Origin of the sequence: Sphingobacterium psychroaquaticum, assembly GCF_900177625.1 — a bacterium.
Lineage (GTDB): Bacteria > Bacteroidota > Bacteroidia > Sphingobacteriales > Sphingobacteriaceae > Sphingobacterium > Sphingobacterium psychroaquaticum.
In genome coordinates this window covers 576715-629807 of record NZ_FXAU01000003.1, presented here as the reverse complement: position 1 = coordinate 629807, position 53093 = coordinate 576715, and the positions used below count along the sequence as shown (strand labels likewise).

At 38.9% G+C, this 53093-nt stretch carries 54 protein-coding genes, 1 tRNA gene and 2 pseudogenes (1 of these 57 running past the window's edge); 24 read left to right on the top strand and 33 right to left on the bottom strand.

The annotated features are described in order from the left end of the window. The 5 genes and pseudogenes from B9Y69_RS11185 to B9Y69_RS19105 form a co-directional block, all read right to left on the bottom strand. Window positions 1-2969 (bottom strand): annotated as a pseudogene (locus tag B9Y69_RS11185) (hypothetical protein); the annotation flags it as partial. A gap of 26 nt (window positions 2970-2995) precedes the next feature. After that, window positions 2996-3553, bottom strand: a complete 558-nt coding sequence (locus B9Y69_RS11180; RefSeq protein WP_134432476.1) for a hypothetical protein — start codon at window positions 3551-3553, stop codon at window positions 2996-2998. Between the two features lie 863 nt (window positions 3554-4416). Continuing rightward, entirely contained in the window at window positions 4417-4926 is a 510-nt protein-coding gene (locus B9Y69_RS11175; RefSeq protein WP_085473014.1) for an SgcJ/EcaC family oxidoreductase, read from the bottom strand. 115 nt (window positions 4927-5041) lie between these two features. Beyond that, complete coding sequence (locus B9Y69_RS11170; RefSeq protein WP_144036558.1) at window positions 5042-7099, bottom strand: hypothetical protein; 2058 nt, start codon at window positions 7097-7099, stop codon at window positions 5042-5044. 18 nt (window positions 7100-7117) lie between these two features. Further along, on the bottom strand, window positions 7118-7351 hold the full coding sequence (locus B9Y69_RS19105; protein ID WP_144036557.1) for a hypothetical protein: 234 nt from the start codon (window positions 7349-7351) through the stop codon (window positions 7118-7120). A gap of 1002 nt (window positions 7352-8353) precedes the next feature. On the opposite strand from B9Y69_RS19105, the gene B9Y69_RS19210 reads away from it, so the two are divergent. Further along, the gene (locus B9Y69_RS19210; protein ID WP_159451838.1) at window positions 8354-8506 is read left to right on the top strand and encodes a hypothetical protein; all 153 of its coding nucleotides are present in this window, start codon (window positions 8354-8356) and stop codon (window positions 8504-8506) included. A 585-nt stretch (window positions 8507-9091) separates the two neighbouring features. Continuing rightward, a complete protein-coding gene (locus tag B9Y69_RS11160) occupies window positions 9092-9808 on the top strand; it encodes a CPBP family intramembrane glutamic endopeptidase (RefSeq protein WP_200811791.1) in 717 nt (238 codons plus the stop codon). Between the two features lie 60 nt (window positions 9809-9868). Here the strand turns inward: B9Y69_RS11160 and fbp are convergent, their stop codons facing one another. From fbp to B9Y69_RS11145, 3 genes are all read right to left on the bottom strand, one after another. Then, window positions 9869-10906 (bottom strand): class 1 fructose-bisphosphatase, encoded by a 1038-nt coding sequence (fbp, locus tag B9Y69_RS11155; protein ID WP_085473011.1) that lies wholly within the window; start codon window positions 10904-10906, stop codon window positions 9869-9871. Window positions 10907-11197: 291 nt separating this feature from the next. Continuing rightward, complete coding sequence (locus tag B9Y69_RS11150; protein ID WP_234991201.1) at window positions 11198-12163, bottom strand: polysaccharide deacetylase family protein; 966 nt, start codon at window positions 12161-12163, stop codon at window positions 11198-11200. Window positions 12164-12307: 144 nt separating this feature from the next. Then, window positions 12308-12790: a hypothetical protein gene (locus tag B9Y69_RS11145; RefSeq protein ID WP_085473010.1), complete on the bottom strand. Its 483-nt coding sequence runs from the start codon at window positions 12788-12790 to the stop codon at window positions 12308-12310. A gap of 288 nt (window positions 12791-13078) precedes the next feature. Between B9Y69_RS11145 and ychF the strand changes: the two genes are divergently transcribed. From ychF to B9Y69_RS11130, 3 genes are all read left to right on the top strand, one after another. Further along, a complete protein-coding gene (gene ychF, locus B9Y69_RS11140; protein WP_085473009.1) occupies window positions 13079-14179 on the top strand; it encodes a redox-regulated ATPase YchF in 1101 nt (366 codons plus the stop codon). A 113-nt stretch (window positions 14180-14292) separates the two neighbouring features. Then, window positions 14293-15354, top strand: coding sequence for a sensor histidine kinase (locus B9Y69_RS11135; protein ID WP_085473008.1), 1062 nt, complete (start codon window positions 14293-14295; stop codon window positions 15352-15354). Beyond that, the gene (locus B9Y69_RS11130; RefSeq protein ID WP_200811790.1) at window positions 15338-16093 is read left to right on the top strand and encodes a LytR/AlgR family response regulator transcription factor; all 756 of its coding nucleotides are present in this window, start codon (window positions 15338-15340) and stop codon (window positions 16091-16093) included. The genes B9Y69_RS11135 and B9Y69_RS11130 overlap by 17 nt, the downstream gene beginning before the upstream one ends. Window position 16094: 1 nt before the next feature. On the opposite strand, the gene B9Y69_RS11125 is transcribed toward B9Y69_RS11130, so the two are convergent. The 5 genes from B9Y69_RS11125 to B9Y69_RS11105 form a co-directional block, all read right to left on the bottom strand. Then, window positions 16095-16925, bottom strand: a complete 831-nt coding sequence (locus B9Y69_RS11125; RefSeq protein WP_200811789.1) for a phosphatase PAP2 family protein — start codon at window positions 16923-16925, stop codon at window positions 16095-16097. A 136-nt stretch (window positions 16926-17061) separates the two neighbouring features. Next, window positions 17062-17973, bottom strand: a complete 912-nt coding sequence (locus B9Y69_RS11120) for a molybdate ABC transporter substrate-binding protein (protein WP_085473057.1) — start codon at window positions 17971-17973, stop codon at window positions 17062-17064. An 11-nt stretch (window positions 17974-17984) separates the two neighbouring features. Next, window positions 17985-18452, bottom strand: coding sequence for a DsrE family protein (locus tag B9Y69_RS11115; RefSeq protein ID WP_085473058.1), 468 nt, complete (start codon window positions 18450-18452; stop codon window positions 17985-17987). A gap of 37 nt (window positions 18453-18489) precedes the next feature. Beyond that, window positions 18490-19533 carry a c-type cytochrome gene (locus tag B9Y69_RS11110; RefSeq protein ID WP_144036556.1) on the bottom strand — a complete coding sequence of 348 codons (1044 nt, stop codon included), beginning with the start codon at window positions 19531-19533 and terminating at the stop codon, window positions 18490-18492. 53 nt (window positions 19534-19586) lie between these two features. After that, window positions 19587-20504: a LysR family transcriptional regulator gene (locus B9Y69_RS11105; protein ID WP_085473006.1), complete on the bottom strand. Its 918-nt coding sequence runs from the start codon at window positions 20502-20504 to the stop codon at window positions 19587-19589. Window positions 20505-20626: 122 nt separating this feature from the next. On the opposite strand from B9Y69_RS11105, the gene B9Y69_RS11100 reads away from it, so the two are divergent. The 10 genes from B9Y69_RS11100 to B9Y69_RS11040 all read left to right on the top strand — a co-directional run bounded on the left by B9Y69_RS11100 (window position 20627) and on the right by B9Y69_RS11040 (window position 28126). After that, window positions 20627-20830: a DUF6965 family protein gene (locus B9Y69_RS11100; RefSeq protein WP_085473005.1), complete on the top strand. Its 204-nt coding sequence runs from the start codon at window positions 20627-20629 to the stop codon at window positions 20828-20830. 83 nt (window positions 20831-20913) lie between these two features. Next, complete coding sequence (locus B9Y69_RS11095; RefSeq protein ID WP_085473004.1) at window positions 20914-21288, top strand: DUF1304 domain-containing protein; 375 nt, start codon at window positions 20914-20916, stop codon at window positions 21286-21288. A gap of 365 nt (window positions 21289-21653) precedes the next feature. Next, entirely contained in the window at window positions 21654-21902 is a 249-nt protein-coding gene (locus B9Y69_RS11090; RefSeq protein WP_085473003.1) for a hypothetical protein, read from the top strand. Window positions 21903-21921: 19 nt separating this feature from the next. Continuing rightward, on the top strand, window positions 21922-22953 hold the full coding sequence (locus B9Y69_RS11085; RefSeq protein WP_085473002.1) for a hypothetical protein: 1032 nt from the start codon (window positions 21922-21924) through the stop codon (window positions 22951-22953). An 804-nt stretch (window positions 22954-23757) separates the two neighbouring features. After that, the gene (locus tag B9Y69_RS19425; protein WP_200811787.1) at window positions 23758-23880 is read left to right on the top strand and encodes a DUF1304 family protein; all 123 of its coding nucleotides are present in this window, start codon (window positions 23758-23760) and stop codon (window positions 23878-23880) included. A 500-nt stretch (window positions 23881-24380) separates the two neighbouring features. Further along, window positions 24381-24629: a hypothetical protein gene (locus B9Y69_RS11070; protein ID WP_144036555.1), complete on the top strand. Its 249-nt coding sequence runs from the start codon at window positions 24381-24383 to the stop codon at window positions 24627-24629. A 540-nt stretch (window positions 24630-25169) separates the two neighbouring features. Further along, window positions 25170-25550 carry a YopX family protein gene (locus B9Y69_RS11055; RefSeq protein WP_085472996.1) on the top strand — a complete coding sequence of 127 codons (381 nt, stop codon included), beginning with the start codon at window positions 25170-25172 and terminating at the stop codon, window positions 25548-25550. After that, window positions 25543-26928: a DUF4942 domain-containing protein gene (locus B9Y69_RS11050; protein WP_085472995.1), complete on the top strand. Its 1386-nt coding sequence runs from the start codon at window positions 25543-25545 to the stop codon at window positions 26926-26928. The genes B9Y69_RS11055 and B9Y69_RS11050 overlap by 8 nt, the downstream gene beginning before the upstream one ends. Beyond that, window positions 26928-27143 carry a helix-turn-helix domain-containing protein gene (locus B9Y69_RS11045; RefSeq protein ID WP_085472994.1) on the top strand — a complete coding sequence of 72 codons (216 nt, stop codon included), beginning with the start codon at window positions 26928-26930 and terminating at the stop codon, window positions 27141-27143. The genes B9Y69_RS11050 and B9Y69_RS11045 overlap by 1 nt, the downstream gene beginning before the upstream one ends. Window positions 27144-27223: 80 nt before the next feature. Continuing rightward, entirely contained in the window at window positions 27224-28126 is a 903-nt protein-coding gene (locus tag B9Y69_RS11040; RefSeq protein ID WP_085472993.1) for a DNA cytosine methyltransferase, read from the top strand. A gap of 187 nt (window positions 28127-28313) precedes the next feature. Here B9Y69_RS11040 and B9Y69_RS11035 read toward each other — a convergent pair whose 3' ends face one another. Further along, window positions 28314-28679 carry a hypothetical protein gene (locus B9Y69_RS11035; protein WP_144036554.1) on the bottom strand — a complete coding sequence of 122 codons (366 nt, stop codon included), beginning with the start codon at window positions 28677-28679 and terminating at the stop codon, window positions 28314-28316. Window positions 28680-28773: 94 nt separating this feature from the next. On the opposite strand from B9Y69_RS11035, the gene B9Y69_RS11030 reads away from it, so the two are divergent. Next, window positions 28774-29220 carry a GIY-YIG nuclease family protein gene (locus B9Y69_RS11030; RefSeq protein WP_200811786.1) on the top strand — a complete coding sequence of 149 codons (447 nt, stop codon included), beginning with the start codon at window positions 28774-28776 and terminating at the stop codon, window positions 29218-29220. A 133-nt stretch (window positions 29221-29353) separates the two neighbouring features. Here the strand turns inward: B9Y69_RS11030 and B9Y69_RS11025 are convergent, their stop codons facing one another. Next, the gene (locus tag B9Y69_RS11025) at window positions 29354-29743 is read right to left on the bottom strand and encodes a hypothetical protein (protein WP_085472991.1); all 390 of its coding nucleotides are present in this window, start codon (window positions 29741-29743) and stop codon (window positions 29354-29356) included. A 7-nt stretch (window positions 29744-29750) separates the two neighbouring features. Continuing rightward, window positions 29751-31220, bottom strand: coding sequence for a hypothetical protein (locus tag B9Y69_RS11020; protein WP_085472990.1), 1470 nt, complete (start codon window positions 31218-31220; stop codon window positions 29751-29753). Between the two features lie 340 nt (window positions 31221-31560). Here B9Y69_RS11020 and B9Y69_RS11015 point away from each other — a divergent pair, with 340 nt between their 5' ends. Continuing rightward, window positions 31561-31752, top strand: a complete 192-nt coding sequence (locus B9Y69_RS11015; protein WP_085472989.1) for a CsbD family protein — start codon at window positions 31561-31563, stop codon at window positions 31750-31752. 1419 nt (window positions 31753-33171) lie between these two features. Here the strand turns inward: B9Y69_RS11015 and B9Y69_RS19205 are convergent. Then, a complete protein-coding gene (locus B9Y69_RS19205; protein ID WP_159451837.1) occupies window positions 33172-33348 on the bottom strand; it encodes a hypothetical protein in 177 nt (58 codons plus the stop codon). Between the two features lie 374 nt (window positions 33349-33722). Further along, entirely contained in the window at window positions 33723-33977 is a 255-nt protein-coding gene (locus tag B9Y69_RS10990; RefSeq protein ID WP_085472984.1) for a hypothetical protein, read from the bottom strand. A 36-nt stretch (window positions 33978-34013) separates the two neighbouring features. Between B9Y69_RS10990 and B9Y69_RS10985 the strand changes: the two genes are divergently transcribed. Beyond that, on the top strand, window positions 34014-34703 hold the full coding sequence (locus B9Y69_RS10985; RefSeq protein WP_085472983.1) for an SOS response-associated peptidase: 690 nt from the start codon (window positions 34014-34016) through the stop codon (window positions 34701-34703). Here B9Y69_RS10985 and B9Y69_RS10980 read toward each other — a convergent pair. Then, window positions 34696-35001 (bottom strand): hypothetical protein, encoded by a 306-nt coding sequence (locus B9Y69_RS10980; RefSeq protein WP_085472982.1) that lies wholly within the window; start codon window positions 34999-35001, stop codon window positions 34696-34698. The genes B9Y69_RS10985 and B9Y69_RS10980 overlap by 8 nt on opposite strands. Before the next feature lie 49 nt (window positions 35002-35050). Here B9Y69_RS10980 and B9Y69_RS19420 point away from each other — a divergent pair, with 49 nt between their 5' ends. Beyond that, window positions 35051-35272, top strand: coding sequence for a DUF6965 family protein (locus B9Y69_RS19420; RefSeq protein ID WP_394365781.1), 222 nt, complete (start codon window positions 35051-35053; stop codon window positions 35270-35272). A gap of 11 nt (window positions 35273-35283) precedes the next feature. Then, on the top strand, window positions 35284-35553 hold the full coding sequence (locus B9Y69_RS10970) for a hypothetical protein (RefSeq protein WP_085472980.1): 270 nt from the start codon (window positions 35284-35286) through the stop codon (window positions 35551-35553). A gap of 75 nt (window positions 35554-35628) precedes the next feature. Here B9Y69_RS10970 and B9Y69_RS10965 read toward each other — a convergent pair whose 3' ends face one another. From B9Y69_RS10965 to B9Y69_RS10910, 12 genes are all read right to left on the bottom strand, one after another. Continuing rightward, the gene (locus tag B9Y69_RS10965) at window positions 35629-36402 is read right to left on the bottom strand and encodes a hypothetical protein (RefSeq protein WP_085472979.1); all 774 of its coding nucleotides are present in this window, start codon (window positions 36400-36402) and stop codon (window positions 35629-35631) included. Between the two features lie 133 nt (window positions 36403-36535). Then, complete coding sequence (locus B9Y69_RS10960) at window positions 36536-36805, bottom strand: hypothetical protein (RefSeq protein ID WP_085472978.1); 270 nt, start codon at window positions 36803-36805, stop codon at window positions 36536-36538. After that, on the bottom strand, window positions 36772-37473 hold the full coding sequence (locus B9Y69_RS10955; protein WP_085472977.1) for a hypothetical protein: 702 nt from the start codon (window positions 37471-37473) through the stop codon (window positions 36772-36774). Before B9Y69_RS10955 ends, B9Y69_RS10960 begins: the two co-directional genes overlap by 34 nt. A gap of 10 nt (window positions 37474-37483) precedes the next feature. Then, a complete protein-coding gene (locus B9Y69_RS10950; RefSeq protein ID WP_144036552.1) occupies window positions 37484-37993 on the bottom strand; it encodes a hypothetical protein in 510 nt (169 codons plus the stop codon). Then, the gene (locus B9Y69_RS10945; RefSeq protein ID WP_085472975.1) at window positions 37950-38381 is read right to left on the bottom strand and encodes a hypothetical protein; all 432 of its coding nucleotides are present in this window, start codon (window positions 38379-38381) and stop codon (window positions 37950-37952) included. The genes B9Y69_RS10950 and B9Y69_RS10945 overlap by 44 nt, the downstream gene beginning before the upstream one ends. Before the next feature lies 1 nt (window position 38382). Then, on the bottom strand, window positions 38383-38835 hold the full coding sequence (locus B9Y69_RS10940) for a lysozyme (protein WP_085472974.1): 453 nt from the start codon (window positions 38833-38835) through the stop codon (window positions 38383-38385). Continuing rightward, window positions 38832-39122, bottom strand: coding sequence for a hypothetical protein (locus tag B9Y69_RS10935; protein ID WP_085472973.1), 291 nt, complete (start codon window positions 39120-39122; stop codon window positions 38832-38834). The genes B9Y69_RS10940 and B9Y69_RS10935 overlap by 4 nt, the downstream gene beginning before the upstream one ends. Then, window positions 39112-39450, bottom strand: coding sequence for a hypothetical protein (locus B9Y69_RS10930; RefSeq protein ID WP_144036551.1), 339 nt, complete (start codon window positions 39448-39450; stop codon window positions 39112-39114). Before B9Y69_RS10930 ends, B9Y69_RS10935 begins: the two co-directional genes overlap by 11 nt. A gap of 115 nt (window positions 39451-39565) precedes the next feature. Then, window positions 39566-40729: a hypothetical protein gene (locus B9Y69_RS10925; RefSeq protein ID WP_085472971.1), complete on the bottom strand. Its 1164-nt coding sequence runs from the start codon at window positions 40727-40729 to the stop codon at window positions 39566-39568. Between the two features lie 2 nt (window positions 40730-40731). After that, window positions 40732-43524, bottom strand: coding sequence for a hypothetical protein (locus tag B9Y69_RS10920; RefSeq protein WP_085472970.1), 2793 nt, complete (start codon window positions 43522-43524; stop codon window positions 40732-40734). Next, a complete protein-coding gene (locus tag B9Y69_RS10915; protein WP_085472969.1) occupies window positions 43521-43940 on the bottom strand; it encodes a hypothetical protein in 420 nt (139 codons plus the stop codon). Before B9Y69_RS10915 ends, B9Y69_RS10920 begins: the two co-directional genes overlap by 4 nt. Next, a complete protein-coding gene (locus B9Y69_RS10910) occupies window positions 43940-48445 on the bottom strand; it encodes a phage tail tape measure protein (protein WP_085472968.1) in 4506 nt (1501 codons plus the stop codon). Before B9Y69_RS10910 ends, B9Y69_RS10915 begins: the two co-directional genes overlap by 1 nt. A 463-nt stretch (window positions 48446-48908) precedes the next feature. Between B9Y69_RS10910 and B9Y69_RS19200 the strand changes: the two genes are divergently transcribed. The 4 genes and pseudogenes from B9Y69_RS19200 to B9Y69_RS10895 all read left to right on the top strand — a co-directional run bounded on the left by B9Y69_RS19200 (window position 48909) and on the right by B9Y69_RS10895 (window position 51440). Continuing rightward, window positions 48909-48999: transfer RNA gene (locus tag B9Y69_RS19200), tRNA-OTHER, on the top strand. 95 nt (window positions 49000-49094) lie between these two features. Then, window positions 49095-49170 (top strand): annotated as a pseudogene (locus B9Y69_RS10905). Window positions 49171-49410: 240 nt separating this feature from the next. Next, on the top strand, window positions 49411-50430 hold the full coding sequence (locus B9Y69_RS10900) for an ATP-binding protein (RefSeq protein WP_085472967.1): 1020 nt from the start codon (window positions 49411-49413) through the stop codon (window positions 50428-50430). Next, the gene (locus tag B9Y69_RS10895; protein WP_085472966.1) at window positions 50424-51440 is read left to right on the top strand and encodes a DUF4435 domain-containing protein; all 1017 of its coding nucleotides are present in this window, start codon (window positions 50424-50426) and stop codon (window positions 51438-51440) included. The genes B9Y69_RS10900 and B9Y69_RS10895 overlap by 7 nt, the downstream gene beginning before the upstream one ends. Window positions 51441-51726: 286 nt before the next feature. Here B9Y69_RS10895 and B9Y69_RS10890 read toward each other — a convergent pair whose 3' ends face one another. Further along, window positions 51727-52578, bottom strand: a complete 852-nt coding sequence (locus tag B9Y69_RS10890) for a hypothetical protein (RefSeq protein ID WP_085472965.1) — start codon at window positions 52576-52578, stop codon at window positions 51727-51729. Window positions 52579-52749: 171 nt separating this feature from the next. Beyond that, window positions 52750-53093 carry the 3' portion of a hypothetical protein gene (locus B9Y69_RS10885; RefSeq protein ID WP_085472964.1) on the bottom strand. Its footprint extends 148 nt past the window's final position, so 344 of the gene's 492 nt are visible here — the last part of the coding sequence; the start codon falls outside the window, past its right edge; its stop codon occupies window positions 52750-52752.

Below are 53093 nucleotides of genomic sequence, written 5' to 3'. Positions count from 1 at the left end.
GTAGCAACTGCATCCTTACAGTAGGTAGCACCCACTGGGGAAGTCGTAACAGTAGTTAATTTATTAACTGTAATTGTACCCACCGCGGAGGTTATTGCACATCTACCATTCGCAATAGTTACACGAACCTTAGTTCCGTTAAGGGATAGTGGCGCATTCGTAATATTTAAAGTCGCACCATTAGACGTTAAGGCCGTATTATTAATTGCTTGCCAAACACCACCAACTTCCATTTCCCACGTATAGGTGAAAGCCGGAAGCGTATTTCCAACCACCACAGTCATGCTGCCATTTGTATTTTGACAGAGAGTTACGTTTTGAAGATCTGTTGTTATAGTAGGCGTAGCTAAAACCTGAACCGTAATGGCAACAGGGTCACTCTGACAAATTGCTGTACCTTGTGTTACATAGTAAGTGAAAGTGCCTGCTGTGCTCGTCGGCGGTGTAATCGCATTCAGCGCTGAACCCACCGGTTTACCATTTCCGTCAATCGCCGTGTAATAATACAAATTATACCCAGCAACAGTCGCAGTGGCAGTCAATGGTACCGCAGTTTCACCCACACAATACACTATCGGAGTGCTACTCACCGTTGGAAGGTCTGTAATATCTGTTACTTTAATTTTAAACTCGTAGTAACAACCTTCCGCTCCTGCTGGTTTTGCATAGAATACAAGATTTGGATCATTCAATGGAAATGGCGTCGACTCATTATACTCCGTTCCGGTACCATTCGCATTACTGTAAAAACGCGTTCCTGCCGGAAAAGCACTCCTTACTTGCGCCAATATTACCGCGTTACTAGTAGCTTCACAAAAAACAAAGTCTAATATCTGATATTGATAATTTTGACAGTGATTACCCACGTTGATCTGTACCGCGATTGGGTCGCGAATAGGTTCGCCTTGACAAGCACCTTCAGACTGGAAGCCGGAAATAAATTCCCCGCTGCCTCCTAATGTTGTCCCTGTTACGGCACCAACTCCCGTCACTAATCCATCCACTGCAACAGTAGGTGTACAGTTTGGATTTGCTAACAAGAAACAATCTTCGGTAACCTTAAACTTGTACGTTAATGTTGCTAATACGGTCTCTGGATTGGCAGGTAGTGGTAAACTACCAATGTTCCACACAATGGAACCTAATGCACCATTAAGTGGATCAAATGCAGGTGCAGCTGCAGGTGTGACACCTGGACCCGGTGTTCCCACCAAACTACCACTTACAAAAGAAGCGGTATAAGGAACAGGAATGGTAACCTTCGCATTACTAACCCCCTCAGTTCCCCTATTTTTAATTTGAAGTTTATACTCTATAATATCTCCAGGTTGAACAGTTGGTGTACCACTTGATGGAGATCCATTGACACTTACAATTGTATTTAAAGGCTCTACCTCTGGAACATAGGCATCCACACCAAATACGATATTGTAAATAATATAAGTATCCAATGTACTACCATATTGCAAGGTGGTACTGGTTGCATTATTCTGTATGATCTGTTTCGTCGCATTCGGAATCTCAAACATCGCAATATCCAAACCTGAATTATTTAATAGGTTAGGATTTCGTGCGTTTCCTCCGGTTTGCACCGACGAATTGAAAAAGTTAGGGGTACCTCCACTTGGCGGGTTGCCAACATGCTGTAGGGGTACCCAGGCTGTGTTCGCCGCATTCCGGATATTTAAGAAATCTCCATCATAATTTCGATCCCCTTCACCTGCCATCACCCCAAGTTTAACTTTGACATCTCCGGCCTGAGTAGCATGAAAGCCGCTAATCGGTAATTCATGAGTCGCAACTCCGTTGACGACATAAGCGTAACCATCGAATACCGTTATATCGCGCCACTTCATCTTGGAGTTACCATAAACAACAACCATTCCCCAACCGCCATAATATCCGACACCATCACCTTCACCTTCGGTTGACGACACGTTTGCTACGGTATAACTACCGATGCCATATTGTTTAACATAGCTTGTTACATCCTTGTATGCAGCATACATATTATTATCGCCAGGATATTGTATGTCAGAAGCATTTGCGGTTAAGTCGGTATAAGTGGGAGCCCCTGGCCCTTTAATCTTTACTTTAGTCTTATCCAGTGTTGTTGTTACATTTTGGGTTGTTATAAACGTTCCATTCAATGTAACTGATGCAGAGTTTGTAGGGCTCGTTTGATAGTCGCCAGTACTACCGCTTGCGCTGATATTCCGCCGGATACTATTGATCGTAACAGAAGTTCCGCCTGAAGTAATGGTGTAGGTGCCAGTCGGCGTAAAAATGCCAGTCGATGAATTGTAGGATCCAGGAAGCGACTGAAATGAACCTCCATTAATACTGACCGTCCCCCGTAGTGTATTGCCACTAGCTGAATTATTATTGATACGAATTACATGTGTTTCTGTACCTACGACAAAGGTGTATTCGGGATAACGATCGTTGTTGCCTCCCAAACGAGCAATCGACAAAGCGGCATTGGTATAGGTCACCGAGTTATGAGACCATGTCGCGTTTTGATTTGTCAAGTTATTTGTAACGGGCTGAGAGGTGGTCACAGAGGTCGTATTACCTCCAGAAACGCGGCCACTCCAATATAACCCGGCGAATACAATCTCCGAACAATTCGGATCTGAACCGTTTTCAGTCGATAGAACTAAACTCGCCGAAGAGGAGTTTACCGTACTGGGATCCGTATCAACATCGGCATAAACCATCATGTTACCACCATTCGTGGTATTGTCCCCATAAGTCTGAAGCCGTAAGCTGAGGTTTCCCAACATGGTAAAGTCACCCTTTAGATTATAAATGGTTTTATTACCCGCTTCGACCGAGGTACGAGGTGTAAATGCTTTTCGAACCTGCGCCACTCCAGATATACTGAACAGCAACAAGATAAAGAGTAAGAAGTAATTGACAAGATTCTTGCTTTTACTTTCTTTTGCTTGATATATAAAAGTTTTCATAATTTTTGCCCTTTAGAAAGTAAAACCTATTTATCCTTACCGATTTTTCTTACCAACAAGACTCTATCTTCCAAATCCTCACTATTGAATTGATTCTTAAGATCATTTGCAGATAATGTCACCTCGTCTGGATCATACTCCACCACGACATAGACTAAGCTTGGCATCTTGTCAAACAGGTCTTTTGGCAATTGATTCCTAGATGCTGCCTTAACAACGAGGAGTCGAACAGCCGATAACTTTGGATAAACCGTGGCGATCATCTGTTGCTGACGACCATCAACTTTAAGGACTTTGGAAATGAAATTCGGCAAGTTATCAACAAACTGCCCTCGCGGGTCAATAGTCGCTACGGGGTCGATCTGTTGATACAACTGCAATATATCTTTACTACGTTCGTCCTGTGTGTTGCTTGTGAACTCCTCAAAAGAACCAACAACCTGCCCACGTGCGCTGGTGAAGAAAAAGAGAATAAAACCTAAAAAAATAATCGTAGTCCTAAGTAACCTATTGGTTGTGTCTGTAGCCTGTAGTTTACAGCCGTTGATGAGTACTAACATATGTCCTCCTTTCAATAATTTCATAAATACTGGCTGATGGAGACTTGAGCCACTGAATTAGAGTTCTTCAATAGCTCAACTGGTTATGCCTCTTCACAGCATACATTGGTTTTGTAGGTATCCGGCAGTGAGCCGAATGACTTAACCAAAGTTTGGAAATGATTTTATTGCTTAATGAAAATGTCTCGGAGACAAAACAACGGACATATAGGGTGGACAAGTACACTTATTAAAGTTGTAAAAAGCGCAAAAACAAATAACAACCTGAAAAACAAAGAATTAATAGGTTTTTTGAAACAAAGAATTTAGCGTAAATATGGTGTTTTAGGACAAAAACACATCAAAGAATAAACTGGAAGCAAAATAACACAAACCTTAACGAAAGCGTAATTTCTCAATGCAATAAAAAAATAAGAATGGTTCTTAATCCGAACTTGTTCCTAGTATATACAAACCTAAAATGAAACGAATCAGAGGCATAAATTTATCCTTTTATGTTGCTAAACAAATATACGACTATTTTCTAAAATCGCAGTTATAAAAACACCTTTAAGAAAATTTATTTCAAAATAAGAATAGTGGATTTTTTTAAGAAAATAAAAGCCATGAATAGCGGGACAAAAAAGGGACCTCTTCCTTAGTGATCTTCGCAAAAAAAGTATGGATATTTTTTTTTCTCTTGGATTTATAACTAAATTTTTTTCGCAATATTAAAAACGAAAAAAAACGAATGTCCGCACTCAAAAATATTGTTTTACAATAAAAAAAGATCAATTTTCACTTAAATAAAGGAAAAGTAGAAAAATAGGAAAATGAGACATTGTAAATCAATAAAAAGAGAAAAAAAAATCAGATAATATCTCTATTACATAAAAACTACAAAAAAATTAATCTGTTTCGGGGACTTTATAGGAAGGGATATCTGTCTGGTTTTCTTTTAAAGGGCGATAATCAGCGGGGACTAAAGTCCCGTCTGCACGTCTTATATTGGTTTCTGCGCCAATGACTATGTCGGTATTTTGCGCAGAAACAGCTAACCATCTGTCCTGAAGACGTTGTATAACAAACAAAAACAAATTTTGCCGTAAACCGGCCGACTGTCCATGTCCACGCTGTCCTGCCAAGCGGAACCGTGCATGTACCACAGCGATTTCGGAACTTAACATTTTCACTTTTACTTTGCCTAGAGTTAGGTGTGATTCACCAAAGATAGCAGTTAAACCATACTCATGAGCCTTCTGTATATCTACTTTATTCTCCCACCAAATACCTACTACATTAATAAAATCTGCATCAGGAACAAAAAGATCAGCAATCTTATCGGCTCTACGTTCGTTCCAAGCTGCTGCGAACAATCTAGGGACATCTGCGGGTACTACTGCATTTTCTATCATCATATAAAGCGAAAAACGTAAAGATCTTTAAAATGTTTTATTTTTTCAAAGCAGGTAAATAATACTGTTTAAAGGTACTACTGTAAAAATACGCACCTATAAACAGCATTACCTTATTTTACCGCACTTGGTAATCCGAAACAATATGTTCTTCCGCATATTGAATAGCCCAAGCGATGGCATTTGCATAAACAAAACTATTGTATACCGTATTTCCTCCAGAATAGGGCTTTGTTTGTGGCAACCCTGTCGAGGTAATTCTCGCTGGGTATATTGTTGAAGAACCACTAGACGAGTTTCCGGCAGTCCATCCCGAATCTCCGACGTACAGATACCCCAAAGTACGATGCCTCATGATGTGTACCCGACTACGGTCGCGCTCATTAACGCCTAGAGCGATCATCGAGGAGGGTATATTGGTCACGTAATAAGAGTTATTTACATCCGAGCCCGTACCTTTTAAGCGCAAATCGCCGAAAGGTCCATTCAATACGGGGTCATCGACGTTTAATGTGGGATTAAAATAAACCGAGCCAGACCCTGAAACAGAGACATTACCTCCAGAAATCCGGTTTATAAGATCCGCTGTTCCACTGGACGAATTTTCTTGTGAATGAATCAGCACCCCTTTTTTGTTTTTGACGAAATCTTCCAAAATAGAACGAGACTCCTCCCCTGGGGTATAATTATAGCCTATAACAATGATGTCAATATTATTGGAGTTTATGGCATTTCTTAGCGTTGCTCCTTCGCTTTCACTTGCATTAAAGATATTTAGACGTTGCACTTTAACCGTACCATTCGGTCCAAAACTATTTGAGTTTGCCAAAATGGCCCGCGAGGAATTACTGGCGCTGGAGGTTCCCGGCTGGTATACTCCACGCCCTATCCCGAGTATATTCATCGTCCGGTAAACGTACGTAACACGATACGTACAGGTGGTACTTCCAGAAGCACTATTCGAGGTAAGTGTATAGTTAAACTGTCCACCACTGATTGGTGTACCGCTAGCCTGCAGCACTACTTGTTGCTCTCCGGGTTGTGTAAATGTTCCGCTGCCCGTAAATTGAACACCGTTCAGCCAATTGGTCTCAATCTTCCATTCGCCTAAGTACTCAGGTCTAACATTTATAGTCATCTTATTCTCATCGGTCATCGGTAATTTTGGTCGATAACGTCCCTCAACTCCAATAGAGGCACAAGTCATCGTAAACGCCACAGGTTGCGGTTTAACTGGAACAGTAACATTACAGCTTGCAACGGCACCACCCGGAGTAGCCTTTATTTCAAACGGAGTATCAATACCTTCCTGAGGGGTTCCTGAGCCTATAAGTGGAATCACCTGTTCCCCTAGCTTATGCAATAGAATAGAACCTGAACTGAACTTGAAACCATTCACTGTATTCGTTTCCAATGTGGTATATCCGGTAGAAGTAACTTGTACTTTTACATTGAGCGTATTCGTTGCTCCCAACTGTACGTCATGCATATATGAGCCACCTACCTCAACGGCATCACAGTCAATAACGAAAGAAACAGGTGTGATCGGAACTGGGAAAGGGTCACAGGTCACGCTATTTTCGGCATTATCCGCTAGCGTAAACATATTTGGACTAGGTTCCCCCGTTACCGGTGTTCCCGTGCCTTGCAGCTCAACCCACTGTTCACCGGTTTCGTTGAATGTGCCATTTCCAGCAAAAGAGTAGCCATTTATTGTAGGAGTCCAGATGCTCCAATAACCTGGAACGATCACATTCACTAAAACACGAACCTTATTCCCTTCATCCAGTGGAACTCCCATCATGTAGTCGCCCACGACATTTATCTGTCCACAAATAAGGGAATAATCGACATTTGCACGACGCACAAACACAGTGGGGCTACAATTGGTCACCTCGACGCCATTAATCTTTATGGTGAGCACATCGCCAGGATCCCCTTCAACGTATCCCGTTCGTGGAGTACCCATCCCGGGAAGATACAACGTGTAGTTCCCTGCATTTGGAAAAGTGCCACTTACCATAAAATAATAACCATTTTCCGTAGAGGCTGCAACCTCGTATGTTCCGGCCTGATTTACCGTTACAGGAACTTCCAAGTAATTATTGGCATCCAACCCAATCCCTTGTGTTAAAGTACCACCGACTTTAACCTGATCACAATTTGATATACGCATTACAGCGGGAGGAGGAGTTCAACAAATACTTAACCAATTTTCTGTATTGGCTGCCCAGTAGTTAAAACAGTCAGTACTGATATTGTAAATAAGCATGCCATTCGAGCGATCTACTAACGGAATGGCATCCCGCTGCGCGGTCGTCAAACGAGACACCAATAGTCCTTTATTTGTACTTTCAAGCTCTAATAGTGCTCCTCTAAATGGTTCAAAATCGGTATTAGCTACCGTACCGTCTTTAATCTTTGTCATGCGTGTTTGGCCATGAACAAATGACCCTCCAATGTGGAGTAAAAGAAAAAACTGAAGAAGAAGATAGGAAACTATCCGTCCATTCCGGGATGTCCACGTATTCATATGCATTTTATTATTATAATTTCTGTTTTATTATTATTCATTACACTGTCTGAGGCACAATAAACCCAGCGAATACTTTAATACGATCGCCAGGTAATCAAAATTTCTAGAAGTCTGTGGGAAATCATACATACCACTGATAATCACCGATATCAATGTAATATGGACTGCCCTTCTACTGTGATCTATTGTTCGTCTCGCACCTACGAGCAAACTTGGATATAATCGGTATGTACAAAAAAGCTATAATTTCTCATAAACAAAATTTTAAATAACTTGGTTTAATAGTCTTTTCGCAATGTAGCACTTTTTGATCGTCAAAACAAAATATAAATAAACAATATAATATAATAAACAAATAATATTCTCAAACATTACGGATACCCCAAATTTAAGTACATGTATAGCATGACAACACAGTGTATACCATAGAAAAAGAGATCATATTAACCGTCAACGTTAAAACGGTTCACGGTGACTTTAATACGCTTTAACCACTTTTTTGGCTGTAATTACAATTTTCACCTCTAGCGCTAGGTTTCGCTACCATACCTATGTGCAAAAAAGTATAAGTACACCTACAAATGGAGTAACGTGCACATTTATGGAAGGGGATTCACAGCATACCACACAGTTCAGGCAAGAAAATATATTGACTAACAAAAGCAATAATTGAGACGCATGTCTCCGCTTCCAGCGTAAATACACCGAAAATCAAAATTGGAAGTTTCTCCTCCAACATTCTTCTATAGCAAGCAAAGGGGCTGAAGTAAGCCTAGGTGTTAACAAAAAACTATGGAATGAGAAGCTAACATTCAAACTTTCGATGAGTGATCTTTTTTTTACAATGGCATCTTTAAAGCAGAAATTCTAGGCGACCCGAACCAACATTCTACGATGAACTTCCGTACAGACTTGCGTGTCTATAAGTTTAGCTTTAGCTGGGAGCTTGGTAAAGCTGGCAACAACAAACAGCAACCTTCAAATAGTGATGCCCATCCTATGCCCCTACACAATAAATCGAAATTCAATATAAAACCAGGTGGATAAAAGCGTATTTCTTTAAAAGAACAAAGGGATTACTGTTGCAGTAATCCCTTACAAGAATATAATTGTGTTAACTTATAACCAAAATTGTCACCTTAGGCAGGAACTATCGAACACACAAGCGGCAACCGATCGCTAGTCGATAAAGCTCTCGAGCGTGTTCCGTTGCTTTTTGACCTGAAGAAAAATTTCCCAAATATGCTCTGTTCACTTCCGTTGGAAGCAAAACACAATGTTCACTATGCACTTCGTAATCTCCGTTAACATATGCATTAATATTTATATAATACTTCTTCATACAGGCAGACCCACATTATCAAAAATAACCATTCATTAAACAATATCCTTACGGGAAACCGTAACCTATCGCTTTTTTAAGAAATTCTTTTCAAAGGTGTCTCACAACAGTAAAACACCTTCTAAATACAACAACTAATTAAACAACCTAAATTTTTATAAAGTGTAGAGATGAAATCTCTATTCACACAAATATCTTAAAGAATCTAATAGAGGAACGCCCAAATAAGACAGCATTATATCGAGTTAAGTCAAAAAACAAGATCCGAAAAATAAATAATTACATTTATAGTGGTATTTTTATTTGAAATAGAATTAAATATGCTTGGGCTTTGCATCATTCTTATTCTTTCCGCGTTACTTTTATGGATTCTGAAGCGTAAGAGTCTTACTATTTTAGGCTTAAAACCGAATCAAGCCCGATCACGAGACTTTTTAATCGGGTTTTGTTTATCGATTCTTTTATGCACTTTCTACCATCTACTAAAAGCAGGTATAGCTAAAAACACATGGCTATGGAATCCAGAGCTAGACACTATTGCAGTCGGGAACGGAATCCTATGGGTAGTAAAATCTGTACTATTCGAAGAACTTCTTTTCCGGGGAGTGCTCTTATTTTTAGTTATTGAATATATGGGTTGGCGTAAAGGTTGTTTTATTTCTGCTATGATGTTCGGACTGTACCATTGGTTCTCCTATGGCGTTCTAGGATTCCCCATGCAGATGCTTCTTGTTTTTATTAGCACCGGACTAATAGGCTGGGTTCTAGCCTTTGCTTATGCAAAGACAGGGACACTCTGGCTACCAATTGCTTTGCATCTCGGATGGAATCTATGCCATATTATATTATTTTCCAACGGTCCATTAGGCGCTATGATTTTGACACCTGCGAATGCAAACAAACCCGAAGGTATTCCTTCCCTCCTTTTGTTTATATTTCAACTTTTAGCATTGCCAGCCGCAGCATTCCTCTATGTAAAATGGCGTACGACGAAAACGAAATTGTAATCCCAGTCCATTACTATTGTCTTATCGTCGTACGCCTCTCTAGTGACAAAACGCTCTATTTTAAACCTTTCGGAGGGACGGTAATGTTACCTGCTCTTCATGTCCCGCATAAAATTCCTCCACCTTCTCCACCATATGTTTACTACCAATTACAATGGATGTTCGCTGATGTAAGTGCGTTGGTTTAATTTCCAGAATTCGTTCTACACCAGAAACAGCCTTGCCCCCAGCCTGCTCGATAATAAAAGCAAGTGGGTTGCACTCGTATAAAAGACGTAGCTTCCCTTGCGGATAACTCTGCGTCTCTGGATATAGGAATATCCCTCCGATAATCAATGTACGATGCAAGTCTGCCACCATAGAGCCTATGTATCGTGACGTATAGGGTCTATTGGTTTCACTATCCTCCATTTGACAATACTTTATGTAATCTTTGATATACTGCGGAAACTTAAGGTAGTTACCTTCATTCACTGAATAGGTCTTTCCATCGAGAGGGATTTGCATTTCGGGATGAGACAAACAGAATTCTCCGATTGAAGGGTCCAATGTAAAGCCATTTACTCCTTTCCCTGTGCTATAGACCAGCATGGTTGACGAGCCGTAGATCACATATCCCGCGGCAACCTGCTCACTACCATATTGCAGCACCTCGTCCATCGTGATAGGACGATCGGTATGCTTGCGTCTATATATAGAAAAGATAGATCCGACCGATACATTTAAATCGATATTCGAAGAACCATCTAGCGGATCGATACATACAATGTACTTTCCATTTTTGGAAACGCTATGTCTAGAGAGGTCAATTCCCCCTTCATGCTCTTCGCTAGCTACATAACAACACTCTCCTCCTTTGGTCAGCGCTTCAATAAACTGCTCATCGGCATAGACATCCAACTTCTTTTGCGCTTCACCTTGAATATTTTCAGCGCCGTATTCACCAAGGATATCAGCCAGTCCAGCTTTGTTCACTTCTCGGTTAATAATCTTCGCCGCAATCCCTATATCACGGAGGAGACGCGAGAGCTCTCCTTTCGCATATGGAAAATCATTTTGTTTTTCAATAATAAACTGACCTAATGTTTTTAACGACATGAATAATGAAATATAAAGGATTAAATGGATAGAGACGGGGTATCATGCTATACTGAACAGCTAAAATAAAAGAGAGTAAAACAGCGCACAATTGAAAACCCAACACTTTTTTAGTAAAAAATATAAGACAAAGCTAAGCAAGATAAATCAATTAAAAAACTGATTCACAGCTTATTGTATTTTTTACACTAAAACATCTAGCTGACAATGAATACGTTAAAGGCCGTAATTTTTAGCAACAATTGCTAAAAATTACGGCCTTTTGTAAGTAAATACCTTAAAATAGAGAAATTAGTAGCGGAAAGGAAAATCCCGCATAAACTCAAATTTATAGTCTGTTGACTTTTGTATTGTATCAATAAGTGATGACAATAAAGCTTGTCCCTTCTTATTTTGGAACATATCGTCATGCATAAGCAACACCACATTATTGGGTTCTTGCGATGTTTTATTGTTCATATAATTACGCAAGCGATTATAGATTTCGGTAACAGACTGTAAAGGTTTGCCTGTTAAACCATGAATCTTCCACTCGACATCCCATCCATAAATCTTATATCCACTGCCATACAACATGTCTGCCGTACTAGCACCGCTTTGAAGATCTATACGACGGATATCATCATAAATCCAAATATTACGTCCAGGAAGACGAATGATTTTGTGCTGCAATTTCAAATCTTGTTCATTCTTTGCAAAATCATCAAAAGCACTTACTGGATTACTATAAAAAGTGGTAAACTTGTTATTCGCATGCGTGTAGCTGTGGTTATAACACTCCACCAATGGGTTGTCATAATACTTTTGAAAATCGCGTTTCAATCCTTTCGACATGTTAGCATGCTTACCTACCAAAAAAACATTGATCTTAATATTTCGAGCTTTGGCTATCGAGTCAATAGCAGCACTTCCACGTAAAGGACCATCGTCAAAGGTAAAATAAATATGCTTGGGCAATTTGTCGAGCTCTCGACGTACAGAATCCTTTATACGACGCTGCTCCATCTTTGCCTGTCGAATGACAGAATCTTTTTTGATGACACCGACGGTATCAACTTTCTGCTTTGCAGAATCTTTTAATCGCGTCGCAAGTTTTCCTTTCGCTAAGGTATCTTGCTTTGCTTCCGTTTCCAAAGCGAGGGTATCTTGGGGGCTATGTGCGGCCTTCGAATCCATACTTCCTTGACAACCGACAAATATATTCGCTGCTAATAAAAGGCCGCCCACCATGGTCTGACCTCGCATCCCCTTTAACATAACACTGTTTTTTTATTCTTATGCAAAAGTAGGACATTACTTCAGCAAACGCAAAATTATTAACCTACAAATGTAAAGGAAGCAACATCACAAGGGACTTGCAACAGCGCTGTTTCAACGCGTTACAAGTCCACTTTTTATTCTTTAATCTCGTCGTCCACGGTCGTAATGCTTTCTGTGTTTTTCATACGCCTTACGTTCGTGCTTATCTCTCTTTTTCTCGTACTTTTCGTATTTACGATGGTCTTTATGATAGTCTCTTAGTACGTGTTGTGAATGATTATGCGCATAATGTCCGTATTGCTTTTTATAACGCCCGTGATGATGCCACGGATTCCGATCATTAATAACAACCTTATATGTGCGATACAAGTCTACACGTCCATATACACGTGGCAAAGAAGAGCGTGTGACCCATCTATTCCCTTGATAATATGTGTACTTACGACTGGAAACATCATAATAAACATCAATTTCCGGTATGTAATAATAACGAACATAATCATACCCAACCGGCCCCCACTGTGGTTGAGCCCCAATATTAACACTAACACTTAGTTGCGCCTGTGCCGGCGTGACAGCCGTAAATAATCCCATTACCAACGCTGCGTAAAAATACTTCTTCATAGTTCCCTCCCTATTTAATTTTTCATGTGCTTTTCAAAGGTATTACCCTAGTTTCTGTGATACGTTTAGACCTCAAAGGACGGTACCGACATCTTATACATTAGGCGCGCCGTATAGCGATATCTTTGGTGGTATGACACCAATAATGCGCCGAAGGATTAATTCCAAAAATGTTAAAATTTGTAAAATTTCAGCCACAAAAACACCATAAAAACTGTAACACATTAGAAGAACGATATATAAGGATTTTATATTATCTTTGTGCGATTTTAACAAAATTCCAAATTAATGGCTTTACAATGCGGCATTGTCGGTTTACCTAATGTTGGTAAATCAACTTTATTCAACTGTTTGTCCAATGCGAAAGCACAAGCGGCAAACTTTCCATTCTGTACGATTGAACCCAATGTAGGTGTTATCACCGTTCCAGACGAACGTCTAAATAAATTAGCGGAATTGGTAAACCCACAACGTATCGTACCCAATACTATTGAAATTGTCGACATCGCTGGTTTAGTAAAAGGCGCTTCAAAGGGCGAAGGTTTAGGAAATCAGTTTTTGGGAAATATCCGTACTACCAATGCGATTATTCATGTTTTGCGTTGTTTTGATGACGGAAATGTTATCCATGTCGATGGTTCAGTAGACCCGATCAGAGATAAAGAGATCATCGATACAGAACTTCAACTAAAGGACTTAGATACTGTTGTTAAGCGTATCCAAAAAGTGGAGAAGATGGCGAAGACTGGGGGGGATAAAGATGCGAAACGCACGTTTGAAATCTTATCCATCGTAAAAGAGCACTTGGAAGCTGGAAAATCAGCTAGAACGGCGGCCATTGAAACAGAAGATTTTGAGTTTATAGAAGATTTAGCATTACTAACTGTAAAACCTGTTTTATACGTATGTAACGTTGACGAAGCATCTGTAAACACAGGTAATGCTTATGTTGAACGAGTAAGAGAAGCGGTGAAGGACGAAAAGGCGGAAGTCTTGATTATTTCAGCACAGATTGAGTCGGAGATAGCACAATTGGAGTCTTATGAGGAGCGCCAGATGTTCCTTGACGATTTAGGTCTTGATGAGTCGGGTGTGTACAAACTTATCCGTGCGGCCTATGCACTATTGGACTTAGCCACTTATTTCACTGCGGGAGTACAAGAGGTTCGTGCATGGACCATTGAAAAAGGATTTACCGCTCCGCAAGCAGCTGGTGTGATCCATACAGATTTCGAAAAAGGGTTTATCCGTGCGGAGGTTATCAAATACGAAGACTTTATTCAATATGGATCCGAAGCAGCAGTTAAAGAGGCTGGAAAACTTTCCGTAGAGGGAAAAACATATATTGTTGAAGATGGAGATATCATGCACTTCCGTTTTAACGTATAAAACAAATTAAAAGTACGATATAAAAAAGGCTACGATGGTAGCCTTTTTTATTCCCCCTTTCCTCCCCTAAACCTCGTATTAAAAAATTAAGGACAAACTTGTAAATTCGTGCCATGCGAGACATAAAAATAAATAGCTTCAACAGTATTTTTTTTATTCTTTGGTTTATCCTAGGTTCCTTAATTTGGTTTGTTGACGATACCAACACCATATATACGATACAGAAACGTCTGTATGCCATTGTTATCCTTCTATCCTTTATAAGTACCACGTACCTCCTCTGTAATTACCTACTACCGAAAGTCATCAATCAATTCAATTTATCAAAAATTGCATTACGGGTTTTGGCTATATCTCTTGCTCAAGCACTGATCTTATGGGGGTGCCAGGAAACCTTTCATACGTTAAAGGAGATTGGAATCATTACATTCCCTCTAGATCCAGCCGAACGCGAGCCTCTCTTGCGCCTTTTAATGAGTACGGCACCTGTCACGCTCATGATTAACATCGGATTTACTGGATTGAAATTCTATTTTGAACACAATGCGCTGAACGAAAAACATATGGCATTAGAGAAAGCACATCTAGAAAGTCGATTGTCCGCATTACAAGCACAAGTGAATCCACATTTTATGTTCAACGTATTAAATCATATCCATACTTTAATACAAAAGGATACCGAAGTAGCCTCGGAAGTACTACTACAATATGCCGATATTCTTCGCTATCAACTGGAGAAAGTCGAGAAAGATACAGTCAGACTTCAAGAAGAAATTGCTTTTATGCAAAACTATATCGAGGTTGAGAAATTACGTTGGCAACATACATTATCCGTAGAGAGCCATTGGATGGTTGAAGATGAACAGCAACAAGTTCCGCCATTACTCTTTATTACTTTTATTGAGAATGCCTTTAAGCATGTAGCCAGAATAAGCAATGGAGCGGGTTTCATTAAAATAATTTTAGAACAAAGAGCTGGTATTTTAGAATTTACAATCGAAAATTCAGTAACCGAAAAAGAACATAAGGACAAAACCAGTCCCAAATTGGGTCTTCACCTCATACAGAAAAGACTCGAGCTCGTATACCCCAACAAACATACATTAACAATCACCAGAACCGAAAAGATCTATTCTTGTCACCTAACGCTCGAACTATATGCAACAACCTGTTGACATCAACCTTGTAACCAAAATGAAATGCCTCTTGGTTGACGATGAACCATTGGCAATAGAGGGGCTAAAGTTTTACGCTGAAAAATTAGATTATATCGAAATAATCGGTACATGTCACACTGCAATCGATGCGATGGAAATAATAAATCGGCACGCGGTAGACCTCATGTTCCTTGATATCAACATGCCCGATCTATCGGGAGTCGACTTTTTAGAAACCTTAAAAAATCCCCCCTTAACAATCTTTACAACGGCTTACTCGGAGCATGCCATCGATGGGTTTCGATTAAACGCTGTAGATTACCTCCTCAAACCCATCTCGGTAGCACGCTTTGTACAGGCTGCCCAAAGGGCACGTGCTTTATTTATGCAAAAACACGAACAAGCACTGCCAAAGACCAACAATCATATGAATCGCGAAATATACCTGAAACAAGGTAATGAGTATATACAGGTACAATGGTCGGAAATCCTGTTTATCGAATCTATGCAAAACTATATTATCGTTCATTTCCAAGATCGAAAAATAACAGTACATCAAACCATGTCAGCAGCAGAACTTCTTTTACCACAGGATATCTTCTTTCGGACACACAAATCATTTTTGATCAATATTTCCCGAATCGAACGTATTCGCGGAAATACAATCCTAATCAATGGCCACGAAATTCCCTTATCCAAACATCGTCGCGAAGAGTTCTTTCAAGTCGTAGTAGACGACAAGCTCTTTAACAAATAACCTAAAACTTGTATGTCAGGCGCACGCCATCTCCGTCTTCGTACGATACGCGCTGAATCTTTACACCTTTAGCGATTGATGCCGTACGAAACCAATTCTCCACCTTGGGTAGCAGTAGATATCCCATTTCGGTGCTCAAGATCCCAATCCCCGCCCCTGTCAAGACATCACTCACCCAGTGTTTTTTGTTCAACACCCTAAAAATTCCTGTTGTGGTTGCCACCGCATATCCAGCAACGCCGATCCATGGACATTCATCTTTATATTCCCGATGTAATATATGCGCACCAACAAAAGCTGTTGCTGTGTGTCCTGATGGGAAAGATTTATAGTTAGACCCATCGGGGCGTTGCACTTTAAAACTATGCTTCATGCCCTGTACAACAGCGCCCATCAGCAGATGTGAAGTTGCCATAACCAACGTGCGTTGTTTCAAGTTATGTGTTGGCGTAAGTCCAGCGAATTCTAGAGCATACACGCCAACCGCAGGCGCGTATTGTATAAAATCATCGATGCGCATCCGTCTATGAATATGACGGTTAACCATACGTTTTGTGCTGTAATCAATATTTTTCAGTCCGGGAATAAGCGGAGTCACTAAACCATAACCAATTAAAACAGAAGGAATAGCAAAACGAGAAATTTCCGCATCATCACCTATAGTATCAGTATGCGGCTTAATGGAAATTCGTTCGTCCGTCAAAACATTCCGACGAACTACGGTCGGAACCAATAATGTATCTTTCTCCAAACTTTCCGCTATTCTACCAAAAGCAAAATTATCCAGCAAGCCTATCAGTGCATATAAAATAATCAGAATCAAATTGCGCATTTTCATTTTCTTTAAATTCAAATGCGAAAATGCGTGATAGATTCTACCCGATAAAAAAACTTTGATAACTGTCCAGTATGTGGTGACCACTGGACAATTATCAAAGCAGATCTAAAGTTATAAAGAAGATGGTCAGTTATACTTCAAAACCATATTTACGGTATATTGCTTTTGCGGATTCACTTTTCATGAAGTCAACAAAATCCTTAGCCGCTTGCGCGCGCGGCGCATTTTTAAGTTCACCAATACGGTATGTCGCTCGAATATTATCCTCATCTGGAATTGCGACGTAATCCACAGGGTGTTGCAACAATTGTTGATATACAACCTCTGAATACCATACCGGAGCGGCGTCTGCAGCTCGATATAAAATACGCATCGGACTTTCTCTATGGTGTATTTTCGTTAGATAGGTGCTTCCCTTCTCTACCTTTTCCGTCATAATACGCGCCGCGAGCGATGGCCCACCAATCTTATTGTACACACTTACAATCTGCTTTCCAACACCCTCCCAAGCCGGATTAGGCATCGCTACTTGGACATCATGACGACCGAGATCGCGAATATCCTTAATAGCTTTAGGATTTCCCTTCGGTACCATAATGGCTAACTTATTATAAGCATATGTTTCCACACGGGAGAAATGATTGGCCATACTATCCATCCGTCCTTTCCCTGCCGCATAAACATCCGGCTTATGCGTAATACGTAAATTTCCCATCGTCAATGAACCACCTTCAATTTGTTTTGCTAGAATCCCTGGAGGCAAGGTTTCAACAAAAATACGTTCGTATTGTGGATGCTCTTTCTTAAAAGCCGCAAGCAAATCATCAATACACATAAATTGATTTCCAGCAAAGAAAACAACGAGCTGAGGATCGACAATATCACCGTACAAATCAGGCACATTATCAATTCCCGGCACCGTAAAATGTACAGCAGATGCAGGAGGAATATTCCAAGGCGGATCAAAACGATGGTCCTGCGCATTTGCTCCTCTTATGGCCAAAAGACCTAGAAGCGTATAAAGAAGTAATCTATAATACATGTTATACAATTTTATGGTTTTACAATAACCCATCCTTCGGATGCACGAATTACTAACTCTCCATTGCCGCTGGGCACAAAAGCCACAAAAGGATAAATCTGGTCCTTCGTCAAGTTGCGTTCAGCTAATGAATTTGTACATTGTGAGACCTGCACACCTTTACCAATCAGATCCTTTATATCTTTCTCGTAAACGGACGTCTTTAACATGACCTCTGTGCCTCCGGAAAACGTGATGAGCTCTATTTCCAATTTCCCTTTAAGTCGAGGATCCCCCAAGACATTCCGAATATTTCTAAATGCTTTCTTAACGACATCTGGGTTATTACTATCCAATTGGTAAATCGCCTTGTAGGTAGACTTCGTTGCCACCGCCCCCGCAAATGCTGCATTTTTAGTTAACATCTCCAAGGATACCTCTTGTGCTTGTAAGGCATAACTTCCGGATACAATGGCAGCAATTAGCATTATTTTTTTCATATTCATACGCGTTATAAAATTTTAAATAGTGTAAATTCTAGAAATTAAAGGGACCGTATTTGTGTTGTTCTGTCGCGATTTTATCCGCATAAGGCGGGTATCCAGCATCCTTCGGTTTTTTGGATAGATCCGGATAATCAAGCTCTTTTTGTGTTTTAACAGGTCGTGCAAAAGAATTGATGTATGCCGCGACGTCGTAAGCTTCTGCATCGGTTAACATCGGATTTTCTGCAGAGGCCCCCAAAGGCATGTTACCCTTAATAAATTTGGCAGCGGTGAGCATGCGAGCCATTCCAGCGCCATCATTGAATGAGTCATATCCCCACAGTGGCGGATAAGCATATCCTTGACTGATATCAGCTACATCACGACGCTGGCCTTGCCCATCGCCTTGATGACAACTCACACACTGCTTTTCAAAAATCACCTGACCATGCTTTAGATCCGCTTTACGATCGGGCATATCCAGCGTAACAAACCCCTGTCCTTTTATACGTTGACCAACTTTAACATCTTTACTTAAATGCTTCATGTAACTGATAATAGCCACCATTTCCTTACTATCTGTTGGCAACTTATTCCCATTCATACTTCGCTCAAAGCATCCATTGATACGATCTTCCAAAGTTGCAACTTTACCCTCACGACCGCTATACATCGGAAAAACAGCGGTCAACCCTACATACGGTGCGGCAAACGCTTTCGTACCTCCATTAAGGTGGCAACTAGCACACGCTAAATTATTGCCGGAATATATCGCTCCTAATTTGTTTTCAGGCCCTAGATAAGTAGCTGTCTGGGTAATCAACTTCTCACCATAGGCAGCGAGCTTTCCTTCCTCAGTATCAGGAAAAGGATCCATTTCAAAGTTTTCTACATGTTGTAAAAAAGAACCTTCAGCAAATACATGAACCGAATCGGTGATTGGCTGCCCAGAGAACCCAGCGGGCAATAATCCTAACATCTGTATTAAAATGAGGACCACGACAAGCATAAAGGTAAAACCAATAATGCGGGATTGGCAAGCAAGTTTCGTTACTTCCTTGCTCAGCTTTTCGTTGTTAAACCGTTCTTTTTCCATACCGCAAACATACACCGCGGTCTACAGATTGTAAAACGATAAAAAGTTATGACCTATAACATATAGTTATCACAGGCGGACTTATTTTTCTCCACGTAGCGCATAAAAAGTTTGGGCAAGCCAGAAACTTCTCCATGCAAATGTACCATGTACAAATGGCGGTGAATAGAGAAACCCTCCACCTCAACCAATCGTAAATCCTTACGTTCCAACTCATCCTTAACCGCATGAATAGACATAATACCGATACAATCACTTAATTCTACGTAGCGTTTAATGGATTCTGAACTCGACATTTGTACTCGGTTTAAGAGTTCCTTTATCTCTATTCCGAATTGTTTAAACCGTTGAAAAACGATGTCATTCGTACCCGAACCTTGTTCTCTAAAAATAAATTCTTGCCGGCGAAGATCATCAAGCTTAATCGTCGCATCCTTAAAAATAGGATGATCCGGCCGGGCTACCGGCACCAAGCTATCGTCCCATAGCTTACTATACTTCAGCGAGCTATCCTCAGGCAATCCTTCGACAAAGCCTATCCCAATACGCTTATCATTTAACCAGCGGTCAACATCTGCCGTATTCCCGTTGAACAACTTAATACGCACATCTGGATACTCTTTAACAAAACCAGCGATTAGTTTAGGCATGATATACTGTGCAAGTGTGGTACTGGCGCCCACAATCAGCTGGCCAACAACTTGATCGCGAAGAAGCCCTAGGCGATAATCAGCTAAGGCGTATTCTTTCATGATAACTTTCGCACTATCCAACAAGGTATGTCCGGCCTCCGTAAGCACTAATCCTTTTCCTTTACGTAAAAAGAGGGCTTGTCCGATACTGGTTTCAAGCTCTTGGATATGCTTTGAAACAGCGGGCTGACTGATAAACAATTCGCGCGCAGCTTTCGTAAAACTTAGCTCTTTAGCTACGACATAAAAGACCTTTATTCTGAAATTAATCTCTAACATTTGGTACTACAATGGTTATAGAAAGGTTAAATGTAGACATAAAACGAGAAAATCAAAGGTAACAAAAGCATGTCCCTTTGATTACAGCTCAAAATCACTAAATTAAATAGTACATTTGCCGTATGTCAATAAGTGAGTTAAAAAGTGTGTTATTAGGGCAGGAATACCCTTCAGAAGTACGTATAAATCCGGACCAAGTGGTTACCAATGTAGATTTGTTTTTAAAAACATCATTTCAAATAGCCGAAGCTTGGACAAAAGAAATCGATAAATGTCCGGCCTATATCCGCTTAGTTAGGTTCCATGAAGCTGTAAACAAGGGATAAGTGCCCTACTTACGTTCAGACCTTTATTTTAGTCTTTACAAACAAGATTGTTTGTAAATTTGTTGTAAAGCATAAATAAACTTATGGAAGGAACGCTCGGAATTATAGCAAAAATAGTGATTAGCGTCGTTGCGCTCGAACACTTATACATCCTATGGATAGAGATGTTCGCCTGGGAAACGGCCGGAAAAAAAACATTTAAATCATTACCGGAACACCTATTTAAGGAGACAAAAGGACTAGCAGCAAACCAAGGCCTTTATAATGGTTTTCTAGCCGCAGGCCTTATTTGGTCTTTATTTATTATGGATGGTGTGTGGCAACAGAATATTGCCTTGTTCTTTCTCGGCTGTGTTATTATTGCTGCAATTTTCGGTGCCATCACTGCAGACAAGGGTATATTTTACAAACAAGGACTTCCCGCTCTTATTGGATTTGTACTTGTTATTATGGCTTAAAATCGCTGAGTATCGTAGTTACATGTTAGTTGAAATGGCACCAAAAAAAAAACGTCAAATTTTCATTATGAATAGTGTTCAAAGAATTCTATAATTTGAGTACGTTTTCCTCTCCAACTAAAATACCCTTTCAAATCATTACTACCCCAGAGGACTACGGGCAGTCTTTTTTTTGCTTATACGGGTATGGACAATACATTAACCGATACCGTCGCTGGAGCTTGTAAGGATTATTACAAGATTAGATTTTTAAATAAAAGCCACTAGTTAGTGGCTTTTTACTTTACGGAAACCCGTAAAAAAAACACTATCATAATTAACTATCTTACAGATAATTAATTATGAGAAATATATTACTATTATTCATGTTGCTAGGACTAGGTCTTAGCTCGTGTGAAAAGAAAGAGGAATCACCTGAACTTCCGCCAAAAACTCAACAGATAACTGTTAATGGCAAAAACTATGATGTACAATATCTAATAAACGGTTTGTCTAAAATCACAGGTATCTCACCGGATAAGTTTTACTTTGATGAAACCGAAGGAGTATTCAGGAACACAATGTTCTCCGATTACTATAGACCAGAGACATATGCATCAATTGTAGATCGTTAAACTCTAAATAACTACGTAAATGAAATTTATTTCAATCTTAACTTTTTTCGTGTTTTTATGTATCTCCTATGTAAATGGTCAATTAATTACAGTGGCTTCATACGGAGTAGACAACAGCGTTTGGAATAGCACAGGTAAATTTGTACAAATTAAACGTACAGGGACAACAACCTTTCAGACCGGCATGTTTTTTTTTCAACCTGTAAATTTCACACGACCTATTAAAATTGAGGCAGTTGTATACTTAGAAAGTAGCTTGGGAATCACCGATATTAGCGATACATTAAAATTCACATCAAGTGACATTATATCAGGTGATGCAACCAATACAAAATTCATCAACTGCTCTATCCAGTCTAATCAGTTAGCTGATAATGGAACCGATCGCCTTAAACTAAAATATAGATATTATAAAGACCAGTATCCATTCCCTGATTACAATGATGGATGGACAGAGATGTACGGAGCGCCTGGAAGTAATAATTATAGTATACTACATGTCCGTTTCGAACCAGGACCTCTTCCCACAATTAATGGCCCTACATCAATCTGTTCAGAAGAAATATATACAGTTGCCAATGCCACGACAGTTACACTAGAAGGTGCAAATAACACAGCTACTTTAACGGATCTTGGCGGAGGACAGTATAAAGTTTCAAAAATTGGCAATGGATCAGGAAAAATAGTTCTAGTAGCAGATAATGGTCAGAATAACGTCAGTCAGACAATATATGTTGGTAACCCGAGCTCAGGTGATATAAAGGATAGCGCTAATGGAATTACGTTACAACCAAGTACAATTTATCAATTTTATGTTGATAGTGGTTTTAATCTAAATTCCTTCAATTGGAGTGTTATAGGCGGAACGATTATAAGTGGGCAAAATTCTAATGTAATTACAGTTAGAACCGATCAAAATCCACATACAGCCGATAATAATTTATCAATCACATTGAATTATGTTGGAGAATGCGGAAGTAAAATAATTAATGCAAATAGATGGGTTGCTCCAGGCGGTGGAGATATTCCAGATCCGGGAGAAATACTCTAGACCTTCCATATCAAGGCAAGCACTTTACATAAAAGCCACTAGTTAGTGGCTTTTTACTTTACGGAAACCCGTAAAAAAATTACTATCATAATTGACTATCTTACAGATAATTAATTATGAGAAATATATTGCTATTATTCATGTTGCTGGGACTAGGTCTTAGCTCGTGTGAAAAGAAGGAGGAATCACCTGAATTTCCATCTAAAAATCAACAGATAACTGTAAATGGCAAAAACTATGATGTACAATATCTAATAAACGGCTTGTCTAAAATCACAGGTATGTCACCGGATAAATTTTACTTTGATGAAACAGAAAGACTATTCAAGAACACTATGTTCTCCGATTACTATAGACCAGAGACATATGCCCCAATTATAGATCGTTTAAACTCTAAATAGCTACTAAATAAAGTTTTTCAATCTTAATATTTCTCTTGTTTATGCACATCTTATGTAAACGAAAAACAAACTACAGTAGCTTGATACGGAGTAGACAACAGCGTTTGGAATAGTACAGGTAAATTTGTACAGATTAGACATACGGGGATAACAAGCTTTATCCCCTCTCCTAGTAGTGATATCACCAAGCCTAGTTATATTGGATTTTGTTTATTAAGAAATCTGTCTAATAAACCTAAAACCTACACAATTAAGAGATTTTAACCTCTTCTAGAATATTCAAAAAAAAGCATAATATCGTCCCCCAGAAAGATCCCGACAGGTCGATTCGACTCCTATATTCCTATAATAATATCCTTTCCTTTTGGCGACTTAAGAAATTCTTCATCAAACGTTAAAAATCTTGTTCTTTCTCGGCTGTATTATTATTGCTGCAATTTTCGGCGCAATCACTGCAGACAAGGGTATATTTTACAAACAAGGACTTCCCGCTCTTATTGGATTTGTACTTGTTATTATGGCTTAAAATCGTTGAGTATCGTACTCCGCAGAGTGCTCTTTTAAGAAAAATATAAACCCTTGTTGACGCAGGGGTTTATATTTTTAAGGTATCCTTAAACAATAAAAGTGAACAGCCATCTATAGCCTAAAATCCAAGAATAAACCGTATCTTTGCGGCTATGATTAATGTATCCAACCAATCATAGAAATTACACAATCAACTGCACATCAGCACAATAACCCCTTAAACAAACACCCTCTGTAAATTATTTGTAAATTATTTATTTGTAACACAATTACTTACAAGAGTAATTCCAAAAAACAAAACTTAACCATTTGGTTATGTTTTGTTTTTTTCTCACCTTTGAATCGGCAACGGTTAAGAAGTGCAGAAGCTTAACATTGTACCTAAAGAAATTTGAAGCCTGATTGGGTGAGGAGTCTGCACTACTCTAAACCCGATCAGGCTTTTGTATTAAAGGCAAAATTATGAGCAGCAAAAAACTGTTAATTCAAAAATCAATTATGCCCTTAGATTGGAATCCCCAGGATCCAAATGGGTACAGTGAATGGATGAAGTCAATTGTTCAACAAAACAAAGAAAATGAGAGATCCATACCGAAGAACCAACTTGCAACAAGTTCTGGATTTATTACACCCGAGCCCAGATTTATCGGAGATATAATAATTGATAGCATTTATCCGATCACGATCGGCACCAATAAGGCGCTACAAGATGCGAGAGAAATTCTTTACGGAGGTAACACATGTTGATGCCCATCCCCTACTCTTTCAAGAGGAAACTTTGCGCAAGGAGAATTCACAAGAGACAACGCGAAAGTTACAAGAATAAGGTGGGCCAAATACTTGATTGCGGGCAGGCGGAACTCAACGGAACCATATTTACCTCCATTGCCGATTTGACATCGGAGTTTTATAAAAACTAATACAAATGCAAAACACAAACTACCACTGTGACAGCTGCCCCAATGGGGTGGTTGTCCTAAATAAAAGAGAAACCGGAACCGGTATAAGGCTAAGTGTGCAGAACTGCAACGTATGCGGTAAAGAATATGGCCTGAAAGAATCTGCGGGGTTGGTTAAGGTTGGGAAGGAGGTCAAAAATGCCTAAACAAAAGAAGCCCGAAATCTTACAGGCATTTAAATGGGCCGATGGAGTTATAGCTTGTGCATCTATAAGATGTACAAGGAGAGAGGTTATAAGTTGGGTAGAAAGTTTTTTTTCAAAGCCATGGCCAAAGATTAAAAAGCACGGACACACAATAGTTAAAGTAGAGGTAAAGGAGGTCACAAATGATTAACGCAAAATACAGAGGTCTGCGGGCTGACGGTAAAGGGTGGGCTGAAGGGTTCCTTTTTATGACAACTAGCCGATCTTCATTTAAAGAAGGGTTAAAACCATGCATACAGAAAGTTAATGATAATGGCATTACTTACGATTGTCACGAAGTTATCCCCGAAACTGTAGGCCAGTTTACAGGAAAAACCGACAATAACGGCAAGGATATTTACCTAGGAGACGTCAACCAAGATAAAGGCATTGTGATATGGGTTACGGAAGATGCTGCTTTCGCATGGGAGTATCCTAACGGCGAAGTAGCGCCATTCGAATCTGAAGATAAATGGTGTGAGGTAATTGGAAACATACACGAGAAAGGAGGTAGTGATGTTTAATCAAGATTTTTATCCAACACCAGCAACATTAATAAGCTATATGCTTACTCCGTATGAATTATCTGGTAAAACCCTGCTAGAGCCTAGCGCCGGCAAGGGGGATATAATCGACTATGCTATTTCATGTGGCGCAAATGTTATTTGCTGTGAAATCAATCCAGAACTTGCGACAATTTCGGCAAACAAGGCAAGATTGATTGCAAATGATTTTTTAACTGTCACTAGCGATATGATTAGCCATATCGATTTTATCGCAATGAATCCGCCATTTAGCGCCGACGAGAAACACATTTTACATGCTTTCGATATAGCTCCAGACGGATGCCAAATTGTTGCCTTGTGCAATTGGCAAACACTTGCAAATCCATTCAGTAAATCAAGGAAACAGCTTTTAGCTACAATAGAGAATTACGGATACTTTGAAAATGTAGGTGATCTATTCAGTAATGCAGAGCGTGTAACAGGTATAGATATAGGTTTGGTACGCTTAACAAAGCCAGCATCTGTAAATAGTGGATTTGAGGATTTCTTCACAGATGAAGAGGATGACTACGAACGTCAAGAAAACGGCATCATGTCATATAACGCCATTCGTGAGGTAGTGCAACGTTACGTGAATGCAGTGAAGTTGTATGATAGCGTTTTAGATACAGCTGTCCAAATGAACTCTTTAACCGATGGATTAGGTATTCGTGATCTTGTATTCACTTGTTCACAAAAAGAAGTCCCAACAACTCGCGATCAGTTTGCCAAAGAACTGCAAAAGAAATCTTGGACCTGGATTATAAATAAGATGAATTTGCAAAAATACTCGACTCGTGGGTTGACAGAGGATATTAACAAGTTTATCGAGCAGCAAAAATCTATGAAGTTTACCATGAAGAACATCTACACAATGCTTGATGTGATTATTCAAACTACTGGACAGCGTATGGACAAAGCATTATTGGAAGTATTCGACAATCTTACTCAGCATTACAGCGAAAATCGTTGGAACGTTGAGGGCTGGAAAACGAACAGCCACTACTTGGTTAATAAAAAGTTTATTAACCCTTACATAGCTCCGGAGTCAAGATGGGGAGGAATGGATACTAATTATAGGCAATGTGAAAAGCTTGACGATCTTGACAAGGCTTTATGCTTCCTAAATGGTCAATCATGGGAATCAAATCGTCGATTAGAGTACCAAATACGCGAAAAGAAAGCTACTTGGGGCGAATGGTTCGACTGGGGCTTCTTCGAAGTTAAGCTATTCAAAAAAGGGACTGGTCACTTCAAATTTAGAGACGAAAACGTATGGGCAATGTTTAATCAGCAAATCGCCAGAATCAAAGGTTTTCCGCTTCCGGAAAGCATAAATAAAAGAAAGTCCGCCTAATGAGCGCCTACCACTACCCCATCCATATACGTGCCCAAGCTATAGAATCTGTTACCTCGGGAGTATCCTTCGTAGATGTTGCTCGCTTTATTGGATGTAGTCGAGAGACAGTATCCAAGTGGTATGCAGATTACCGCGGGTACCTCGGTAAGGAAGGTATCCCGGTAACCATGCAGTCGAAGATTAACACGGAATCTGGTGATAAACAAGAATAACACAGTAAACAATGATAATATTAACCCTTGCCCTCATTTCCTTACTTAGGATTGTGAGGGCGCAAATTGATTGAGAAATTATGTACAAACCTACAGCAAAAGGATATTTTTCGGGAATCGGAATTTTTGAAATAGGCTTACAGGAAGGTGGACTGGATCTAATTCAATCTCTCGACATTGACAAAGGCGCTACAAAAATAATGAATATGAACCCACACTACTTTAATCATAAAATAGTCACGGCCGATATTAAAGAAATGAGGGTTTCAAGACAAACAGCGTCTGATGTTGTGATCGGAACCTATCCATGTACAAAATATTCCGATATAGGAGATATACACCAAGTTCGAAATGGAGACGACCTATACTTACATTTCTTTAGACATGTAGCGATAGAGTCTCCGGAGGTCTTCATATTGGAAAATGTTCCAGGAATGCGCAAGTTCCCGATTGTTATGGAAGCTATGACGAAATTACCTCAATACTACGTTAAGGTATTTTGTCCAGTAAATGCGCTCAATTGGTTGCCGCAAGACAGAAAGAGAGTTATTATAATCGGAACAAAGAAAGAATTCAACTTTAGGTCTCCGAAAGACGCAAGGATTACAACCTTAAAAGATATCATGGAGAAAGATCCCGAACTTGATATACCACCAAACTTTTATTCAAGATTTAATGGGAAGTATAGGGACAGGCCTATCATTGTTGATCCAAACGACAGAAATTCTTTCGCACCTTGCTGCGTAGCCCATTATTCCAAAGATCAAGGTACGCGCGTTGTAAAGGATTCTCGGTTCCCGATGGGTATTCGTCCGTTTACTGTTCGAGAGTACGCAAGGTTACAAGGCGTCCCAGATGATTTTGTTTTCCCTACCAATAAAGATGGCAGCGCGATTAAGAAGAACTATATGTATATCGGTAATGGTGTGCCTAGAGAAATCGGAATATGGGCAGGTAGGGAAATCATTCGATATTTTAATTAGTAAAACATGAAAGCATTTTTAAAATTAGAAACTGCCCTACAACAGATGCGAACCAAAAACGGTCGCGCCTATTGTTACTATCTAGCCCGATCCAAGCGAGCCGACCGAGGAAAGCAGTACATGAGAGTAGTTAATAAATTGTTTGTTAAGTAGCCTTTAAAACCTCTCGATGTATAGGGAATCGAATTTAATTTGGATAATTTTCAGGGTCATCATAAGTAACATAAACAAGTTTTGCTTTGTCAACTTCTATAAAAAGGGCATTTAAGCGGAATTCCGATAGGTTCCAAATTAGGTTTCGATTATTTTCAAAAACAATTGGATTACCATATTTGGATATTAAAGGCTTCTTAACCTGTTCCCAAACTAAATCGTATGTCTTTTGCTTAGAGGATGGGCTAAATGAATAGAGACCACCTCTAAGTTTACCATTATCAAACCTAAACGTTATCTCACAAATCATTCCATCAACAATATCACTAATTGTAAGAAAAGTTCCATCAAACTTATACTCTTCAATTTTTTCAGATTCTAAAACTTGATTCAAAGTCATTCCCCACTCTGTACTTCTAAACTGAGAGAAGGAACTGAATGACCATATTGCAAAAAAGATCGTAAATAGACACTTCATTTAATAAAGATAAGTAATGAAACTAACAAAACAACAGCGGCTGGGCCTCATACCCATCCTGCAGTACATTCTTTGTGTTACATATTTAGACATAATATATTATCAAAAAAATTGGCAAAAGTTATTTGTACTTCAAAACGCTATATTTACCTACATGCAAAGAAAAGTTATCTATAAAATTACTTATCCAAATGGTAAAATTTATATTGGCAAAGACCTAACCAATACTCTTAATTATTTTGGCAGTGCCAATAGTGAGTATATTTCAGCAGATTTTACAGATGAACAAATGATGGATTTTACAATACGTAAGGAAATAATTTGGGAAACATTCTCAAATGACACAAATGAAGTTAACCGTATTGAGGTGGAACTTATTAGAAAATATAAGTCTAATAATCCGCAAATAGGTTACAATATGTGGCCAAAACATAAAAATAACGTAGACAAATCACCGACCTGAGTCGTAGCAATATGGCTTAACTACTCATCCCGTGTGCACAATACAGATATTAAATATAAACTTGAAAAAGAATGAATTTTAAAGTGGTCAATTTCGACCACTTTAAAATTATCCCGAATTCAAATAATTACATCTAAAAATCCTGCCACATATTTACCGAGTCATAAGGGACACGGTTCGGCTCAATCTCTTCCCATGATTTGTACTTATAGTGTCTACTAATGAAAATATAATAATGCCATCGCCAAAAACAGAGCGGATTGATTTTATATAGTCGATAAACTTCCTGATTTTCAATGCTTGGTTGCATTTCTTCTATAAATCGATTTATTGACCAATCTGTTAAGAATCCGTTTTTAAACGATAAACTCTCAAGATACGTAAACGATGCATTTGAATTGGAGTACTTAAAATGTCCTTTACCATCAAACGTAAGCATGAAATTCTTATTAAGTATGGGTAAATTAGTAATTATTATCATCGCTACTAAAATCCCAAGCAACCATTTCAATATTCTTTTCATAATTTCCCTAATTACAGTTAGTACTAACTGGCGCTTTTGTACTTACATTTGAAACATTTGCGTTCCCACCAATTCTAAGATTATCTAATGCCTTATATAAACCTACCGGAGTAGTAAAACCAATACTGCTATTTAAAACATTAAGTTTTCCCACCCCACTCTGCGATGCATTGAAAACATCGATTGCAAAATCTGTACAATTATAATCATTTAGATCATAAGTCTTTGTGCTATTGTTTGAAGCATTGACAACCGCTGCTGTAAATTCTAAGTTATTGATAGATTTTGTCATTCTTATATCGCTTCTTCTTTCAGGATCACTTGACTCTTCACCAATCCCGCTTGCCACAGCGTTTTTTGTTGGTGTTACCCATGTATCTTCTTGTGGATAGAAGCCAAAGGACAACTGCTGATGATGTGTACCGTTAGTTTTTTCTAATGTTATATATGCATGACCAGGACCTCCCTTGACAACATTAAACTCTGAAAGGGGATACTCTTGTACAGCCGAATGTACATGGATGGTAACTTTATAAGATGTTGCAGAGTTTGTAGGTACCGAATTAAAACAATTAAGCCTTTGGTTAAGATCAATAGAGCTTACAGGTGCTACCGCCATATGATTGGAAGCGTTTGAAGAACTACTCCCTCCGGAACCATCACCTCCTTCGCCTTCACCTCCTTCACCACTACCACCAGAACCACTACCGCCACCTCCAGAACCACCACCGCCTGGATTATAATCGGGATTTGCAACCGTATGGGGATCAAAAAAAGGATCGCCTGTCCAATTATAATCTGGGAAAGCGATAATATCAGGATTCATGCCTCCTGTCCCGTCCAGTGGGGCAGGAAAATACTCTGGCATACCCGAATCGGCATACTGAACTAACCAATATGCAGGTGTAACATCTAAACCAGATATTAAACCTGCATCTACACACATACATGTATTTTTATCAAAATATAGTTTTGCAGGACATATTTTCTTAACAGCAAAAAGAACCTGTCTATAGTAAGACTGGGTATCTTTTGTCATCAATGCCACTTCTTTAGTCCTATTAAGAATGTTGCCTCTGGGTGGAACAAGCGTTCCTTGAAAATTATATGCAATATAACCTCCTGCACCATTATAGAGTTCAGGAAGTACATATTTAATCATTCCAGAAGTTTTACCTTTATAGTCTTTAGAAAAAGACAACTCAAAATGCCCTACAATGCGCATAGAGCCGTCCAGCGGTTCCTGACGTGCATAAACAGTCAAGCTGCTGTCTGATGCCTGGACATAGTTACTCCAGTCTACAACCAAATTAAACCTCTCAAATAGGGCATTCTTTCCCTTGTTGTGAAGGTCGGCGTTGTAGAAAGTTTTAGCCTCTTTAATACTAAAAGAATCTTTTACTACAATCGTATCCTTGGAACAGCTAAAAAACAATAGGGTAACAAAAAAAACGTAAACAGGGATCTTTAAATTCATAAGTTTTTCATTTTGGTTGGGCGAACATATTGGTTGGCCGAATGTAATATTTTTCTTTAAAAGTTAGTTGACCCTAATATCATCTATGCATTACATTAAAAAAAACGGGAAACCGTAAACATACACTTCATGACTCAACATGACGCTACACCAGTACCACTCCCCTCAAATCCTCCTCGAGAATGTTGTCCAACGCGTCCTGAATAACAAGGATGTTGGGCTAATGCATTACGGATATCCCCCGCACATCCACCAATCTAGCAAGTTAAATTTCTGTTAAAAGAAAACATTATCGTTTCATTATGCGTTATAATATATATAAAACTAAAATAGAATTGATATGGATACATTAGATTTAAAAGGAAAATGGAACATCCTTAAAGGAAAGGTAAAGCAAAAATATGCTGACTTAACCGATGATGATTTACTGTACATTGAAGGAAAAGAGGATGAACTCTATGGTAGACTACAAGAAAAAACTGGGAAAACACGTGAAGAAGTAAAGTCCTGGCTGAAAGATTTGGACAAATAATCAAGTAAATTCATTAATCTCATAATTAAAAGTCCTAACAGATTAGAGTTAGGGCTTTTTTTATTACTAACATATACCTTTTATGACCTACTATCGGTAATACCTATAGCAGTTATACATCAGACTCTAATTCCTTAAATTTGCAGTCAACACTTGATTAAAATTCAAGGTATGCATATTTTTAGTCAATTATTGTCCTAAAAATCCTATAATGAATACTATTAAAACATATTATTATATGACCAATTGCTATGAATGTGGATTTAATAATAGATTTACCATAGAAATTAAAGGATACGATTTTATAGATCTAATCTCTAGTTATATTAAAAAATCTGATAAAAAATACAATTGCGAATTTTGTGAAAAAGAAACAGGGCAGAAAATTGTAACATACGGATTGTAGGATTAGTCTCAATACATTACTATAAATGTAAAAAGCTACATTTACAAGATCCTTTAAAATACTTTAAACCTGCACAATTGTGTCTTAGAACATTTATTTAGACTTCTTCAATAGTGTAATCGTTCGACTCATTGATGACGTGCCAACAAATGTAAAAGGGTGCTGTTGGGAATATTTAGTTGTCTTTGTTTCAGATTTATAATCATGAAATTTTAAACCATCTGCTGTTAATATCAGTGTTAGTTTCATAGCCATTATAGCTTAATAATTACCATAAAAGCAAATATATGAATTTCAAATTAATTCCAGTATAGAAATTTATTCCACAATTTCACACTGAATATTCATCCCTCTTTTAACCTCGGCACCAACAGTTTTCCAAATAGAAGTGTTGGTTACTCTGTATCTAATTGCGTTTATTTCGAAAACTTCATTTTTTACGAAATGAAATTTAGGAGGTAAAAGATCAATTAATTCAGATGGTGTACCATACAACACAGGATTGTTTATATCATTTGTATAAAACACGAACGTAAATATTTGCCCTTTCATTTAACAAATTTTATAAAAATAAAATTAAAGTCAAATAGGAACAAAAAAATAACTTATCTACTATACCGGATTACTTAAGTTCTGAAAATAATAATTGAATAACGAACAATTAATACTGTTAACCACTTCGACAACCTCATCTTTTAGGACAAATGAGTCATCATTGTATTTATTTAAGGGGGTATTATCGAATGAATCAAGTTTGGTAAGAGCAGAATCTAATCTCTTTAACAAAAATTGATCATCATCCATATCACATGGCCAATACTTTTTTACCAACAAGGCGTATTGTCTAAAGCTACTGCGAAGCTCTCCAGTAGTTTTAGCTTTATGCTTTATAAAGAATTTGAAATCATTTAGTTCGAAAATAATGACCTTATCAACCATGACACAAATCTAACAATAATGAAAGCTTATCGGTTAATAAAAGTATTACGGTTTTCCGTATTGTTCAAACAAATCTATGCATCAATTTTCAAAAGAACTTTTTGAATTTTGTCATCATCAATCTGTATTCTCGTTAAAATCTTAACAATTTGCCCCTTATCACTATTATTCATGGCATTTTTAATCTCACATGATAGATCGTTGATATGTTTAAGCTCTTCATTGGTAAATTTATACAAGTTATTTTTCATAATTTATGCTTTTGGTCAATAGTAGATTATTAAAATTTCATTTTACCTGAGATAATGCAATAGAACGAAAATCTGCTTTTCATTTTTTAAATTAACTTAAATAAAAGCAATATTTAGTACGGGTTTCCGTAATGAAACAAAAAGTAATATCAGGATATTTGCAACATGAAAATTTCAGGTAAGGCAGAAATCATTAATGTAATAAAGGAGGCTATCGAAAGTAATTTATATTCGAACGCTTTCGCTGCCAAATGTGAAGTTATTATCACTGAAACAAGTATTGAGTTTATACCTAATAGCTCCTTAAGTGATAAGGACTGGTTTTACTTTGGATATTTTGTCAGGGAATATGTTAAGTAATCTACATACTATTCTTAAACCAGTACCACTCCCCTCAAATCCTCCTCGCAAATGTTATCCAATGCGTCCTGGATCACGAGTATATTAGGTTCCTTTATTACCGATATTCTCCGTACATCCAATCCTATAAGATAATCCCACACATCCGGCACCTTTTCAGGATACCACACAGGATTATCATCCGACACAGAATTGTTGGAGGTAAGGATATTATACCCCTTTTCCTTAAGCTGCTTCAAAACTTTATGCGATAACTGAACAAATTGCATGTTTTACTGTTATTCGTTAAAACCAACTCTAGTATTATGTGCTACCACACCGCAAACCCTGGAAAAGGGGAATTAAAGAAACAGTTTCCTACGATGCAAATCGGATATAATAGCGAACAGATTTACCACGTTTCCGGATTTGCGCGTCCCTTCCTTCCGGTAACCTTAAACAACGACAGTGAAGCAATTGTTTCGGCAAGGTGGAAGCTTATCCCATTTTGGGTTAAAACTGAAACTGATGCAGCAAAATATGCTAATACTTTGAATGCAGAGGGTGAAAGTATCTTTGAAAAAGCTAGTTACAAACACGCTATTGGTAAAACCCGTGGACTGTTGTACGTAGATGGGTTCTACGAGCCGCATAGGGTGAATGGGCAAAAGGAAACGGACAACTACTACATCTATACACCGGAAAGGGAAATCTTTACGTTGGGCGTTGTGTATACAAATTTTACAGACCAGGACACGGGGGAAACCTACCCTACCTTTTCCATTATTACAACACCGGCCAATGCACTACTGGAAGAAATACACAACGAAAAGAAACGAATGCCGTTAATTATCCCGGCCGATCACCGAGACGCCTGGTTATTTGCGGAAGGAAAAGAGGAAATACAGAACTTAATTAAGCCGTACAATGGCGACCTAGGTAGCCACAAGGTATTTCGGGTTACTGGCGCCCGTGGTGAAGACACCAACCGGCCGGATATCCAGGATCCTATTTGATATCTTCAATCTCCCTAATTTTACTTATTGTCGAGTCCATAATCTCCTGTACCTTGTGCTGCCACTTGCTGCAAATATCCAGTGCTTGGCTAGGAGTTTTTAGTTTGAATCGCTCAAAAACGTTTATTTCAGCTCGCATAGGGAAAATACTTTCCCAACTATCCAGCATTTCCTGCGGCGTATAAAAGCATCGATTACTTACGCAAAATATCAAGCATTTATTTTGCTTTGCTGTACGTACGAGAACATCCACCCCATACGGCATATCTCTTTCTTTGTTCATCCATGCTGGTTCCATGATGCAAATATTACTAATAATTTTAGTAAAATGTAAAATTTAACATTTAATGTTATACATTTGTCGAATGTCGTTAGAAGAGTTAAAGAAAGAATTGCTAGGCAAGGAATTTCCAAGTGAAGTGAGAATAGGACCAGACCAGTTGGTTACCAATGTGGGATTGTTTTTGAACACATCATTCCAAATGGCCGAAGCCTGGACAAAGGATATAGTGAAGTGCCCCGCTTATATTCGCTTAGTTAGGTTCCATGAGGCAGTAACAAAAGAGTAAAGGAATGTGTTATGGTAATCCCAAAGCGAGAAGGAACTACCTACTATACTTTAGAGTTTACATACAACAGTAAACCTCGTTCAGTTGAGTTTGAGATAAAGCATAAATTCGGGGATGAAGTTGAGTATATCGTGTACTCCAACAATCAACCAACAATGTACTTCTTCCGAAAGATTAAGGACGAACCATTTTACTTGGCTTATGGATCAATGCAACAGGATCTATCCAAAACCATTGTTACAGCCTGTGAGGAAGACTACATGAGTAGATTTTTAAAGTAAAAGCCACTAATTAATAGCATTTATGAAAATTATCACCTCCCCCTCTTATTGCAAAATTAAGGGAGGTGATAGTGCCTATAATGCGACACCCACTCTGCAATCCAACATGAAACAATTTGATAACATAATTCCACTTGCAAAAGATTTATGCTCTTGAAAGTTTAAGTTAAACTCCTTTAATTTCAAAGAGCATTTCAAAATTGTAAATGGAATTTCTTGCCTCATTTCATTTATATACAAATTGGATATTTCATAATTTAATTTCTCCAAAGTGTCAATTTCCTTAAACTCTAATTTGAAATAATCTCCGTTATCAAAATTTACCCTCAGCTTTTTCCCCGATGGCGGACAAATAACATCCTTCACATTATTATTAACATCCCACGAATTATCAACTATTTTAAAATAGACATCACCTTGACTATTAAACAATTCTACATTCAACATTTTTAGCCCTTCATCATTTATGTTAAACCATATCAAGGGACGCCCTTTTAATACAACATCATACAGCGTATTATTGTAATAATAATTCCCACCCGCTTTTAATAGAAATTTATTTCTTAAATAATTCAATTTACCTTCAACAATTGATAAATCCTCATTATTAATATTGTCATTCTTCATTTTCCTTAATTGTTCATTAGTCCACACGCCAGCGTCTGCTTCTCTATGATGTTGAGGGCATAAGGAAATCATACCTGATGGATTATGATGATTTTCAATATGCCAAGGAGGATCAAAATGATGGTATTCTAGAAAAGGTGAATAACAATCCGGCAAAGAGCATATAAATTTAGACTCTTTCCTTAATTCTTTTTTTACAATTTCATCAGGAGTTCTAGTCATGGTTAATTAGTTTTTATTAACCATGAAATTACTAAAATAATCCTAACAAAAATTACATAACTATCTATAACTGTTGATAAAATAAAACATTGTAGTATAAAGCTGTAAAAATACCTAGTCCACTTTTCTGTTCCTACAATTCCACTATCCCTACAATGTTGCTCTCCTCAATAACGGCAACAAGGATCGGACTATCTTCATGCACAGGCACAATGACAACCTCTCCGTCCTCACCTTCTATTTGTTCCGTTCCAATTTCGACAGGTTCCATGCCTCGATAGAACTTGTTTCCTTCTCTTGAATCATAGTACAGGTGTGTCTTAGGATATCCGTCCGTATCTATTATGGGGGTAATTGTTTCTACCTCTATTATGGCATTACGTTCATTGGTACTGGTTCCCATTGTGTAGCTGATTTTTTTATATATTTAATTTTGTTTGTAATACTCCTTACCTCTGAATTTATGGCAATGGATGGATACATTGCGTTAAGAGTAGCGTTAGTCTCCGTCGAGGTTAATGCGTTATTAGTTATGCCTTGGTACTGTCCCAACGTAACCGGATTTCCTACTGCACTAGCATCGCTAACCGCGAATGTGCCACCACTACCCCGATAAGCTAGCGAGAAATTTGTTGCAGCTGCTGTAAATGCAACCATTTCATAAGTATCAGAACCCGAAGCTTTAACGGATACGTTACTTACTGCCGTCAAACCATTGTCGCTTGGACGTGGCCTTCTTCCGACGTTACCTTCAGCAGAACCTACCATAAACATCCCGTTACCCAATAATGGTGCCCTCTGATTTACGAAGTCAACTGTGGCCCCTCCGCCGCCACCCCCACCGCGTTTAAAAGAACTTATCTTATTAGCCAGCTCGCCTAATGTTGCCGAAGCAACCCCGTCTACCGTCGTACTGACTGGTAGATTAAAGCTGATAGCAGTACCCAGCGCCGCAAGCTGTACGACTTCTGCCTGCTCCGTGGCTGTCTGTTGCCCTTTAGGGATTGTCCGCTCTACCCTGTCGTTTACAAGCACGTTAATGCTCCCCTCGTTTGTTTCAATTTTATACATTTTTTACCTCCTATTTTTTACGTTTAATTCCCAAATAGTACATTACACCTAAGACTACGATCAATACTGCTATTGCACCATAGATAATTCCTTGCCCGGATGGCTCCGCTTTATTTTCAGTGGTTTTTACAACCTCTCTATTACTAGCATTTTCTGATATGGTCGATGTTACGTTGCTATCAACGGTGGAAGTATTGGCAAAGGTCTCCTTTTCTTTCCCAGTTTGCCCTGCTTTTATCTTACCCTTATAGCTCACACCTCCTTTTGCGGAAACATTCCCCGCAGCATCAACGTGCACCTCATCGGCTGTAATCTCGTGTTCTCCATCACTATACGACTGTCGATCGGTTTCCCGTGCTTCCAAAGTGGACAAGGTAGAATGTACTTCGCCCTTCACCTCATCCTTTCGCTCGATACTATAACCAGCCTTACTGGTAAAGGTGGCCTTTTCTGTGCGTTTGAATAATCCGCAGGAGCTAATTAGCCCGCAAATCATTAGGTATAATATCACTCTTGCCATTTTTCTCTAATGTTATCCTTAACAATCTACATTCGTCCTTCAATGCTTCCAGCTCGACGCGTTGCTCCTCAAATAGATTCTTGAATTTTTCGTATTCTTGTCGCATCGCCTTTAGTGCCTTTTGACAGGTGTTTTCGTTTTCAAGTGCAATGCGGAGCTTCTCCTTGTACTGAAGTATTACTTCGTCAGCCGCAAGCAATTGCTTTTCCAATCTTTCAGCAATATCCTCCGACATCTCCAGCACCTTCTTAGCGTTATCAACGATACCCCCGTCGTTTTCTATCTTCTCCTTGGGCTTGCTCCGGTACCAGAACCACACTGCGGATATTACAGCAACCCCACCGCCCCATAAGTTGGGTAACACATGTTCTTGTAGAAATTCATTCATACTACTTCATAAAATATAGTTCAGCTTCTTCCTTTCTTCTCCGTGTAAGCCCAGCAAAGACCTTTCCTCCTGCCAAGTTCCATTTAACGAACTCGGCCGCAATGGATGGATCATTCGGATTAACGTTCACTTTTTTTAGTAAAGTGGACTTACCCAGATTCGCGCCCCCAAGATTGTATGTAAACGATACCAATGCATCGAATTGGTTTTGTGTCAACGGTTTTTTAACTAGCCGTGTAACGTCTTTCTCGTAAGTTTGTGCGAGCAGCTGTGCGAGCATATCGCTGGCTTGTTTTTCCGTCAACGCCGGATCTTGCATCGTTACCTTTTTCCCATCCGGGTATTTAATCACCCCGTAGCCGATCGTAGGGATGCCAATTGGATCCTTGTAAGGCTTGGAGAAGAACCCTTCAAACTTCTTTATTAATGTCAATCCATTTACACCTGTTTTCATGCTTCCCCCTCCTTTATCACAAATAAATACTCCAATCTTTTACGGATTCCGCGCTGTAGACTTACACCATCAACCAGAGAATCAAATTCCGCTTCAGTAAAGTGCTGCAACTGCGTATCCTCTAACTCCGTCTCGGTACCGATATCATCTGCATTCACCCCACTCTGTACGTGAGGAAGAAGAATTTCTTCGATACCATCCAAACGCTTCATAGCTCCCCGGTTGGTTACGTTGAACATGTTCATCAAGTTCAATACACCTAAAACATCACCCTTGTTAAGCTTCATCTTGCACCTCCTCTCCTTCGTTGCCGTACGCTATGAAAATCGGCTCTATTTTCTCTACCAACTCGTCAAAAATTGCCTTCACATCATCAGGCATCACCGTACTGTATGTTCCAGTTGGCGTAGACAAGGGTTGTTCGTGAAAATTGATCGTGTCCTGTTTTCCCTGTATTTCTCGAATTGGGTTCCCCTTAGGGTCGAGAGACTCTACAGAGAATGTAAGGCCGAGGTATCCGGTTTCAGGGTTAAATCCAACATTTATTAATTTCTTTCTCTGTGCAAGCCCTGTAACCTCGTTACTAGGGTGCGTTGCTGTTATAATTTTGCTCATTTTGTCTCCAATCATTTATCTTTGAATCTGTCCCAACTTTTTTTACTAACGACATAGATTCCTATCCATAGAACTATTACTGAAATTATTATTACTAAATCAATTGCTCTCATATCTAACCATTTATTGGATTTTCCTCTTGATATACTCCACTAGCATTTACATAATAAACTTGAGATATTATTGCTTGTGGATATGGCGTCCCCTCTGCATAATATCCTTGATTTGCCTTTTCCCCAAAGACAATATTACTCCCAACAACTGTATAAGATTTATGTGCAGTTCCTGCAACTTCGTTAAAGTATAGTGTACCTACATTTGTTCCAGAGTTGTTCATAACCTGCATTTCTGCGTCAATCTGAGTTGATGCAAATCCTTTGTAGGAAAACGATGTTACCGATGGCGGTCTAGTCCATTCATCAATAGTTAATACACCGTTATACCCATATATAGTCATCCCGTACGTTATCCATTTTTTATAATTTACACCATCCTCTAAATATAGATTTGTGCCATCATGGCTATACGGATTTGTTATACCTTGGTCTGTAAATAATCTAGTAGCTCGCCCCTCTTGCAAATCTGTTTGAGGAATCAAAACAAGGGTATTCATGTACAACGTTCTTGATGGTGAAACAAAGTTTATAGGGACGCCAGACGGGAATAATGGAACACTTACTTCACTTTCCTTAATACCTTCTGGATTACTGTTAACCATTTTAAATCTAAGACCATTGTTTAGTATATTCTCTGAAGCCTCCTCGATCTGCATAGTAAAAGGAAGATCAATAAAACCATTGTTTTGAGCCAAGAATTTAAAATTATCAACTGGGAACCAAGCACCCCAGGACTGGTTCAATGAGTTCCATTCTTGATATTCTATCATTACATTAGAGTCAATATAATAGGCAGATTTGAACAATCCCTTTACAGTGAATGATGCAATACTAGAATCTACTAGATTAGGTCTTCCACTAACATCCCCCAATGTGTTCAGTCCTGCATCCCAAAAAACAACTATCTGTTGTCCATCTTTATACCCCCGCATCCATCCGTGTCGGGCTATATTATGCATGTAGTAATTTTCACTACCCACATAACAGTAACCAGCCCATTTGCGTACACCATTTTGCATGGTATTGACAAAGCCATCTAGGTAAAATCTAGATTTATTTACCGCGCCGCTATCCGATGACGAAGTGAATTTCACAATCCTATCCGTCTCGCCCGTTTTTTGGGCAACGCCTTTATGGGTGTATAAACTTTCTGGTGCTGCCATTTTTAAATTGTTGTAAAATAAAAGTGCACTACTCCCGGTTCGGGATTTGTTGGTCCATTCTCAGGTAGAATTAAATCCCCAGGCTGCATTACAGGAGCTGTTACTTTACCAACCGCAGACACTAAAGGCGCACTTAATGTTAGTACAGATGCACCTATATCTAAAGGGAGATATGCATTACTAGTACCCCTTCCGTAGCTGTTAATAACACTGTTGCCAGCAGAGAAAAACAATTCTAAACCGTCACCATCAACAACATTAGAAACACCTCCGAACTTTACAAAACTTGTTGTAAAACTTCCTCGGTTAGTAACGCTCTGTAGCGTATCCCCATTCGCTGGCATACCTAGGAATTGGTTGACGGCTTGTAGGGAGAACTGATATGCGTAATAATCTCCATTTACAGTGTTAAATCCTAGAAGCCCATTAATTGGGACAGTATTCAAGCCGCTTTTCGTCTGTTGTAGACTTATGTAATGAGCATGTAGGTATCCATTCGCGTCTCTTTGAGCTATACTATTAGCTGATGGGTTAACATCAATCAATGGCTTGCCTGTTATCTCGTTCCAACTTGGTATATACCCAATAGGCTTAAATCTAGCATCTGATTCTACTTTAGTATATGAGTCCGATATCCCGTAACCAGATAATGTAGTAGGCTTATTTAGCAGTTGCGCGAATTGCGTAGAATGGGGGTTGCCTATGGATTGAGAATGAGTATATGCATTGTTCCATTGTGTAGAGTTGCCACCTGTAGCTGAAACATTACCGTTAACAAGTATACCCCCTTGGCTAAAATTAACGTATTCAGCACCTATATTTAAAGGTAGATATGCATTACTCGTACCCCTTCCATAACTATTTATAGCACTTTGACCACTTGAAAAGAACAATTCTAAACCATTACCATCAACAATATTAGAAACACCTCCAATTTTTATGAAATTATTTGTAATGTTCCCCCTATCTGTTACACTCTGCAACGTATCGCTCTCTACTTTTAAAAATCCTTGCGAATTAACCCAACTCTTAGGAGCGTAGTCCTGCGCAAGAACCCAGCTTTCAGATGCAAGCCCAGACAAATCCGGCAGATTGCCCGGCACGAACTTGGTACCATCATACTTTATGTACTGCCCAGGTTGGATATCCAATAGATTAGCATCTTTAGCCTGCTTAATGTAAAAGTCTAGACCGATAGGAGTTTCGCCGGAACCCGCATTTTCGTTAACACTTAGGTACCAAAGATCAGCTTTCATTTCTCCTACAGGAGGGGGATTACTAGGGGCTCCCAGTAAGTGGGTGTTGTGGGTGCCGCGGGTAGTCATGTCTAAAGGAGTGACCTTTCCAACTTTGGTTACATCATAGAGATCTTGCAGCGCACCACCTTGACCGCCAGAAGTCGTCGAGTTAAAGAAACCGGATATTCTGTCGGTGTAATTCGCCTCACGAACTATTGAATTAATAGTAATTACATTCGATAAAGTAAAGTCATAGAGGTATTCTTGCTGTAAATCTCTTTCAAAGGAAGCTATACGAATTTTATCGTTAAACCCAATATCGCTAGCTATTAGCGTGATAACTCCTCCCAGCACTATCACTAGATTGTTTTCAATAACAAATTTAGGAGTGATCTTCCCAGTCCAATCATACTGCTCTACACCCTCCTCTAAGAAGTATTGGTCGGCTAGCTCTTTCACCCTGATTTCAGCTGTATAAACATACGAGGGAGGCATGCTGATATTGAGCAATACAAAGCTATCCCCAATAGCGGGCTTTATTACGGGACTTGGAACTCCGCCCGGGTAAGCCGTATCATTTTCAATCCTATTAAACGTGATTTGACGGTAAGTATGATCGTATCCTGAAGCATTTATGGTAAAGACAAATCCCGCAAGTTGCCCACTTGTGAACGCGATTTGAGCAGATGCCCCCGTATCCAAAAGGTTTGCAGATAAATCAAAATCTAAATCGGTCGATCTAATGGTATTGATTCCTTGGACACTAGTCACCTTGGCGATTAACCGCGGATATACATTATCAAATCCTAGAACGGATTCCACCCGATCCATTCCAGCACTATAGCCTGGATTAACTAGTGGATTACCTCCGCTTGGTTGAATGTTGCGAAACCCATAATTGTTAGGGATATTCCTACTTCCCCCAAGAACCGTAAGGTGGGTCACAATTGGTTTTTCACGCCTAATGCGATGTAGCTCGTATAATCCCTTTCCCTTTCCGTATTCCAAGGAGACGCCAGTATCCGGCTGGCGACGGGTCAGATTAACAACCTTTCCATCAACCCAAAACTCTAGGTTTGTCTGATCAGCCACATCCTGTAACACGGTTAGCAATTTAGCTCCCGAATAGGTCCACTGAATAACGTCCGTATCTTCAATAATTCCAAGTGACCAACCAATGTTTGCTCTATTAGCATTTCTGACCACCAGGTCTAATATCGTGGCGGCATTACCCATCACAAAAACACTAGGCTCAGTCAATTGATTGTTTCTATCCAAAGAGTACAAGGTCCATTTGCCGAGATCGTAATACTCCGCTTCGAACTCTACACTGTACTTATAGCCAATTTGTGTGTTTACCTTAGAAATATTTTCCGGGCGGTTGATTTTATACGTCTGTCCGTACACAACAATCGTATCGCCTTTTTTCAAAACTAGCGCAGCAGTTGTATTAAGGCTAATCTCAACACGATCCTCCTGCATAATACGCTTATACTGCTTGCCAGATGCCTTTCCACTCCAAACTACCGTTGCGCCTCTCTTAATCTCGTAAATCATACAATTGGAAATTTATCGGTTGGAAAATCATCTATTAGCTCTAATGTAAATCGCGCCCAGGTAGGCCCGGTAGAAAGAGAGGTCATTCTGTTATAAAAAACTTTGTAACGGCGATTGCCATTAAGATCATCCATTTCAAATATGCCTGTTGTTAACAGGAATGTTTCTAATGCATTGTACCGGGGTAAGAGATCCTCAGCAGAAGTTCCAATAATCACGCATTGAATCTGATATGTTTTACTTGTAAATTTTCTGATGCCGTGGTACCTGTCAACTCCATTATCATCAGCCCAATCAATTGAAAGGCCATTATCTTTTAGCTCTGGCATCACCCGAACAGAAGCATTGAACCCTTTTTCAATGGTCATTTTATATTGCGTCTCGGGGTCTACTCCATTAATTCTATAAGCACTCATTATAATCCTGCCCCCCTCCTAGCAGCGTCGTTACTAGACATTTTACTGTTCATCGATATAAGTGCTCCCTCAATAGAAGCTAAACGATCTGTGTTGTTAGCAGTCCTGTATGTATTGTTTTGGATCGCGACCAGCTCGGAAAGCTGACTTGTAGCTACATATAGTTGTTGACCGAGCGTAACACCTTGTCCTTTTGCAACCTGCAAAAGCTCCAGCTGAGCCAAACGTAAGCCTCCAAATTCAGCTTCAAGCCGATTTGCTGTCGACTCGGTTATCCCCGCAATTCCCTTAGATAATTCTCCTTGTTTTTCCTTGCCGCTTATATCTATACCTGTAATCTTTTCTAGTTCCTCCCATTTTTTGGCGTTCTCCTCTCCAATTGCTGTATACTTCTGCCTAAGCTTATCAATTTGTTCAACGGAAAGATCGCCCCCCTCCATCATTTTGGCTAATTCTTCATAAAAAGGCGCCATTGCATCCTCTAGAAACTTCGCCTGAAAACTGGCTTTTAAAGCATTTTTCATAATCTCCTCGAAGCTATCTCCAAAATCTTTTGCAGCGCGTTTTCCGCTAGCAAAAAGATCAGATAGGCCGGAAGCGAGACTGGAGGAGGAAGTCCCTGTAAGAAGTTGATTAAGGTCATTCTGTAAATCTTCAATACTCAACCCCAATCCATCAAGTTCCTGTTTCAAAGATTTTAAAGCCTCGAAATCTGCTTTTGCCTTATCCTTTAGCTTGCCTTGGGTGTATAGTTTTTCGAGCTCAGCATAATCCGAACCGCCCAAGGAGGCCATGATATCCCATGTCTTTGCTTTACGCAACCAAGTACCGTGCTTGTAGCCTTGACCATCAACAAACTCTTGTCCTTGAAGTGCAGAAAAAATCTTGTTATAAGCCTTTTCAATCTCGGGAGATTGTTTTTTTAGCACTTCTAATTGTGCAACAATTGCTCTGTAACTATTTTCACCCCTAGCTGCTGTATCCAGTTCACGACGTCTTAAGAGGGCCTGATAATCAAGTTCACCGCGTATCGCAGCATCATAAAAATTCTGAACTTCAGCACGAGCCTGGCGATTCATCTCTTTGGTTCGCTTCCCAATTGTAAATAGCCCGGTTACGACACCAGCAACCGCTCCAACTATTCGCCCTACAGGACCAGCAACACCGGCAATTGCCGCCAAATCCCCTAGAAGCCCACCTCCCCCTTCAGATTTATTTTTCTTGTAGTTATCTAGTGCCTTTGTTAAATCGCCGAATCCTGATCCAATATCTACAGACGCGCGGAGCACATTCGAAAGCAGTCCAAGCATATCTGCCAGCTCTTTGTTGGCATCCCCTATGAATCCAGCCATTCGGCTAAATTCTTCCGCAACCTTTGAGGTTCTTTCGTGCAATCTTTCAGAAATGGATTTATCAGCTGTTTTTAGCGCTTCAGTAATCTGTTTCCGCAACTCCGGCGACATGTCAAAGCCGCCGGAAAGCAACGCCTTTGCATTGTTTACGATGGCTCGAGCTTGCGAATCAGACAGCTTTTCAATTCCCTCAAAAAGCCTTTTATATGAATCAAGTTTCTGAATATTGGCATCATCTAGTGAATTTAGTTCCTCGACATGTTTGCTGTCGAATACCCTTAACTCTTCAGCACTGGCGGTGTCAACAATTCGCTTTCTGTTCTTTTCAAAATCAGAAATCAGCTTACTTCGTTTCTGTCCGTAAGTTTCCATTAACTTAAGAAGATCCACCTGTTCTCGTTCCTCTCGTTTTTTAGCTTCCAGACTAGCGTCCCGTCCCACTTTGGCGACAGCTTCAAAAAGTTCCTTTTGAGCGGCAGTCATTATTGTAGGATCGATAAGTGTCGCTTTCCCAAGCTCTTCTTCAAGAAACTGTAAGTAGCTCTTAGAGGTATCAATCTGACCTTTCATAAGCTCCTGAGCCTTTTCTAGACCTATATCAAGCTTATATTGTTCAAACTGCTCGTATAGCGCCTTTCTATCTTCGATTTCAGCAAGTGTTGCCCGGTTTAGTATTCTCCTCTCAGCTTCCTCGGTCTCGAACCTTTCCAAACCAGGCAGCTTACCGGTATCGACTTTCTGACCTTTATTTTTTGGATCATCATAAAACTTCCTTACCTCCTCGCGGATCTTCGCATACTTATCCTTTATCGAAGCGAGCTCTTGATCGTCTCGGGACAGATTGTTTCTCGTGACCTGATCACTGATTTGATCGATACTCAATTGCAAAGCTCGTTGGCGCTCCTGTGATTGCCGGCGGTCTTCAGCAGCTTTTTCAGCTTTTCGATTGGCAGCTTCTGCAGCCTTTTCACGATTTAATTTATCTTTCTCTGATTCTTCTTCTTCACTTACAGCTGAATTCACTGCTCCTGGTTTTCCATCATTTACTAACCCCTTCTCTTTTCTCTCAAAATATTTATAGGTGCTTTTCCCGAAGTCTAAATTTTGATTGTAATGCTTCGACCTCCTACTTGTCATGCGATCATAATCAAGCTTTACTTTATCTGCCTCTTCGCCTGATGCATTGGTTCCCAAAAAATATTCAATTGGCGCAGTAGATAAAGAACTTACACGTAGCCAGAACTCTTCGCTAAAAAATTTGGATGAGAACAGCTTATTAAGCCTGCCCTCTGCAGTCGCTGCGCTGTCAATTATATCAGCAAAAAAGCCCACAATCGCAACAGAAGATTTACCAATTACCCCTGTTCCATCTTCAACGCTTAAAACAAGATTGTCCCACGCAATGCCTATTCTCTGCGACTGATTAACCAATTTACCTGCTGCCGTATCAAATTCCTCCTGCATAGCACCTGTGGCATCCTTTGCAGTTCCCATTGCCCGGGCTAGTGTATCATAGCCTGCCGCCAGGGTACCGATAACACGACGTTGGCGAATATCAGTTATGCCGTTGCGCTCCATCTGTGCGTTAACACTACCACCGGCTTTATGGATTGCATTTAAACCTTTGATATAATCCTGGAATACACCACTAGCATCAGTTTTAAACCTTGCCTGTAAATCTGCGGCACTACCGCCAACAACTTTAAGTATATCGGATAATCCTTTCCCTGACCGGATTGATTTTTCAAAGGATCCTAACGTTTTTTGAAATGTAGAACCAACCACCTCGGCTTCAACCCCCAGAGCTTTTGTGGCCGTAGCATAGGCCAATACATCCTGACGCCCCATGCGATAGAGACCAACGTTTTGCGAAATTGACTCTGCATTGCTAAGAATTTCTTTTTCGGATGCGGCGAAATTATTACCAAGGTTTACGATCTCATCCCCGAAATCACGAACATTTTGAACACCGCCATCAACTAACGTAAGGAGCCTAGCAATTTCTTTCCCACCTTCCTCTCCCGATATGTCTGAGGCGGTTTCGAGCTGCGCGAGTGCATCGGTAAAGGCAAGAATGTCACTTCTACCCTTTACACCCAATTGACCGGCTATAGATGCGTATTCAGTTAATTTATTGGTACTAACAGTCTTTAGGCTTCTAGATAGTTGAATTACATCATCAGATAAGACTTTCAACGCATCACCAGACATTCCCGTTGTCTTGGAAACGTTCAGCATTCCGTTGTTAAAGTCAATAACCGTTTGCTTATTCCCTTTAAACAACATAAATAGCCCTGTGAGGGCAGTTATTGCCAAACCTATGGGCGAAAGCAAAAAAGATAGTATACCTTTTCCTACGGAAACAAAGGATGCTCCCAACTCTTTGATAGCACCAGGCTTGCCGGCTAAATCATCAATGGATGTTCCGAAAAGTGCAAGCTTCTCGTTTATAGAATCGAATTGTGGCCCAAGAACTTCAATCGCGCTGCCGTAGTTACCGACATTGCGCTGATGCTGCCCCAAGGAAGCATCAATTTTTTTAATCCCTTGGTCTAAATACTGTGTTTGCTTAGTTAGCCCCTCTGCCTTCTTACGTAAAGCTTCATACCCAAGGGTATTAGCGTGCCCCTGACGCTCCATACGGAACATTTCAGCCTGCACCTCCTTAGCTTCTTTTCGAACGGTATTCAGAGCCTTTGCAAGCTTTCCGTACTCACTATTCTCAGATAGGTTTTTCTTTAACTCACGATCAATTCGAGCTTGTTCTTTACGTTCTGCGTTTAGTTTCGCCTGCTCAAACCTGAAAGTCTGAAGATCGATTTTACCTTGGGTGTATTGATTACTAAGATCACTTTGTGACTTTAATTGCTTGGATAGCTCAATACGAGCTTGTCTTAAAGCTTCAATGTTTCCAAGGGTCGCATTGACCATCGTCCTATCTGCACCTGCTTTATTTATAGCTTCTACCTCACGAGCCGTATCACTAGCCTCTTTTGCCATCCTCTTGAAGTGACCAGAATTTCCCTCCTGTAAAGTCTTTGCTAGGTTTGCGCTAAATTTTTCAGACATTTCAGACTGCATCTTAGCGATGTTAGCAAGCTTTTTTCTTAGCTCCGAATCATCGCCTACAAACTTAAATTTAACCTCTGCCATATAGCTTCAAAGGTACTTGAAGACTATTTTTAAATAAATCGAAGCATTTTGTAATATAAATAATTACAAAAAATTAATTAACCATTTGGTTAACTTTAATATTATTTATATAATTGCAGTACGATAGTTCTTTGAATAAAAAACAACCCAATAGCGAGAAGCGAACGACACGTAGTCGGTTGGGAAAATACAAAGGCGGGGATGAACGGTCCCGCCTATTAAACAACACTACCCACGAGCTGGGTTGAGCTAAGTATAAGCAAGAAGGGTTTCAAAATTCTGAAACAAGGGTACTAAGAGTCCTGATTGCCCGGAGGTGTTGTTTACTAAAAAATAGCAAGGTGGCGGAATTATCTATTTTTCTGTGCAAGTAGGATAAATCGATGCTCTGGACTCTATTACATCGCCCCGAACACCTGAGGTAATACACGTTAAAATACAATAACACCCCACTTGCTTAGTTGAACAGATGGCGTTATATCCGCATGGCTTAAAAACCCAAGATGTGAAATTCATCGATTTAGGAAATGTCGGTTCGAATCCGGCTCTGTTCACAGTGCGCATTGCCACTATATACTTCGGTAACCAATCCGAGATTGCGGAGTTCACAAAGTTTTAACGCAATGACAACTCGGAAAGACGAGCATTTGGGGTGATCGTCTAGTGGTAGGACGTCGTACTTGTAGCAGGGTATGAAAACACTGGTTCGATTCCAGTTCGCTCCACAACACAGGAGGTGTTAATCGACTTGAGAGAATAGGTTAACGTCAGGGGTTAAACTCTATGCTGGCAGGTAAGCTGCCATTTTTTAGCATTTCATAATTTAGGTTAATAATTGGTTTATTACCGTGGGGATCCTCCCCGTTTCCGCACGGTTTTTATAGAACATTATATGTTACTAAAATATTTGTATATTCACCTGTTCTTTTCAATTTAGAAACGAAATTTATTAAATAATTCAAAAAGTGAATAGGATTAAAAGGGTTGTAATTAATGGTCTCTGGAAAGATAAAAGTGAAAATATCATTTGGGATCTAAACAATGATATAAACATATTGTCGGGAATAAATGGTAGTGGAAAATCAACAGTTATGGATGTTGTATCATCCTTAATGTTAAATAGAACTGAGATATTAAAAAAAATTGTTGAAGAAGTAAAAATATATATTTCTGACACACAATTTTTTCACTATAAATTTTTCACCAAGAATATTTCAGATATTGAGGCTTCCGCAAAACTAGGAGAACCCCTAGATGATTTAGACTTTAAGTATGAAACGTTGCTTGACGCTCTTAATAATGAGAAAAGAAAGATGTTAGAAACGGACGGAGAAAATATCAAATCAGTTAGTTTTAATATTACAAAAGATTCTTCATACTTAAAGGATTTTAGATTAAATACCAAAATTGATATAATAAGCACTTTTGACAATGCTATCATTTTTGATGACGAAAGTTATGACGAGGATGTCGAAACTGAATTAGATAAGGAGCTTTATCTATTACAAAAAAAATATTTAAGTTATCAACTCAATCTAGCAAAGAAGGTTCAAGGTAGCTATGCGACTAACCCAAAAAAGGTGAAGAATACAATTAAAAATGCCTATTCCCAAATAGAATTATTCAAAGAATATATTAATGACTTTTTTAGAGAAGCAGGAAAAAAAATAGATGAAGATAAAAACGAATTGTCCTTCACGCTCTTAAAATCTAACAATCCCATAACTATTTATCAACTTTCTTCTGGCGAGAAGCAGCTGCTTTTAATTTTATTAACTGTACTACTTCAAGATAAAAAGAGCAGTATTATATTCATGGATGAACCTGAAATTTCCTTACATTTTGATTGGCAGAAACAGTTGATAAATATTATTAGTACGCTTAATCCCAATGCACAACTAATAATTGCAACGCATTCGCCCGCAATGATAATGGAAGGTTGGTTTGATAAAGTGGTAAATATAGCAGATATTAAGGTATGTTGAAGGGATTAGCTAGTAAAATTAATTCGGATTTAATTCAAGCTTTTAATGCTCTAAACCCCAAGAATAATCCAAAAACTATAAAAGTTTATGTGGAATCGGATTACGATATTACCCATTGGAATAAAATTTTAGATAGATTCAATTTAAAAAATGTTGTCTTTGATATAAGTTTGCCCAACAAAACTCACTATGAGAAAGGTAAAGGAAATATTTTCAAAAACTTTAAAAATAGTTTAGGGCCTAATTTGATAGTTTGTGTTGATAGTGATTATGATTATTTAATTCCTGAGGCAAACGAAGATTCAGTAATAATAAATACATCGGATTTTGTTTTTCAAACATTTTCATATTCAATTGAAAATCTTTATTGTTTTCATGAGAGCCTACAGCAGTTTTGTTTTTCTTGCCTTAATAAAACAAATTTAAAAATTGATATCGCTTCCATTATAAACCGATACTCCTTATTGATTTATGATATATTAGTATGGAATATATATCTTTATTCAATAGGAATGGCAGAAAGGTTTTCGAGGAAGGATTTTACTAATATTTGTAATATTAAAATATTTGATGATTTCGATAATCATTTTCATTCCTCATTCACTTGCTTGTCTGATAGAGTTAAAGATTATTTAAATCCTCTACTAATAGAATTTAAAGAACATAAAGATAAAATTGATAAATTTAAAGTTTATTTAGAAAGTAAAGGTTTGCTCCCGGACAATTGTTATTTGTTCGCACAAGGACACTTAATATTGGAAGATGTTGTTTTGAAATTTATAAAAACAATTGTTTTAAACGAGAAAAAAATAAAAATTAAAGAAATTAAAGATAAGTGCAAAGATGTTAAACAAACTTCAGATGAAATAAGGGCATATAATGCAAGAATTGTAGAAAATGGTATGTTGATTAATTATATTTATAGAAATCCGGATTTTCATAATTCCGATTTATATCAAAAAACTGAAAATCAAATAAATAATTTTATTTCAAAATATGAGTTAAACTAATTTTGAAATATAAACAATAGGTAACAAAAAACCGCGAATTTTTTTAAGCTTCGCGGTTTAGATTATTTTAACAAATATGTTTTTGCTGTGTAAATAGCATCGCTAATATTAGAAAACACCTCTTTGCAAAGCAGAGGATCGAGGATTTAACTGCTGCTAAAGTGAAAAAGTCCCGATCTTATTGAGGGAAAACCTTACTTTCAGAAAAGTATACTGATTCGCTTATCAAAAACCAATTAACCTTGTTTATTCTCCAAGGCTAATTGATTGCTGGATTTTTATTCTATCAAACTTTGTAGAAGTATTTAACCAAATGCAAAAACTCCTGTGTATGAACTGACTTCATTGGTGTTTTGGCGGGGTTAGTATTATTTCTGTCAGCATTGTGAGACCTACAAATTGGTGTCAAATAACATTGGCCTCCAGGAGGAACCAACCAACTTGCCGGACTACTATTAAATGTCACGTGACCACCGACCAGATCCTTGCGGACCGCATGTTGCGAACTGCCATTTGCCTCACAACCTGTCGCCGCTTGGTATTCAGCTTCCCAGGTAGCGACCCAGCTCGTTTCTTCTCCTGGCAAAGGGTCTTTTGTAGATCCAATTACATTATAGAACTCATCATTTACATTACAGCTCACCTTCGTAACTGAAACCGTTCTAACTTTCCCCGTAGATTCAATCAAAGATTCCGATTTGGGAACAATTTTATCATCTAAAATTACATAGTCAGTAACATAATTCGATGCATCCAACGCTTCATGTACGGATACTAGCTCTTCAAAATGAGGTAAATCGCCATCAGTTGATTCATATTCATATACAAGTGGTTTCACATCTGCAATTGATCCTTCATTCAATGCGTAAATGTCATAGATGTTAATCCAATAATATGTAACATTGCCTTCTCTTCTAGAGAATACACCTTGAAACACAACTTCAGTAAATTCAAAACTAGCATCCGATGTTGTTTTGAAAGTACGCCCACCATACTTTATCTCTTTTACGTTTTTATCATCGTAAAGCATTTTAAAAACGTCGGAGTTGTTCTTGAAGTTGTAGCTCTTTTTGCCGATCGTAATGGTCCCTGTGTAAGGCTGCAGTTTGTAAGCAGCTGCTGTCTTTTTAAAATTCATAGAAAAATAATTTATTATTGATTAACTAAAGATAACATCGGTAACTCTTAAACCTTACGGTTTCCCGTATACAGCCGAATTATTTCAGTTAAGTTACATTTACCTAACAACTGAATTAAACATCACAAAAACTATTTTATAAATGAGTACGAAAAAGCAAAGGCAAACATTTTAAGATAGTATCTGTTTTAGCAGGCTTATTGTTTCAATAGTTAACATTTCACTGGGCTGCCGTCTAATCAATCTCCATCCCATTGAGACAAGAAGGTTATTCTTTTCCATATCACGTGCAATGCCGGTGCCGGAAGAATGACCACTATTGCCTTTCATGAAAATACCTCCCTCCTGTTCAATCGCTATCTTAAACTCCGGTATCGCATAATCTATGCGAAACAGACGATCAGTACAAAAATAAAACTCAGGCCATAACTCAATACCTAATTCCTGCTTTACGAACTGAATAAAAGGATCATTGTATTTCTCTTTGTTTTTGATGTTTCTGGTATCGTCGATGC

What these genes read in the sequence shown, in the direction of transcription:
- B9Y69_RS11120 (WP_085473057.1), bottom strand. Translation starts at nt 17,973, where the DNA reads ATGTATTATAGATTACTTCTTTATACGCTTCTAGGTCTTTTGGCCATA.
- B9Y69_RS10990 (WP_085472984.1), bottom strand. Translation starts at nt 33,977, where the DNA reads ATGCAATTTGTTCAGTTATCGCATAAAGTTTTGAAGCAGCTTAAGGAA.
- B9Y69_RS11095 (WP_085473004.1), top strand. Translation starts at nt 20,914, where the DNA reads ATGGAAGGAACGCTCGGAATTATAGCAAAAATAGTGATTAGCGTCGTT.
- B9Y69_RS10930 (WP_144036551.1), bottom strand. Translation starts at nt 39,450, where the DNA reads ATGAGCAAAATTATAACAGCAACGCACCCTAGTAACGAGGTTACAGGG.
- B9Y69_RS11110 (WP_144036556.1), bottom strand. Translation starts at nt 19,533, where the DNA reads ATGGAAAAAGAACGGTTTAACAACGAAAAGCTGAGCAAGGAAGTAACG.
- B9Y69_RS11180 (WP_134432476.1), bottom strand. Translation starts at nt 3,553, where the DNA reads ATGAAATTATTGAAAGGAGGACATATGTTAGTACTCATCAACGGCTGT.
- B9Y69_RS11175 (WP_085473014.1), bottom strand. Translation starts at nt 4,926, where the DNA reads ATGATGATAGAAAATGCAGTAGTACCCGCAGATGTCCCTAGATTGTTC.
- B9Y69_RS11045 (WP_085472994.1), top strand. Translation starts at nt 26,928, where the DNA reads ATGAGCGCCTACCACTACCCCATCCATATACGTGCCCAAGCTATAGAA.
- B9Y69_RS10985 (WP_085472983.1), top strand. Translation starts at nt 34,014, where the DNA reads ATGTGCTACCACACCGCAAACCCTGGAAAAGGGGAATTAAAGAAACAG.
- ychF (WP_085473009.1), top strand. Translation starts at nt 13,079, where the DNA reads ATGGCTTTACAATGCGGCATTGTCGGTTTACCTAATGTTGGTAAATCA.
- B9Y69_RS11125 (WP_200811789.1), bottom strand. Translation starts at nt 16,925, where the DNA reads ATGCGCAATTTGATTCTGATTATTTTATATGCACTGATAGGCTTGCTG.
- B9Y69_RS11040 (WP_085472993.1), top strand. Translation starts at nt 27,224, where the DNA reads ATGTACAAACCTACAGCAAAAGGATATTTTTCGGGAATCGGAATTTTT.
- B9Y69_RS11130 (WP_200811790.1), top strand. Translation starts at nt 15,338, where the DNA reads ATGCAACAACCTGTTGACATCAACCTTGTAACCAAAATGAAATGCCTC.
- B9Y69_RS19205 (WP_159451837.1), bottom strand. Translation starts at nt 33,348, where the DNA reads ATGAAAAATAACTTGTATAAATTTACCAATGAAGAGCTTAAACATATC.
- B9Y69_RS10910 (WP_085472968.1), bottom strand. Translation starts at nt 48,445, where the DNA reads ATGGCAGAGGTTAAATTTAAGTTTGTAGGCGATGATTCGGAGCTAAGA.
- B9Y69_RS11035 (WP_144036554.1), bottom strand. Translation starts at nt 28,679, where the DNA reads ATGACTTTGAATCAAGTTTTAGAATCTGAAAAAATTGAAGAGTATAAG.
- B9Y69_RS11050 (WP_085472995.1), top strand. Translation starts at nt 25,543, where the DNA reads ATGTTTAATCAAGATTTTTATCCAACACCAGCAACATTAATAAGCTAT.
- B9Y69_RS10920 (WP_085472970.1), bottom strand. Translation starts at nt 43,524, where the DNA reads ATGATTTACGAGATTAAGAGAGGCGCAACGGTAGTTTGGAGTGGAAAG.
- B9Y69_RS10950 (WP_144036552.1), bottom strand. Translation starts at nt 37,993, where the DNA reads ATGGCAAGAGTGATATTATACCTAATGATTTGCGGGCTAATTAGCTCC.
- B9Y69_RS11020 (WP_085472990.1), bottom strand. Translation starts at nt 31,220, where the DNA reads ATGAATTTAAAGATCCCTGTTTACGTTTTTTTTGTTACCCTATTGTTT.
- B9Y69_RS11055 (WP_085472996.1), top strand. Translation starts at nt 25,170, where the DNA reads ATGATTAACGCAAAATACAGAGGTCTGCGGGCTGACGGTAAAGGGTGG.
- B9Y69_RS11105 (WP_085473006.1), bottom strand. Translation starts at nt 20,504, where the DNA reads ATGTTAGAGATTAATTTCAGAATAAAGGTCTTTTATGTCGTAGCTAAA.
- B9Y69_RS11030 (WP_200811786.1), top strand. Translation starts at nt 28,774, where the DNA reads ATGAAACTAACAAAACAACAGCGGCTGGGCCTCATACCCATCCTGCAG.
- B9Y69_RS10940 (WP_085472974.1), bottom strand. Translation starts at nt 38,835, where the DNA reads ATGAAAACAGGTGTAAATGGATTGACATTAATAAAGAAGTTTGAAGGG.
- B9Y69_RS10915 (WP_085472969.1), bottom strand. Translation starts at nt 43,940, where the DNA reads ATGAGTGCTTATAGAATTAATGGAGTAGACCCCGAGACGCAATATAAA.
- B9Y69_RS19210 (WP_159451838.1), top strand. Translation starts at nt 8,354, where the DNA reads ATGAACTTCCGTACAGACTTGCGTGTCTATAAGTTTAGCTTTAGCTGG.
- B9Y69_RS10935 (WP_085472973.1), bottom strand. Translation starts at nt 39,122, where the DNA reads ATGAAGCTTAACAAGGGTGATGTTTTAGGTGTATTGAACTTGATGAAC.
- B9Y69_RS11015 (WP_085472989.1), top strand. Translation starts at nt 31,561, where the DNA reads ATGGATACATTAGATTTAAAAGGAAAATGGAACATCCTTAAAGGAAAG.
- B9Y69_RS10955 (WP_085472977.1), bottom strand. Translation starts at nt 37,473, where the DNA reads ATGTATAAAATTGAAACAAACGAGGGGAGCATTAACGTGCTTGTAAAC.
- B9Y69_RS10890 (WP_085472965.1), bottom strand. Translation starts at nt 52,578, where the DNA reads ATGAATTTTAAAAAGACAGCAGCTGCTTACAAACTGCAGCCTTACACA.
- B9Y69_RS10980 (WP_085472982.1), bottom strand. Translation starts at nt 35,001, where the DNA reads ATGGAACCAGCATGGATGAACAAAGAAAGAGATATGCCGTATGGGGTG.
- B9Y69_RS11150 (WP_234991201.1), bottom strand. Translation starts at nt 12,163, where the DNA reads ATGTTAAAGGGGATGCGAGGTCAGACCATGGTGGGCGGCCTTTTATTA.
- fbp (WP_085473011.1), bottom strand. Translation starts at nt 10,906, where the DNA reads ATGTCGTTAAAAACATTAGGTCAGTTTATTATTGAAAAACAAAATGAT.
- B9Y69_RS11135 (WP_085473008.1), top strand. Translation starts at nt 14,293, where the DNA reads ATGCGAGACATAAAAATAAATAGCTTCAACAGTATTTTTTTTATTCTT.
- B9Y69_RS11115 (WP_085473058.1), bottom strand. Translation starts at nt 18,452, where the DNA reads ATGAAAAAAATAATGCTAATTGCTGCCATTGTATCCGGAAGTTATGCC.
- B9Y69_RS10945 (WP_085472975.1), bottom strand. Translation starts at nt 38,381, where the DNA reads ATGAATGAATTTCTACAAGAACATGTGTTACCCAACTTATGGGGCGGT.
- B9Y69_RS10960 (WP_085472978.1), bottom strand. Translation starts at nt 36,805, where the DNA reads ATGGGAACCAGTACCAATGAACGTAATGCCATAATAGAGGTAGAAACA.
- B9Y69_RS11100 (WP_085473005.1), top strand. Translation starts at nt 20,627, where the DNA reads ATGTCAATAAGTGAGTTAAAAAGTGTGTTATTAGGGCAGGAATACCCT.
- B9Y69_RS11090 (WP_085473003.1), top strand. Translation starts at nt 21,654, where the DNA reads ATGTTGCTAGGACTAGGTCTTAGCTCGTGTGAAAAGAAAGAGGAATCA.
- B9Y69_RS19105 (WP_144036557.1), bottom strand. Translation starts at nt 7,351, where the DNA reads ATGACAAAGATTAAAGACGGTACGGTAGCTAATACCGATTTTGAACCA.
- B9Y69_RS10925 (WP_085472971.1), bottom strand. Translation starts at nt 40,729, where the DNA reads ATGGCAGCACCAGAAAGTTTATACACCCATAAAGGCGTTGCCCAAAAA.
- B9Y69_RS11070 (WP_144036555.1), top strand. Translation starts at nt 24,381, where the DNA reads ATGCCCTTAGATTGGAATCCCCAGGATCCAAATGGGTACAGTGAATGG.
- B9Y69_RS11085 (WP_085473002.1), top strand. Translation starts at nt 21,922, where the DNA reads ATGAAATTTATTTCAATCTTAACTTTTTTCGTGTTTTTATGTATCTCC.
- B9Y69_RS11170 (WP_144036558.1), bottom strand. Translation starts at nt 7,099, where the DNA reads ATGCGTATATCAAATTGTGATCAGGTTAAAGTCGGTGGTACTTTAACA.
- B9Y69_RS19420 (WP_394365781.1), top strand. Translation starts at nt 35,051, where the DNA reads ATGTTATACATTTGTCGAATGTCGTTAGAAGAGTTAAAGAAAGAATTG.
- B9Y69_RS10970 (WP_085472980.1), top strand. Translation starts at nt 35,284, where the DNA reads ATGGTAATCCCAAAGCGAGAAGGAACTACCTACTATACTTTAGAGTTT.
- B9Y69_RS10895 (WP_085472966.1), top strand. Translation starts at nt 50,424, where the DNA reads ATGTTGAAGGGATTAGCTAGTAAAATTAATTCGGATTTAATTCAAGCT.
- B9Y69_RS10965 (WP_085472979.1), bottom strand. Translation starts at nt 36,402, where the DNA reads ATGACTAGAACTCCTGATGAAATTGTAAAAAAAGAATTAAGGAAAGAG.
- B9Y69_RS11145 (WP_085473010.1), bottom strand. Translation starts at nt 12,790, where the DNA reads ATGAAGAAGTATTTTTACGCAGCGTTGGTAATGGGATTATTTACGGCT.
- B9Y69_RS11025 (WP_085472991.1), bottom strand. Translation starts at nt 29,743, where the DNA reads ATGAAAAGAATATTGAAATGGTTGCTTGGGATTTTAGTAGCGATGATA.